Genomic DNA, 57,671 nt, shown 5'->3' with positions numbered 1-57,671 from the left:
AATAAGTAAAAAATCATATGTAATTTATTAAAATGAAAAGTTTTAAAAATATTTGTATAATACAAATGAATTAATAATTATCTTGTGTGAAATTGAAAAGTTGGATTTTGAAAAGAAAAAAATCTCGAACAATTGTCCGAGATTTTAAAAATTGATTAATAAAGTTTATATATTAAAGATTATCGATTTTTTAATTAACCATTAAAGTTATTTGGATTTGGTCCAATACGCTTTCCTTTATTAAGTTCGTCCAATTTTCGTATATGAGTATCATTTAATGTGAAGTTAAATACATCAAAATTTTCTTCTATACGTGATGGTGTAATAGACTTAGGAATTGTGATAACGCCGTGTTCGATATTCCAACGTATGATAACTTGTGCCGGTGTTTTATTTATTTCTCTGGCAATTTGATTTACAACGTTATCTTTTAATATTTCTGAGTTCATTAGAGGAGACCAAGATTCCATTTTTATGCCATTTCTATCTAAATAATTTCTAAGTTCTAATTGAGTTAAATAGGGGTGAAATTCTACTTGGTTTAATACAGGTTTATATGTTGCTTTATTTGATAATATTTCTAAATGATCTATATTAAAATTACTTACACCGATATTATTAACTAATTTTTGTTGGTATAATTCTTCTAGTCCTATCCATGTGTCTAACATAAGATTTTCATCTATACCTGGCCAGTGCATTAAATATAAATCTAAATAATCTAGACCTAATAACTTTAATGACTTTTCATATGCTCGTTTAACATTTTCCTTACCGTAATCTTCTAGCCATAATTTAGAAGTTATAAATAAATCTTCTCTTGAGATATTTGCTGCTTTAATTCCCTCTGCAATACCTTCTCCAACTTTACTTTCATTTCCATAGATAAATGCAGCATCAATACTTCTATAACCGGAAATAATAGCGTGTTTAACTGCATCTTTTGCTGTGTCATCATTTTCCACTCTAAAAACACCTAATCCAACATTAGGCATAGTATTACCATTATGAAATGTTGTGTAATTCATGCTCAAAACTCCTTTTTAATATTGTATGGAATAGTATAATTGCAATTAAAATAGAATGTAAGTACGCACTATTTAGTTCCATAGGTACAAAAAAGTAATATTCAAACTTAATAGTTGACGGATTAAAATATCATTGTATGATAATAACGAGTATCAAAATTTATAAATTTAAAATAAAAATATATATGGAGATGAATTTCATGATAAGAACAATGATGAACGGGAAGATTCATCGTGCTAGAGTTACGGAAGCTAATTTAAATTACGTAGGTAGTATTACAATAGATGCAGACATATTAGATGCAGTAGATATTTTGCCTAATGAGAAAGTTGCGATTGTTAATAATAACAACGGTGCAAGACTTGAAACATATGTTATTGAAGGTGAAAGAGGAAGCGGTAAAATTTGTCTTAATGGTGCTGCAGCACGACTTGTTCAAGTAGATGATGTGATTATTATTATGAACTATGTTCAAGTAACAGATGAAGAAGCAAGATCTCATGCACCGAAAGTAGCGGTTATGAATGAAAAGAATGAAATTATTGAAATGATTCATGAAAAGGAAAGTCAAATCATTCTATAGAGGTGACCAGATATGAGTATTTTAGCAACGATTTTTGTCGTGATTGTCGCAGTTGAACATTTATACATTATGTATTTAGAAACAATCGCTACGACTTCTAAAAAAACGGCAGAGACATTTAATTTAAAGCAACAAGAGTTAAAGGATAAAAATATTCAAACACTACTTAAAAACCAAGGTATTTATAATGGTTTACTCGCATTATCTTTATTTTATGGTGCCTTTTTATCAAGTAGTCCTAAAGAGTTTGTAGCGGTTCTGTTAATATTCATTATATTAGCTGCTATATATGGTAGCCTTACAAGTTCAAAGTCTATTATTTTAAAACAAGGTGGACCAGCAATTCTTGCATTAATTCTACTATTAATATAGAACTAAGAAATCCCAAATGTGAACGTTTTGTTAACAGCTTTTCTACAATTTTTGAAAAGTGTAGACAAAGTATACACATTTGGGATTTTATCTCTTTTTAGGGAATATTACAGATGTTAGTATAAGCGTTATGTTGTATACACTGTATGCATAAACTATATAGTAGATTTAAGGGAGGAAATATTTTTGGCGAAATTTTTATACAAATTGGGTTCTTCTATTGCTAAACATAGGTGGTTAACAATATTTATATGGGTCATCTTATTAGCTGGAATCGTGACGCCATTAACGATTAATAAACCCACATTTGACAACGATATTACAATGAGTGGTATTAAATCAATCGATACGAATGAAAAGATTGAGAAAGAATTTAATCAAGATAGTGAAAAGGCAAATATAAGAGTTGTCTTTAAAAGCGAAGATAAAAAAGGCATAACGGATCAAAAGGTTATGCGAGATATTCAAAAAGCTTTAAAAGATGTAAAAGATAAAGATGATGATATTAAAGAAGTGACAGATCCTTATAAGAATAAACAAATTAATAAAGATCAAACAACTGCTTTTGCAGATATCAATTATAAAGTATCTCAAACTTCTATTAAATCGGATTCTGTTGATAAAGTTAAAGATGCTGTTAAATCTTTAGAAGATGATGACGATATTCAAACTGAATTAACAGGTAATGCTTTAACTGCGAATACTGAAATCGGTGGCGCTTCTGAAGCTATTGGTATCGTAATTGCTTTCGTTGTGTTACTTGTGACTTTCGGATCATTTATTGCTGCAGGCATGCCAATACTAAGTGCGGTTATCGGACTTGGTTCTAGTATTGGTACAATCGCTTTACTTACGTATTCATTTGATATTCCAAACGTTACGCTATCATTAGCAGTTATGATTGGACTAGCGTTAGGTATTGATTATGCTTTATTCATTTTATTTAGATATAGACAAATTATTAAGACTGAGAAAAATCATATTAAAGCAATTGGATTAGCATTAGGTACAGCCGGAAGTGCCGTTATCTTTGCAGGGGTTACGGTTGTCATAGCTGTCTGTGGTTTAGCATTAGTTGGTATTGATTTCTTAGCTACAATGGGATTTGCATCAGCACTAAGTGTTATCTTTGCTGTACTCAGTGCGATTACATTACTACCAGCATTAATTAGTGTCTTCCATAAACAAATTCATCCGAAAAAACGTAAAATACATTCAAATGAAAGTTTGGATACACCATGGTCAAAATTTGTAGTAGGTAAACCGTGGATTGCTTTAATCATTGGATTTGTCATTTTAATTGCAGCAGCACTACCGGTGACACATATGCGTTTAGGTATACCAGATAATGGTATGAAACCAAATGATTCTACAGAGAAGAAAGCATATGATATTATTTCTGGCGATTTTGGAGAAGGTTTTAATGGTCCGATCGTCATGCTTGTAGATACTTCTGATAAAAAAGATAATCCAAAAGCATTACAAAATGATTTACAAGATTTGATGAAAGATGTAGACGATATTAAAAATGTTGAAACTGTCACACCACCTCAATTGAACAAAGATCAAGACTATGCACTTGTGACAGTTCTTCCTGAAAAAGGTCCAAATGCAGAATCAACATATGATTTAGTTCATGATTTAAGAGATTATAATAAAGATGCTAAAGACAAATATGATTTAGATACAGAAATATCAGGTCAAAGTGTTATTAATATAGATATGTCTGAAAAACTTAACGATGCGATACCGTTATTTGCAGGTGTTATTATATTATTAGCCTTCATATTATTAATGGTTGTATTTAGATCAATTATTATTCCTTTAAAGGCAGTACTGGGATTTGTATTATCATTAGCAGCGACTTTAGGATTCACAACACTTATCATGCAAGATGGCTTTATGAGTAGCCTGTTTGGGGTAGATACAACAGGTCCACTATTAGCATTCTTACCAGTTATCACAATAGGTTTGTTATTTGGTTTAGCCATGGATTACGAAGTATTTCTCATGTCACGTGTACATGAAGAATATGTACGTACAATGAATAATACGAAGTCCATTAAAGTTGGTCTTAAAGAAAGTGGACCGGTTATTGTCGCAGCAGCACTCATTATGTTCAGTGTATTCATCAGCTTCGTATTCCAAGATGATGTGATGATTAAATCGATGGGTATAGCATTGGCGTTCGGTGTATTATTTGATGCATTTATCGTAAGAATGACAATTATTCCAGCATTGACAAAACTATTTGGTAGAGCATCATGGTATATACCAAATTGGCTAAATTCAATTTTACCTAAAATCGATATAGAAGGACATGCATTAAGTGAGAATAATCAAGTTGTTGAAGAAGCAGGTACAGACGATACAAATGCGACAACAATAGAAGTAAGTTCAAAAACAAAAGCGTTATACGATAAGATAGATGCTTCAAATAAAGATGAAGTATTATATGAAGCATTGCGTCATCATAGTCGTAAGCAAGACCATAATACTCAAGAAGATATTAAAACAAACACAGACGACCAAGAAATCATAGAAATATTGAATCAACAAACTAAAAATATCGAACAAGTAAACCAATTAGTAGAACGTTTGATAAATAAGAAATAATAGAATAAGGGAAAGCGCCGGAACTGCAGAAGTTCCGGCGTTTTTTGGTGGGAAGAAATTTTATAAAGGTGTGAGTTAAAGAAGTAATAAGCTCACAAGATTAGAAAAGATATGAGTTAAAGGTGGAATAAACATATTATTTACCTACCATCACCCCACATTATGTAACTTAATTTCACAAAATTTCACAAAAACTTTTTATCATTGAAATATTGTTTCAAAAATGAGATAATGTAAACGATTCCAATGGGGGTGTGTCGATATGTTAGGGTTTTCTGTATATTTAGGTGAGTCGTTTGATGAATTATATATTGAAACGATGTTAAATCATGGTTTCAAATATGTGTTTACTTCTCTTCAAATTCCTGAAGAGGATTCGGAATTGTATTTTGAAAAGTTAAAGGCATTAAAGCTACTTATTGGTGATAAAGCTGAGATTATAGCTGATGCGAGTCCTCATGCTTTTCAAAATCTTGGTCTTTCTTATAAGCAACCTGAAGTATTAAAAGATTTAGGTATTGATTATATAAGGTTAGATATTTCTCTAGCGATTCCAGATATTATTTCTTTATTAAGTGAAGTCAAAATTGTCTGTAATGCGAGCACGGATGCTATCAGTTTATTGGATGAACTTAAAGAACAAGGTATTGATATGTCTCGTATTATGGTTGCGCATAATTATTATCCTCGTCCTGAAACTGGACTGGATAAAGCTTACTTTATAAAGCAAAACACAAAATTAAAGACATCATTCCCGGATATTTCAATTATGGCTTTTGTAACAGGTACGGTATTTAGAGGTCCGGTATATGAAGGCTTACCTACATTAGAAGATCATAGATATTGCCACCCATTAATTGCTACTCATGAATTAGCGGCATTAGGAGTAGATGATATATGTATAGGGGATATAGGTATCGATACAACAACGATTAATCAATTCAACAACTTCTTTCATAAAGGAATCGTGTCACTTCATGTGCAATCTGAAACAAAGCATTTAGAAAGTTATATTGGGAGAATTTTTCATAATAGAAAAGACAAAGCAAGAGATGTGATTAGAGCGGAAGAAGGACGGCAAATGTTTCAATCTGAAATATTACCTGAAAACACGGTTGCAAGAACAAGGGGTGCGATCACTTTAGATAATAACAAGTATGGTCGCTATATGAATGAATTACAAATCGTCAATAAAGATTTAAAGCGTCATGAAGCTGTTAATGTTATTGGACATGTATACCAACAAGATATACCATGCATAGATTTAATTGATGCAGGTACAGCTTTTCAGTTTGTGAAGGGGGAAGAATAAATGGATATCAGTCGTTTAACGACAGAATCAAGAAATGAGCACTCGTCTAAGTTAGACACATTAACACCTGAGCAATTTGTTGATGTTATGAACAACGAAGATCAAAAAGTAGCTCAGTTTATTAAAGAAGAAAATCATGCAATTGCTCAATTAATTACACAAGTTATTAACGGATTAAACAATGGTGGAAGATTAATTTATATGGGCGCAGGTACAAGTGGTCGATTAGGTGTATTAGACGCAGCTGAATGTGTACCAACATTTGGTGTAACACCTGATGTTGTCGTAGGACTTATTGCGGGTGGTCCAAGTGCGATGACTGTAGCTGTTGAGGGTGCAGAAGATGATGAAAGTCTAGGAGAACAAGATTTAAGAGATTTAAATATTAATGAACATGATACGGTTATCGGGATAGCTGCGAGTGGTAGAACACCGTATGTAATAGGTGGTTTAAGGTACGCACAAAGTATAAATGTACCTACTGGCTGTGTGACATGCAATAAAGCATCCGAAGTTGGTAAACATGCAGATTATCCGGTCCAAGTAGATGTTGGTCCTGAAGTATTGACAGGTTCAACGAGATTGAAGGCTGGTACTGCTCAAAAATTAATTCTTAATATGATATCAACAGGGGCTATGGTTGGTATAGGAAAAGTATACGAGAATTTAATGATTGATGTTAAAGCAACTAATAAAAAATTAAAGCAAAGAGCCGTAAACATGATTCAAGAAGTATTACAAACAACGGATGAAGATAGTGTGAAATTATTCAAACAAAGTGATGAGCAAGTGAAAGTAGCAATTGTAATGGGGATGCATGGGATTTCTAAAGAGGAAGCATTAGAAAGACTTAAACAAGCTAAGGGGTTTGTGAGAAACACGTAAATTAAGGGGTGTGTAGACTATGTCAAAAGAAAGAGAGATTGCACAAAATATTCTTAAAGAAGTCGGCGGAAGAGATAATTTAGACAAAGTGATACATTGTATGACACGTGTCAGAATGAATATCGTCGATTACAGTAAAGTCGATGTCGAAGGTTTAAAGAATATCAAGGGCGTAATGGGTGTAGTAGAAGATGATATGCTTCAAGTTGTGATTGGACCTGGTACTGTTAATAAAGTAGCTAATGAAATGAGTTCAATTATAGGGGTTCCTTTAGGTGAAGATATAAAGCATAAAGCATCTAATAAAGAACAAGTTGAAAAAGAAGCGGATTTATTTAAGCAAAGTATTAATAAGAAGAATCAAACACCATTTAAAAAAGTATTAAGATCTATTGCTAATATATTTGTACCGTTAATTCCAGCTTTTGTTGGTGCAGGTTTAATTGGTGGTATTGCTGCAGTACTATCTAATATGTTAACAGCAGGTACAATAGATGGTGCGACATGGGAACAGTTCGTATTAGTATTTAATATCATTAAAGATGGTATTTTTGCATATCTCGTGATTTATGTAGGAATTAATGCTGCAAAAGAATTTGGTGCAACACCAGGTTTAGGTGGTGTTATTGGTGGTACAACCATGCTGACAGGTATGGATCCCGAAAGCCCACTTAAAAATATTTTTAATGGAGAACCATTAGCTGCCGGTCAAGGTGGTGTCATTGGTGTTATCATTGCGGTTTGGATTTTATCTTTAATTGAAAAAAGATTACACAAAGTCGTTCCGAGTGCGGTAGATATCATTGTCACACCAACGATTACACTATTTATTATGGGACTAGGAACAATTTTCTTAATCATGCCGATCGCAGGCTTTATTTCAAACGGATTATTAGGCGTAATAGATTGGGTTCTAAATATAGGTGGTGCATTTAGTGGATTTGTACTAGGTGCAACGTTCTTACCACTTGTCATGTTTGGCTTACACCAAGTATTAACACCAATTCATATCGAAATGATTAATCAATCTGGTGCAACTTACCTCTTACCAATTCTAGCTATGGCTGGTGCAGGTCAAGTAGGTGCAGCATTTGCATTATGGTTTAAATGTAGAAAAAATAAAAAGATTATCAACTTACTTAAAGGTGCATTACCAGTTGGTATTTTGGGCATTGGAGAACCGTTGATTTACGGTGTAACACTTCCTTTAGGTAGACCATTTATTACAGCATGTATAGGTGGCGGTGTGGGCGGTGCAGTTATCGGTGGTATTGGTCATATCGGTGCAACAGCAATCGGACCTAGTGGCGTTTCACTTATTCCACTTATTTCTGATAATATGTATTTAGGATATATCGCAGGATTGCTTGCAGCATATCTTGGAGGATTCATTGCCACATATTTATTTGGAACAAATAAAGAAATGACGGCACCACAAGAATTAGAAGAGGATTAAATCATATGGAACATCAACATTTACTCATATTTATAAAAGAACAAATGCCACGTTTAACGAAACATGAAAAACGTATTGCAGAATATTTTATTGAACATCCTGAAAAAACAATTAACTTGAGCGCTAAAGAACTTGGCAAATTAACGAATACGAGTGCAGCTTCTGTTATTAGATGTACACATAAACTTGAATTTAAAGGGTTCACAGACTTGAAGTTAGCAATTTCTAGATATTTACCGCAACATGAACAAAGTATTTATCAAGAAATTAAACAAGATGAAACAGTCGACTCAATTAGTAAGAAGCTTATTACAAGAGCTTCTCATACACTTGAAATGACCGAAAAGAATATTTCGAGTAAACATATTGAGCAGGTTGTCGATCAATTATACGATACAGATACGATTATCGTATTTGGTGTCGGTGCTTCAAGTTTGGTTGCTCAAGATTTGTATCAGAAGTTCACAAGAATAGGTAAGCAAGTGATTCATTCTTTAGATACACACTTTTTAGCGACAGCCATTGCTTCACATAGTGATAGTTGTGTGCTGATTGGTATATCTAATTCAGGAGAGAATCATGAGACGTTATCTTTAGCAAAAGTAGCTCGCAAATATGGTGTAAAAATAGTTGGTTTATCACAGTCAGATCAATCTAGCTTAGCAAAAGCTTCTGATATATATTTAATTCATGACGCAAGTTCTGAAAAAAGTTTGAGGTTAGCAGCGACAAGTTCTCTTATATCTCAACTTATGACTATAGATATTCTTTTCTATAGTTACTTATCAAGAAATTACGATGAACATGTCGTAACAATGAGTAAAACAAGAGATGCAGTAGAATTGTATCTAGAATAGGATTATCAAAGGGAGCGAGACAGAAATCTAATTTGAAAAAAAGATTTCGTAGTCTCGCCCCGGCAAGGATGACTAGAGTTGAAAAAAGCTTGATACAAGTGCATTTTCAACTCAGTCATCTACTGCCAAGATACTAAAAGAGACTGAGACATTCCATTATGTCCCAGTCTCTTTGAATTAAGTATTATATTGAAAAAACAATAAAAAAATAGTACAATTTAACTAATAATCTTATTGCCAAAAAATGTAATGTAATGATATTAATAATGTAAAAAGTTTATATATCCTAAAGAAAAAGAAATGGCATAAGACAAATTATATAAATATTCTTCAACTCTATGAAACAATAGTAGCAGTCATCTAAGCGCTTATCATCACATTTCATATAATAAGAATTAAAGAAAGTTAGCGTGAAATCATGAAACAAGTGGAAATTATAAGAATATTAGATGATACGTCATTTATTATTAATGCAGGAACAGATAAAGGTATTAAACCTGGTTATTATATTGATGTATTGAAAAGAGATAAGTCATATAATTATATTGCAAAAGTAGAAGAAGTATATCCTGAGTTATCTTTATGTACAAGGTATGGAGAACAAAGGTTATTTTATGGGGATGTTGTCAGAATTAGATATCCAGATGAGTTTAATATAAAAACAAAAGTTATTAAATCTAAAACAAATAGACGCAAAAAGAGAGGATGAGATCGCCGAATCTCATCCTCTTTCCCGTTTAATATGTCATAAAAATTAAAAAACAAGTAACGTTGTAGATTTACAATAATACTCTATCATATAATGTATAGATTTTCCAGAAATAAGTATGGAATCTTTGTATAATTTAAATATTCATTACAGGATCATTTAAATTGTGCACACAATTATGTTCAATATGGAAATGTGGTATAAATAAATGTATAATAAAGAAAAAAATAGAATGGACTGAGAACACGTGGCAAACCAATATGAGCGTTCTACAAAGAAAAAGAAGTCAACAGCATTCAAAATAGTAACGACAATCATTATTATTTTATTACTCGTATTTTTATTAGTGATCGCATTTTTTGTATATAAATTCTTTGCATTAGGTAATTCAATACATAATCCATTAGACAGAGATAAATCAGAATTAAGAAAGAAAGCAGTAGATACGAATGGCGATCCGATATCTATCGCATTATTCGGTATTGATTCAGATTCAACAAGAGCAGCAGAAGGTGGCGGAGAAAGATCAGATTCAATCTTACTATTATCCATCAACCCTGATAAGAAAAAGACTGTAATGGTAAGTGTACCTAGAGATACAAGAGCTCAAATCGTAGGCAGAGATTCTGTCGAGAAAATTAACCATGCATATGCATATGGTGGACCAAAAATGGCAATTAATTCTTTAGAGAAATTAATGAATGTACCGATTGACCACTATGCGACAATTAATATGGATGGTGTTAAAGAATTAGTAGACCAAGCAGGTGGCGTAACCGTTAAAAGTAATGCAACATTTACAGTTAAAGGCAATTCATATGTTAAAGACCAAAAGTATAAACTTGATGGAGACGAAGCTTTAGCATTTATTAGAAGTAGAAAAGAAGATGGCGCTGGTGGAGACTTTGGTAGACAAGAAAGACAACAACTTGTTATCCAAGCATTAGCAAAAGAATTAGTAAGTATCGGTTCATTACCGAAAATCAACCAAATCTTTGATACATTAGGCGATAATGTTCAAACTGATTTAAAAATTTCACAAATTAATAGCTTAAGATCTAAATATAGTGACGCATTAGATAATGTTGATAGAAATCAATTAGAAGGTCAAGATGCCATTCTAGATGATGGATTGTATTATTTTGTACCTAGCGATTCAAGCAAGAAAGAAGTCGTAGATAATTATCGTACTAACTTAGAATTAGATTAAATATAAAAAATCTTGGACATCCATTCGATGCCCAAGATTTTTTTGAATATTTATTTCGTTTGTTTTAATATGTGTTTCTCTATCCTCTATTTTGTACGATTAATAGTTGTACAGCGTTCGTCTTTAAGAAATAAGTTTCGTCAATTTTATTTGTATTATAATCTGCCATTTCTATATCTGGTGAACAATATCTATCTAATAATACTGTATTTAAGAAGTCCAAATTACCATGAGTATGATCTAACTTTCTAATAGCTTTAAAGATATTTCCATTGTCTTGATCGAAAGTAATTTTAGTGACTCTGAAATTATCGAATGGAATGTCTCGATAAGATAGTATAATCCCGATATTATTTTGATAGTTGATATCATGTGGGTGGTACAGCTCATAGTTAAATAATAAATAGAATATTTTATTATGAATTTCAAATTTAATATAGTTTGGACCTTCATAAAATTCATGACCGTTAAAATGACTCAGTATAGATAATAAATAATTCGTTGGACTTTTACAGTGATATTTTAAATATAAGGATAAAGGCTGTTCAATGGATGAATATTTAGTAGAGGCTTCTTCCATTAACCAAAATCCTATACCAGATATGTAATTCGTAATACTCATTAAATGCTTTAACATAATGGACGCATTAAAATAAAAGCTTTTACTAGTATACGTATCACCGTTTAATATATTCCATTCCATTGGGATAACATGTTTATTTTTTGATTTTAAATAAGCCATATTTTGAATGAGTTGTTTCGTATGTTGTTTTGTAATGTCTGCGATATCATAATTGTTGATTTCATCTAAGTTATACAAGTCGTTAAAGTTATAACTTAATGCAAAGGCATCAATGTCTTCATATTGCGAGAAATCGATCTCTAATTCTTCATATATATGCATAAATGGATTTGGCGCATTTAATCCAATATGTATATCAGGTAATTTCATCTTTGTTTCTCTAATTTGCTTTTTAATATGATGAATATCATTATAATCTACATCGAAGAAGATTTCTCCGTTCTTATTATAGAAATAGTTATAAATGGCATCTATTAATTCATGCCAGTTGTTTTTAAAGCTGTCGTCGTCATAATCAATATCATATATTTTTATGGCAGGTATAATTCTCGTATCTGAAAACATACTTAAACAAAATGCTAAATTTTGTTTATAATGATTTTGATGTTCTTCACTAAAGAAAGTCTTCATAGAACAGTGAATGACAATAATAGGCGTATCCGTCATTTTCTCTACATTTTCTAAAATTTCTCCAAGAAAAGGTGTATAAAAATCATAAACATCACCGATATGTAAATATGTCTTATGATTTGCTGAGAGTGTCTTAAACGGTACATCACTAAATGCCATTCTTTTATATTCATGAACAAACGATTTATTATGCATCAATTTTTGTAATTTCGAAATCAATGAAGCTTTTTCCTCTTTAGAAATTACTTCATTTTCTTTATCTTTTTTATGACGTCTATATTGAAGACGGTATTGATTAGGCGTTACATGAAACTGTTCTTTAAATTGTCTATTAAAGTTATGATAACTAGAAAAACCATGACTGTTTGCGATTTGTTCTGTTTTAAACTGCGTGAACAGTAATGCGTACGTCGCTTGAAAAAGTCTTGTTTCTTTTAAATATTGTATGAATGTAGTACCCATTTGTTTAGAAAATTCTCTTGATAGATGTTCAGGAGAAATGTAAAAATGACTCGCAACACTATTAAGTGATAATCTTTCGTGATAATTTTGATCAATATATTGTTTTACTTTATAAATAAGGCTGCTGAGTTCTATTTCAATATGACCATAATTTTTAGTATTCACTTGAAAACGTTCAAACATAATTTTATAAATCTCAACAACATAATTACTGCATCTAATTTTAACGTTTGTTAAGTTTGCAAGAATTGCTCTAATAAATAAGTCTTTAATCTCATGTTTATATCTATCTAATTCATTAGTCTTCGTCGTGCGTGGAATCCTAAAGACAAATGCTTCTTCACCACTTAAATTTTCCATCATGGCATAACTGATATGAAGTATAGCGACCAATCCATTATTAATAATCGGTAAATAATTATCGTTATCTTGAAGATAAAATAGGTCACCGACATTAAATTCATAAGTCGTATGATTTAATGTAACTTCTGTGTGACCTTCTAAAACAAAACATAAAGCACCATATCCGAGTAATTTTGGGTTAATGATACTTTCTTTATGTAGTGAAATCTTATAGTTGTACAAATAATCACCTCTCAATAAAGACAAATTATGGAATAAAACATCAAAATCTGTCAATATATTTCTTTATTTAACAATATGATATCAAAAATCGTATGTAAATGTTACCTAATTTAATAAAATGGAGAAGATACTTCATAATAAATCAAATATGTTAATCGATTTAATCAAAATATGAATTTAAAACGCGTTAAAATAATAATTAATGAAATTTGTGTATTGTGAACTATTAAAAATCGGGAAAAATTAAATTGGGAGGGCTTTACTTGATAGAAACATTCAACAAAACCATTCAACAAATGATCGACTATGAGAATAAAGTGACAACTTTAAAAAATGAAAAGAAATTATCACTCGTGGATTTCATTATTTTAGAAGAAATATACACTGCAAAAGAAATTACAATCAAAGAAATTCTAAGTGGAAAGCTTTTAGAATTAAAAACAAGACCTTCTAATATCGGTACAAACTTAGCAAAATTATATAGAAAAGGTTTAATCGATAAATATAGAAGTAATCTAGATGAAAGAAAAGTTTACTACTTTATGGATGCAGAACATAAAGAAAAATACGAAACACTTGTTAAAGATATATAAGAAAAAGGCAAGGACAAAATTTATGTCCTTGCCTTTTCTAATTCTCTAGAATACTTATTTAATCAATTGACGAGTGCTGCGCTCGATATATTGTGCGGAATGAATTGATACAAGCTCACCTTTTTTTAAGTTAAATAAGTTAAGCTTCATAATTTTATTCATCGCATCTTCTACGATATCGCTTGATAAGTCTGCTTTTGGATTTTGAATTTGTAATGTAAATGTCTTCTCTAAAGATGTTTTGAATGTTAATTCTAATACTCTTTTCATATTTTTACCTCCTAAATCTTTTTTAGATAGCATTAATTCTCTATCTGTATTGTTTTGACGATATATGCATCTTTAAATTTCTCGTCACTTAATGTTTCGATAATGCCTTTAAAAGTTTTAACTTGTTCGGGTGTAACATTTAAATTAATTGCATTAAATTTACGTTGCACAGTTTTTACTTTAGAAGCTTCATCTAAATACTGATGTAATAAAATGATGTTGATATCTTTAACTGTTTCCATGATTAAAACCTCCTTTCACTTTATATATCGAAGCAAGTATGTAAAAACGACAAAAAAATGTATAAATTACTTTCATGTTACTCAAATATATATTATTATTAATATGTACCTTAATTAGGAAGGATGGACCAAATTTATGCAACAAGTATCTCCAATTAAGAATAAAGATGACATTAGAGCAATGTATGAAGTATTGAAATCACATAGTGAACGAGACTATTTATTGTTTAGCTTAGCTATTCATACGGGTATGAAAGTAAACCAGCTACTTAATTTAACGGTCCAAGATTTATTTGATGAGGACAATGATATAAAGCAAGATTGGATAAATGACGAACAGGATTTAATTAAAGTTGTTATACCGTTACATTTGAGGTCAAGTTTATCCACTTTTATATATGAAGAAGGATTAAAAAGAGATGACTTTGTGTTTATGTCCATCAAAACAAAAAAACAATTATCAAGGCAACAAGCTTATCGAATTATACATGTTGCAGCTGAAGAAGTAGGGTTGAAGAATATCGGGTTGTACTCGTTAAGAAAGACTTTTGCATATCATGCCTTCAAATCAGGGGTATCTGTTTCGATTATTCAAAAATACCTCGGACATCAATCTTTAATAGAAACTTTAAAATTCATTGATGTCACGACAATAAAAAAAGAAACGACAATTGAACTTAATATATAGAGAGAAAGGGGTCAATGTATGGCTTTAATATGGCTGTTTTTAATGATTATCGTTGTGATGTCGATCGTGCTCATGACGATGAATACAAAGTTTAGCCGATTTGCTGGATGGCTAAGTTTAATTGCGCCAGTTCTAAGTTCCATATATTTCTTAAGTCAGATTAAGACGATATATGCTGGCCAAAGTATTACTTATTTCCAAGAGTGGATTCCACTTGTAGATGTTAATTTAGATTTACGTTTAGATGGTCTATCTTTAATTTTTGCACTACTTATTTCATTAATTGGTGCAGGTGTCTTCTTATATGCCATTTATTATCTTTCCCATGAAAAAGAGAATCTTCCAAGATTTTATACGTATTTGTTAATGTTTATGTTAGCAATGTTAGGTGTCGTACTTTCAAATAATACGATATTGTTATATACATTTTGGGAGTTAACAAGTATTTCTTCATTCTTGCTCATTTCATATTGGTATCAACGTAGAAAGAGTCAAGACGGTGCTTTGAAATCATTTTTAATTACAGTGTTTGGCGGTATGGCAATGTTAGTAGGTTTGATTTTGCTATACAGCATTACGGGTACGAATACAATTACTGAACAAGTCGGTATGATTGATAAAATTTATGAATCACCATGGTTTGTACTTGCAGTCATTTTAATCTTACTCGGAGCATTCACGAAATCTGCACAATTTCCATTTCACATTTGGTTACCAGATGCAATGGAAGCACCTACACCAGTCAGTGCCTATTTGCACTCAGCAACAATGGTTAAAGCAGGATTATATTTATTATTAAGATTTACACCAATTATCGGTCAAAGTACATGGGTCGTTTATACAGTAGTCACAATCGGTTTAGTGACGTTATTAGTCGGTTCATTCTTTGCAGTTAACAAGAAAGATTTAAAAGCCATGCTTGCCTATTCAACAATCAGTCAGCTCGGTATGATTATGACGATGATCGGTTTAGGGTTATTAGCATTAAATAGTAATTTTAAAGCAGATAATGAAATCTTTTTAGCGAGTTTATTTGCAGCATTATTCCATTTAATAAATCATGCGATTTTCAAAAGTGTTCTATTTATGGGTGTCGGTATTATCGACCATGAAACAGGAACAAGAGATGTTAAAAAGCTTGGCGGATTAAAAACAATCATGCCAATAACTGCAATCGTTATGACAATCAGTGCACTATCTATGGCAGGTATACCGTTATTTAATGGTTTCTTAAGTAAAGAGAAGTTCTTTACGAGTTTAGTAGAAACAGGTCACACAGATATCTTTAATCAAACGATGTCTACCGTGATGATATTAGCTGGCTTTGTCGGCAGTATATTTACATTTGTATATTGTATTAAACTCATTAAAGAACCATTTTTCGGTAAGCTTAAAAAAGAGCAATTACCGAAAGTACCGCGTCATGATGGCGGCGGGTTATTAATCTCACCAATGATTATCGTATTGTTTGTTCCAATCATTTTCTTTGTACCGAATGTACTAGGAGAATATCTAATTGGACCAGCATTAAGAGATATTTTCCACGATAACGAGATTATGTCTCATTTACCACATATTAAAGCATGGCACGGATTTACAGTAGAATTATTCTTAACACTTGGCATATACATTATTGGGACACTTCTTATACTCGTGCCAAAATGGGATGTTATTTATAGTAAGATTTCTAAAAACTTAGAAATCAATACGCTATATACGAAAGGTATGGATGCATTAGATCGTATCAGTACATTTTCAATTCAAGGTATTATGAATAATAAACTGAACCAATATTTACACATTATCTATGTAATCTTCTTTGTCATTATGGGATATGGTATTTATCAAGTAGGTATTTATGATATTGCTTATTACCATATTACTGAAGCGACAACATTTGAAATCATTATATTAATTAATATTGTGATTACTGCAACAGCATTAATGTTTATTCGAGAAAGAATGACAATGACGATTTTAAATGGTGTCATCGGATATTCAATCGCGGTCGTATTCATATTTATGAAAGCACCTGATTTAGCTTTAACTCAACTTGTTATAGAAACGATTACGACAGTATTATTCTTATTAGTCTTCTATCATTTACCAAATGTTCAGAAGGATACACCAAATGTTATCAGTGAAATTGTGAAATTAACAATTGCTTTATTAATGGCAGTCTTTGTTGTTGTCTTTGTTATTATGATGCAACAAGATAGTCTGTTCGACAAAATTTCATTCTACTATGATAATGCATACGAATTAGCAGGTGTTAAAAATATCGTCAATGGTATTCTAGGAGACTTTAGAGCATTAGATACAATGCTTGAAGGAATCGTTATATTAATTGCAGGATTAGGTATATTTACATTAGTTAAATTTAAGATAAGAAAGGATGAGCCAAATGAAAGAAAATGATGTTGTATTAGAAACGATATCCAAAATTGCTATATTCATAATATTGACGTTTGGATTTTATATTTTTCTTGCTGGTCACGATAACCCAGGTGGTGGGTTTATAGGTGGACTCGTCTTTAGCTCAGCCTTTATCTTAATGTTTTTAGCTTTTGATGTGGAAACAGTCGTTCAATCTATGCCATTAGACTTTAGAGCAGTTACGATTATTGGATGTCTCATTTCAATTGGTACAGGTATTATTCCTATGTTCTTTGGGCATCCGATGCTTACACATGAAGATGGCTATATGACTTGGCCGTTGTTAGGTGAGATTCATTTATCAAGCGTTACACTATTCGAGCTCGGCATACTACTTACTGTAGTAGGCGCTGTTGTAACAATCATGCTTGCGATAAGTGGTGATAACAGTTGAATTTAATACTTGTCATTATAATAGGCGTACTCACGTTTGTAGGAACATATATGATTTTGTCTAAGAACTTAATTCGAATTGTTATTGGTACAGCAATTTATACACACGTAGCAAACTTAATGATTTTATCAATGAGCGAGTTTGGTGGAAATAATGTTCCACTTATTAATGGAGAAGGAAAAGATTATGTCGATCCTTTACCACAAGCATTAATCTTAACAGCTATCGTTATTGGTTTTGCTGTTACAGCATTTTTACTCGTGCTTATATATAGAACATTTAAGTTGACGAAAGTAAATAGAATAGAAGCGTTACGCGGTGAGGATGAAGATGTAGATGAATAATTTAATATTAGTACCATTACTCGTACCTTTAATTACTGGATTAATATTGTTCTTCTTTAAAGAACGTTTAGCTTTAACAAGACGTATCGCGATAACGAGTTTAGCAATCACAACAATCATCACAGCATGGCTTCTGGTAGAAGTCAGTTTAAATAAAGTACTCGTTATTAACTTTGGTGATTGGCAACCTCCATTTGGTATACAATTTGTCGGAGATGAATTGGCACTTCTATTTACGACTGTTTCTTGTTTTGTTGTAACAGTTATTATATATTTTGGTTTTGGTAAGCGAGAAAGAGTAGCAAATAGATATTTCTTACCATCTTTTATACTATTTTTATTAACAGGTGTAAATGGAAGCTTCTTAACGGCAGATATCTTTAATTTATACGTTATGTTTGAAATTATGTTATTAGCATCATTTGTATTATTAACACTTGGACAATCTATTGAACAATTAAGAGCGAGTGTTATCTATGTTGTTATTAACGTTGTCAGTTCTTGGTTCTTCTTAATGGGTGTAGCATATTTATATGGAACGTTAGGTACTTTGAACTTTGGACATATCGCAATGCGTATTACTGAAAGTAATCAACCAACGACCGTTACTTTAGTAGCAGTTATTATGATTTTTGTCTTTGGTGGTAAAGCGGCCTTAGTCATGTTTATGTGGTTGCCGAAAGCATATGCAGCTTTAAACACTGAGTTAGCAGCATTGTTTGCCAGCCTTATGACTAAAGTCGGGGTTTATGCATTGATAAGAGTTATGGTGTTGATGTTCGATGAAAAGCCAGAAGTTACACACTTCCTTTTATATATCATGGCTATCATCACAATGATCATCGGCAGTATTGGTGTATTAGGATTTAAAGATATTAAAAAGATTGCAGCGTACCAAGTTATTTTATCAATAGGATTTGCTGTTCTCGGTTTAAGTGCGAATAATAGTGATGGCATCACGGGGGCAATCTTCTATGTCAGTCACGATATGATTATCAAAACATTACTATTCTTAATCATTGGTACTTTCGTATTATTATCTGGCACGAGATATTATGATCAATTTGGTGGATTAATTAAATATTATCCGAGTCTAGGGATTATATTCTTTATCACGATTTTATCAATCGGTGGTGTACCACCATTTAGTGGATTTCCCGGGAAATTATTAATTATTAAAGGTGCTTTAGATAATGGTTATACAATTGGTGTCATCGTGATGGTAATTACAAGTGTCATCGCAATGTACAGTTTACTAAGAATTTTCTTAGTGATGTACTTCGGTAGAAACGATATTCCTAAAGTTGACAAAGTTCCACTTTCTAAACATAAATTATACGCGATGATCATATTAACAGTAGCTACCATATTATTAGGTATTGCATCACAATATGTATTAAACATTTCAGAATTAGCGGCACAATTTAACATACATGAACAGTCATATATTAAAGAAATTATTCCAAACGTAGAAGTGGAGGCGAAGTAATAATGGCACAGTTGTTATTAAATATTTTAATCGCCTTCTTATGGACGCTGTTCCAAGATGAAGATAAATTTCATTTATCAACCTTTGTAGGTGGATATCTCATTGGTATCTTTATTGTTTATTTAATGCATAGATTCTTTGGACATGTCTTCTACTTGAAAAAGGTTTGGGTAATCTTCAAGTTTATATGTGTTTATAACTATCAACTTGTGACTTCAAGTATGACAACAATCAATTATATTTTATTTAAAACGAACAAAGTTAATCCAGGTCTTGTAACTTATGAAACAACGTTAAAACAAGATTGGGCGATTACATTGTTAACATTGCTTATTATGCTTACACCAGGTTCCGTCGTGCTTAGACTTTCACCTGATGGTAGAAGATTCTTTATACATGCAATTGATATTTCAGATAAAGAAAAAGAAATTTTAACGAAGCAAATTAAGAAATACGAAAAACTAATCTGGGAGGTGCTTAAATAATGTCATTTATCATTTTAGCAATTATCAAAACAGCGCTTTTTATATATGGTATTTCCATTGTTGTCGTACTTCTCAGAACGATCATAGGTCCTACTACCGCAGATAGAGTCATTGCTTTTGATGCTATCGGTGCGATTCTAGTTTCCGTAGTAGGGGTATTAAGCATTATTTATGATACATTCAGTTATTTAGAAGCGAGTTTAATTATCGCAATACTTTCTTTCTTGAGTACAGTAGGTATTTCACGTTTCATAGAAGGGGGTCGTGTCTTTGAATCTAAGCGAGATCGTTAGTTTAATTGCCGCTTTATCAATATTGTTAGGTTCAATAGCAGCGCTCATTAGTGCGATAGGAATTGTACGCTTTAGAGATACATTTCTTCGAAGTCATGCCGCTACTAAAAGCTCTACATTATCTGTGTTGCTTACTTTGACAGGTGTGTTTATATATTTCTTAGTGACACAAGAATACTTTAGTGTCCGTACATTATTAACAATACTGTTCTTATATTTAACATCTCCAGTAGCAGGACATATGATTATTAGAGCAGCTTATAATTCAGGATCATATATGTATATGAAAGAATTTACTAAAAAAGGTACTTCACTAAACTTCAGGTATGATCGTAAAGAAACAAAAAAAGACAGAAGAAGAAGAGCCGAAAAAAGACAAATGATGAACGAAGCATTTTCTAAAAATGATAAAGAAACATTTAGTAAATATAAACAAGTCATGAAAAAAGATGAGCCAACATTAAAATAATAGAAATTGTTTGAGAAGTGTATGTTATGGGTGTCGTTAGGGACAGAATTCTGAGAAATGTCTCTAAGGATACGACTTCTAACTACCACAATTCAGAATAATGGAAGTTACAGCATTCTAATTACCAGAATTCGGAATAATGGAAGTTAAATACACAAAAAAGAGGTCGAGATGATTAAATCTCGGCCTCTTTTTTCATCATTTCATACTATTATGAATAGCTTCTGCATTGTGTTCCATCATGTTGTAATATGAGTTGCCTTTAGAGTCTTTTTTACCGATTGAATCTGTAAATACTTCATCTTTAATGTTGAGGTTTGTTTCTTCTGCTAATGTTTGCATACTTTTCTTATCAACACTTGTTTCGACGACTAATGATTTTAGATCATGGTCTTTCACAAATTTAATGGCTTGTTTCATTTGATCTGGTGTACCTTGTTTTTCTGTATTAATCTCCCATATATATCCTGGTGTAATATGATAGCTTTTCGCAAAGTATTTAAATGCACCTTCACTTGTTATAAAAGCACGTTTATCTTCGGGAATATCACTGAATGCTGTCATCATTTTATGATGTAGTTTATCTAACTTGTTTGTGTAGTTCTCAGCATTGTCTTTAAATTGTTTACTGTGATCTTTATCGATATCACTTAAGTGTTTTTCAATTGTATTGACGTATTTTATACCATTTTCAATACTTAACCAAGCGTGTGGGTCGATTTTATTTTTATCGCCTTCTCCACCTTTTAAATAAATAGGTGTAACGTCTTCAGTTGCTTGAATAACATTTTTGTCTGAGACTTTTTTACCTGCTTGTTCTAATGCTTTTTCAAACCAACCATTCCCACTTTCAAGGTTAAAACCATTATATATAATAACATCTGCATCTGTTAATGCTTTGACGTCTTTAGGTTTAATTTCATATTCGTGAGGGTCTTGTCCGATAGGGACGATGCTTGTAACTTTCGCATCAGACTTTGTTACTTCTTTAGTCATGTCGGCTAATATTGAATTTGTTGTTACTATTTTTAAATGTTTGTCTTCATTAGATGATGTTGCATTACAAGCACATAGTAAAACAATGATAGCGAGTAATGGCATAAATAATTTCTTCATGTTTAACCTCCTAAGCAAATTTTAATTTCATTTTATGTATAGTGAATGTAATCATGTACACTAAGCAGCAGACTAATACGATACACGCGCCACTTGGTAAGTTATAAAGGTAACTAATATACATGCCACAGGCCGCACAAATTGCACTGATAACACTTGCTACAATCATCATTGATTTTAATGATTTTGTAATTAAAAATGCAGCTGAACTCGGTGTAATGAGTAGTGCAACCACAAGTATAATGCCCACTGTTTGTAAACTAGCAACTGTAACGAGTGCTAATAGCATCATGACAAAATAATGAATGACTTTTACATTTAAACCGCTCATTCTAGCTGCAATAGGGTCAAACGTTGATAAATGCAAGGGTTTGTAAAATAATATGACACAAGCGATAACAATTATACTGACTATGCTCGTTGTATAAAATGCACTTGAAGTTACTGCTAATATGTTCCCAAATAAAATATGATATAAATCAGTAGAGGAGTTAATTTGACTTATGATAATAATTCCAAGGGAAAAGAATGCAGTAAAGATAATACCGATAGCTGCGTCATTTTTAGTTTTTGAGTGTTGGGCAATGTAACCAATCAGAAAGCTCGTTAACATACCGGTAACAAGCGCACCTATAAACATTGGGATGTTTAATACATAACTTATTGCAACACCAGGCAGTACAGCGTGGCTCATAGCATCACCCATTAAAGACAAACCTCTTAATATAATGAGGCTACCTACAATGCCACAAACAATACCAACTACAATAGCAGTAATCAGCGCTCGACTTAAGAAATTATATTGTATTAGGGATGAGATAAATTCATTAATCATGGTGTAACGCCTTCCTTTAGAAATACTTCTTTAATATTGTGTTCTGTTAAAGCTTCAGATGCTGTGCCAAAAAATTTAATAGTTCGATTGAGGAGGATGATTCTATCGAAATATAATTTGGCTTTTTGAATATCATGATGAACAATAATGATGAGTTTTCCTTCTGATTTTAATCTTCTAAGCATGTTTATCATGATTTCTTCACTTTTAAAATCAATACCGACAAATGGTTCATCGAGACATAATAAATCACTGTCTTTCATTAAAGACTTTGCTAAAAGAACACGTTGTAATTGACCACCACTTAATTGATTTAATGTCTTATCCTTTAATTCAGTTAGTTGTAACTCTGACATTAATTGATCCCTTTTTTGATAAGCTTCTTTCTTTAAAGGTCTAAACCAACCTGATGTAGCATAATAGCCTGTTAACAAACTATCTTGAACAGTGATAGGGAAATCTAAATCTAATAGATTTCTTTGAGGAATATACGTTAATTGTTTCAACTGTTGGTTTATCGGCTTATCATGCCAATAAACTTCTCCTGATGCCTTAAATTCACCCAAAATCGATTTAATAAATGAAGATTTTCCTGCGCCGTTTGGTCCCATAATTCCAATTAATTCACCTGTAGATTCAATGGTTAAATTAATATCATGCAAAATGTGCTGTTGTCCTAAATATAAATTCAAATTTTTTACCTGCAACATGTTATCACCTTTTCTAAAAATAAGTTTAGGCTTACCTAAACTATAATTCGATTATATAAGAAAATTATCTAAAGTCAAGAGATAGCCTGTAAAAATAAATCGTGGTACAATAAATATATGATAATAAAAGTGAGGTCAGAGTAGATGTTGACTGAAGAACAAGAAGACTACTTAAAAGCGATTTTTGGATTAAATGGCACAACAGATTACGTATCCAATAAGAATTTAGCGCAAGATTTAAATATTAAACCTTCATCAGTTAGTGAAATGATGTTACGTTTGAAAAAGGATGACTACGTAGATATTCGTCCGTATAAAGGTGTGAAATTAACTCAAAAGGGTTTAGATCATACAACAAATATTATTAAAAGACATAGACTAATAGAGCGATTCTTAATAGAAGAACTTGAATATACTTGGGATGAGGTTCACGAAGAAGCAGAAATACTGGAACATCGTGTATCTGACCGTTTTATAGATAAGATAGATAAGTTAATGGGTTACCCAACAACTTGTCCGCATGGTGGTATTATTCCAAGAGAGAATCAAATAGAAGAAATTTATAACACATCATTAAATGAGTTTGAAATTGGAGATGACGTTGAAATTAAACGTGTAATGGATTACGTGAATCTCCTAGATTATTTAAGTAATCAAGAATTGCATATTGGCGATGTAGTTACAATTAGCAATAAAGATAGCTTAAACCAACTCATAGAACTTAAACTAAAAGATAAAACAATTATGATTAGTGAAACAAATGCATCATATTTGTTTGGTATAAAAACAGCTTAATAAATAAAAACCAGCAGAAATTCAATAGAATGAATTTCTGCTGGTTTTATTGATAATGGATACAATATAACGCACGAAGATTATGAGATATCGTGCGCTAAGGTGCAAAATCAGGGTGTAACGCACGAAGACTACGAGATATCGTGCGCTAAGGTACATAATCAGGGTGTAACGCACGAAGACTATGAGATATCGTGCGCTAAGGTACAAAATCAGGGTGTAACGCACGAAGACTACGAGATATCGTGCAGTTAAGTATAAAATATAATTACACTACGTGAAGACTCCATATTAAAGGTACCAATATCTATGGCCATAAAATATTAAAAGTATACATAACCGCATATACATTAATTGCTATCCATATGACACTAAAGAAAATAGTTGGAATTTTAGTGAGCTGTTTTAACTGACTACCATCCCATTCTTGTCTTGAGCGAGAGAATGTTAATAGGAATATTGTAATACTTGATTGTGCGACTTCACCTAATAATGTTCCTAAACTAATGTGATAAATATACGTAATGATTTGTCCAAAGTCATGTATATTCGGTGCAGACAGTACTTCATATAAAGCTACTGCAATAATGACGAGAATGATACTTGGGATAAATTTCTTAGATGTTAATATGACATAGAATAAAAACATAATCAGAAGAATGATTAAGAAAATTGGTCCGAATGTGTGATGTTTAAGCCATACACCTAAAATCAACATAATTGGCGGCATGATATAACCGAATAAAGTCGTTATAAATTGATTTAATCGTGATTTAGAACCAGTAACGGCGTAACCTTGTCTACCGGTTTCCATACGCTCTTTACGACGCCAAACAACTACGAGGTCTTTAGGCTTACCACCTGATAGTTTATTTGCTATAACATGACCCATCTCATGGATGAGTATTGGAAAATATCCTAGAATAATATCGATTAAACTTAAAATGGGTTGTTGTCTTCTATGATGAACAAATACATATATAAGCGCGATGATCGTTATCATTGTTAAGGATAAATTAATTGGTTCTGATAGAAAATTCGGTAAAAATTGAATCAAAAAAACGTCACCTCGTATTGAATAGTTTAAGACTATTCTACACTAAAGTGACGTTTTTGTTGTCGGACTTAAGACTTAATATCCGTTATTATTTTTTCTTACGCTTGATTAACCAAGTTAATAAAAGGATAATACCGACAGCAAGTAAAATAGATGCTGTCATAATAATAGGTCTATTATCAGTACTTGTTACTTTTTTCTTTGTTTCGTTAAATTTATGTTTACTTGGCGTTTCTACTTTTACAGATGGTGGACCATAGCTATCATTGATATAAGATCGGTTATAATCAATGCTTGCACGTCCATCTTTAAGTACAACTTTATAATCTACGCCTTTACGAACGACATCATATAAATCTTCTGTTACATAATATTTCTTGCCATTAATTTTTTGAGTCCCTTTAGATAATACTTTTTTCCATTCATATTCTTTGAATGATTTTTCCATCAAGCTATTACCCATCATATTACGTTCTTTCTCACCACCGACACTATTATAGTCTCCGGCACCAAAGAGAATTTGGTTAATTCTTAATCCATCTCTCTTAGTAGAAAGACTGTGGTTATAGTCCGCTGTATCACTAGAACCGGTTTTTAGACCATCTGTACCTTTAAGTGACATATCTGCACCTTCAAGTGAATGATTATACGTATAATATGTAACGTAGTGAACAGTAGGGGCAACTTTTTTAGTGTATTCTAAAATATCAGGATACTGTTTTACAAGATGTTGCGTTAAAATTGCATAATCTCTAGATGTTGAATAATTATCCTCATCTGATTGATATCGTTTAGCTTTATATTCTAGTAATAAATTATTAGAAGCACCGTTGGCATTGTAGAATTTTGTATGTTCCATACCTAATTTCTTTGCTGTTTCATTCATGTAGTCAACAAAGTCAGAATCTAAATCCTTTTTTTGTTGTTTAGATGCAGTATTTTTATTTGAGTCTTTATCTTTTTTATCTATCTTTTTAGCAGAAGCTAAGTTCTCAGCTTTCATCGTTTCTCTTCCTAAAATCATCGCACCTGCATTTGAAGAGTTAGAAACGGTTATTTGCATAAGTTCAGAGATTGTATATACATCTCCTGGATACAATTTTGTATTACTTAATTCTGGTAATGTAGATAAACGATATTCTTCATCTGTCATTTTAACTTTAGCATTTTTATCAAGTTTGCCACTATTGATTGCTTTCTCAGTTAAATATAATGTCATTAATTTAGACATACTTGCTGGATACCATTTAGCATCTATTTTATATTCATACATAATTTGACCAGTCTCAGAACTATAGTTAATAGCGCCTTCAGGTTCATAGATTTCACCGAGTGAGTATCCATTTTCATTGGCTACTTGTGTTGGTGATTTCGGATTATCCGCTGCATAAGCATTTTGAGTTACTGATATGCTCAAAATAAGTAATGCAAAAAATAATAATAGACTTTTTTTCATGAATAAGACCTCTTTATTTATTTTTAAAATTAACTATATCATTCTAACATATATTAATTAACTACCCTACAATAAGATAACAAATGAACGTTAATTTTTTGTGAACATATTTTAAATTTGGTATGTATAATCTCAATGCTGTAAAATATAACTATATCATTAATTTTAGTGAAGAGGTTATTAAAATGACAAAACAAAATCCTCTGCTTTATTTACTAAAAAAGGTAGACTGGCCTAAAAAATTAGTGTTTACGGCTATGACACTTTCAATTTTAGGTAGTCTTAGTGGTTTGCTTGTACCATTATTTACTGGGAAATTAGTAGATACATTTAATGCAGAAAGTTTAGATTTAAGAATGGTTTGGCTATTTATTGGCGTATTTTTAGTAAATGCAGTCTTGAGTGGTATTGGGACATATTTACTAAGCAAGATTGGTGAAAAAACAATTTATTCAATTAGGGAAAAGCTCTGGAAGCATTTAATCAATTTGAAAATGAGTTTCTTTGACAAAAATGAAAGTGGACAATTGATGAGTAGAATTACAGATGATACGAATGTGATTAACTTATTTATCTCTGAAAAAGCACCTAGCGTATTACCATCATTGTTAACACTTATTGGTTCGATAGTGATGTTATTTATTTTAGATTGGCAAATGACGCTCATGACATTTCTAATCTTACCTATATTTATCGGGATAATGGTACCTTTAGGACGAAAAATGGGTAAAATCTCAAAAGATACACAAACTGAGATTTCTAGATTCAGCGGTATATTAGGAAGAGTATTGACTGAAATGAAATTAGTAAAAGTGACAACTTCAGAAGAAAAAGAACTCGAAAAAACAAAAGGAACTTTATTAGGCATATATGATCTTGGTTTAAAAGAAGCTAAAATCAGAGCAATCATTTCCCCGCTTTCAGGCGTTATTATGACGTTAACAGTAGCTGTGATACTTGGTTTTGGTGGTATTAGAGTTTCGAGTGGAGCGATTACTGCAGGTACTTTGGTCGCAATGATATTCTATGTCGTGCAATTATCAGCGCCAATTTTGAATTTTTCAATGTTTTTAACGGATTATAAGAAAGCTGTCGGCGCAAGTGAACGTATCTATGAGATTTATCAAGAAGAAGCTGAAAAAAGAGGCGATGATCATAATCAACCGATTACGAATCATCAAGATATTACATTTGAAAATGTTTCATTTGGATATGAAGCTCATTCCGTTATTAAAGATTTATCTTTATCTATTCGATCTGGAGAAGTTACGGCATTTGTTGGCCCTTCTGGCTCAGGAAAAAGTACGCTGTTCAGTTTAATTGAAAGACTTTATCCAATCGATCACGGCCAAATATTATATGGAAACCAACCAATAGATGATATATCTTTAAAATATTGGCGACAGAAAATTGGATATGTTATGCAATCTAATGCAATGATGTCAGGGACGATAAGAGATAATTTAACATATGGTGTCTATTCAGAAGTAGAAGAAGAAACACTTGTACACTATACGAAGATGGCACGATGTTATGATTTTATAATGGCATTTCCACAAGGGTTTGATACAGAAATCGGTGAAAGAGGTACAAAATTATCTGGCGGGCAAAGACAACGTATAGATATCGCACGGAGTTTCATTAAGAATCCAGATATTTTACTATTAGATGAAGCGACAGCTAATTTAGATAGTGAAAGTGAATTCTACATTCAACAAGCATTAAATGAATTAATGAAAGATCGCACAACTATTGTGATCGCACATAGACTTGCTACGATTAAAAAAGCGAATCAAATTGTATTTTTAGATAAAGGTCAAATTACAGGTGTAGGTACACATCAAGAATTATTAGCATCTCATGAAAAGTATAGACATTTTGTAAATACGCAAAGTTTAACTGAATAAAATAGAACTGAATTGAACAAGATCCTAGAAAAATATTTCAGGATCTTGTTTTTATTATAAAAAATTAAAAAAATATGAGAAATAATGAAAACGCAACCATTTAGATAGGGCAAAGGATTCAATAAAAATCAAAAAAGCAGTAGAAAATAAATCGTGAATATTTTCACAAAATATGCGTAAAACCTATTGACCTCAAGAAATTGAGGTGCTATATTTACATTGTGAAAAGAATCACAAATATTAAAGATGCGCATCTTGAAAAATAAAAATAAGAAAGAAGTTGTTCATTGTGCTACTAAATAATATAAATCCATTAGACAACGTTACACTATCAGCAATTGTTGCTAGTATACCGATTATATTATTTCTATTATGTTTAACAGTTTTTAAAATGAAAGGTATTTATGCATCTATTACAACACTTATTGTAACTTTAGTCATTGCATCATTTATCTTCGAATTACCACATACTGTGGCGATTGGTGCTATAACAGAAGGGTTCTTTCAAGGTATTCTTCCAATAGGCTATATCGTTGTAATGGCAGTATGGTTATACAAAGTTTCAATTGGTACAGGACAATTCAGTATCATTCAAGATAGTATTTCAGGTATTTCTCAAGACCAACGTATCCAATTATTATTAATAGGTTTTAGTTTTAATGCATTTTTAGAAGGTGCTGCTGGTTTTGGTGTCCCTATCGCAATATGTAGTGTATTGTTAATTCAAATTGGTTTTAAACCTTTACAGGCAGCAATGCTTTGTTTAATTGCTAACGGAGCAGCAGGCGCTTTTGGTGCTATAGGTATTCCAGTTGGTATTATAGATAGTTTAGGTCTTCACGGTAATATTTCAGCGCTTGAAGTATCACAGATTTCAACACTTACACTCCCAATCTTGAACTTCTTTATTCCGTTTTTACTTGTCATGATATTAGATGGATTTAAAGGTGTGAAAGAAATTTTACCGATGATACTTGTTGTAAGTACAACATATACTGGCTTACAAATATTGATTACGTATTTCCAAGGTCCAGAATTGGCTGATATTATACCACCATTATTATCAATGGTTGCATTAGCAATTTTCTCAAAATATTACCAACCTCAAAATATTTTCAGAGTTTCAGATCAAGAAGTATTGGAAACAAAGAAACATTCTGTTAAATCCATTATGTATGCATGGAGTCCATTCTATATTTTAACGATTTTTGTCATGATATGGAGTGCACCATTTTTCAAAGCTTTATTTGCTGAAGGTGGTTTACTTTCTTCATTAGTATGGAATATAAATATTCCAGGAACATTTAATGAAATTACAAATAAACTGATTACATTAAAAATCGACATATTTAGTGCAACAGGTACTGCAATATTAATTTCAGTAGTGATCACAATACTCATTTCCAAACACTTTAAGTTCAGTGATGCCTTTAATTTATTAGGCGTAACAATTAAAGAACTTTGGTTACCAATTTTGACAATCTGCTTTATTTTAGCCATCGCGAAAATTACAACTTATGGTGGACTTACAGGTGCAATGGGTCAAGGTATTGCAAAAGCTGGTAACATCTTCCCGATACTATCTCCAGTATTAGGTTGGATAGGTGTATTCATGACTGGTTCAGTCGTAAATAACAACACTTTGTTTGCACCAATTCAAGCATCAGTAGCTAGTCAAATTGGTACAAGTGGACCATTGTTAGTTGCTGCAAATACAGCAGGTGGTGTAGCAGCTAAATTAATCTCACCACAATCTATCGCGATTGCAACAGCTGCTGTTAGAGAAGTTGGTAAAGAGTCTGAATTGCTCAAAATGACTTTGAAATATAGCGTAGGATTCTTAATTTTCATCTGTGTATGGACATTTATTTTAACAATAATTTTATAAATATAAATTGAGGAGCGATTATAATGAAACAATTCAAAGGTAAAAAAGTCGTATTAGTAGGTAATGGTGCAGTAGGTTCAAGTTATGCATTTTCAATGATAAACCAAGGTATTTGTGATGAATTTGTCATCATAGATTTAGATAAAAAGAAAGTAATCGGGGATGTCATGGATTTAAATCATGGTACAGTTTATGGACCATCACCAATTAAAGTTAAATCAGGTGATTATAAAGATTGTCATGATGCAGACTTAGTTGTGATTTGTGCAGGTGCAGCGCAAAAACCAGGTGAAACAAGACTAGATTTAGTAGCAAAAAATATGAAAATTTTCAAATCAATCGTTACTGAAATTATGGATTCAGGATTTGATGGTATATTCTTAATTGCAACTAACCCAGTAGATATATTAACATATGCAACTATGAAATTCTCAGGTTTACCAAAAGAACGTGTAATCGGATCAGGTACTATATTAGATACAGCAAGATTTAGATATTTATTAAGTGAAGAATTCGATGTCGCACCACAAAGTGTACATGCAAACATTATCGGTGAACATGGTGATTCAGAATTACCAGTATGGTCACATGCCAATATTGCAGGTAAACCATTAAGAAGTATTATTGAAAAAGATGAAACACGCAAACATAGAGTAGAAGAAATATTTGTACAAACTCGAGATGCAGCATATGAAATTATAGAAGCAAAAGGTGCAACTTATTATGGAGTAGCAATGGGGTTAATGCGTATTACAAAAGCCATTTTAAATAACCAAGATGTGGTGTTAACAGTGTCTGCATATTTAGAAGGCGAGTATGGACATGAAGGTGTATATATAGGCGTACCAACACTTATAAACAGATCAGGCATTAGAGAAGTTATCGAGATGCCATTAGATGAAGAAGAAAAATCATTATTCGATAACTCTGTTAAAGTGTTGAAAGATATACAAGCACCATTTGAAAAAGAATTTTAAGAGGAAGATATATCAGGGATTTAATATACGAAGACGGTAGTACCGACAAAATCTAGAAACGATTTTGTCGGTATTTTTTTGGTGGTGACAGTTTGAATTAAGTGGCGAATGTGAAAATGAAGGGGATTAAAGATATAAGATAGTGGAAGATGTGAGTTAAAGGCGGAGTAAACCCACGAGATTGTAAAACATGTGAGTTAAAGGCGGAGTAAACCCACGAGATCTGGAAAGACGTGAGTTAAAGTAGGAATAAACTCATGAGATTCGGAAAGACGTGAGTTAAAGTAGGAATAAACTCATGAGATTCGGAAAGATGTGAGTTAAAGGCAGAGTAAACTCACGAGATTGAAAAAGATGTGAGTTAAAGACGAAGTAAACACACGAGATCAAGAAACATGTGAGTTAAAGACGGAATCAAATAAAAGAGTCTTTTATTTATAATCGGCATGTTGAGGGGATTTGAGGATTGTGGTAGTATCTATATGTCTGTTAAAAAATATAGAGGAGGTAAGGTCATGAAAAATAGAATTTTACGAGATATGATATTAATTTTGGCAGGGTCTTTTATTTTTGCTACGGGTGTTAATGCCTTTATCATTTCTGCTAATTTAGGTGAAGGTGGCGTAACTGGGGTTTCTTTAATCTTACTTTATGCATTCGACATTTCACCTGCATGGTCTACGTTTATTTTAAATGCTATTTTAATTGCGTTAGGTTATAAATTTTTAAGCAAGAGAAGTACTGTTTATACGATAATAGCTGTTATTGCTATTTCTGTATTTCTAGGTCTAACTGACTCTTGGGTTGTGCATACGAATGAAATTTTAATTAATACAATCTTTGGTGGTTTCATGGTTGGTCTAGGTATAGGACTAATTGTATTATCTGGTGGTACGACTGCTGGAACGACGATTCTTGCTCGAATAGCGCATAAGTATTTAGACGTTAATACATCATATGCTCTATTATTCTTTGACCTTATCGTCGTGATGTTCTCACTAACTGTAATGCCTTTAGAAAAAGCGTTACTTACAGTGATTTCATTATATGTAGGAACAAAAGTGATGGACTTTGTAATTGAAGGTCTAAATCCTAAAAAAGCCGTTACAATCATTTCTCAAAATCCTGATCAAATCGCTAAAATGATAGATGAACAAATTGGTCGTGGTTGTACGATTCTAAATGGTAGAGGCTATTATTCTAAGAAAGATACAGATGTCTTATATGTCGTTATTGCGAAGACACAACTTTCTAGAACAAAACGCATGATTAGAAAATTCGATGAAAATGCATTTGTCGTTGTCCATGATGTAAGAGACGTTCTTGGAAATGGCTTTTTAGTAGATGAATAATAATGTTAAGAGGTTGGAATACGTTAAGTGTTCCAACCTCTTTTTGTGAACGGAATACGAAAATATTCAGAAAATGATAGAAAAAGATACTATTAAATGCTATAATACATGAATATGAATGATGATAATGATTATCATTTACGGATATATACAATTAATGAAAATGTCATATAAATAGAGTTAATTTTAATGGAAAGAGGGTTCTTTATGAATCGTTTAACGGGAGAAGCTATTTCAATAGGTTATGGTGAAAAATTAATAGTTAATGAATTGAATCTTGAAATACCAGATGGCAAAGTGACTTCTATAATTGGACCAAATGGTTGCGGTAAGTCTACTTTATTAAAAGCTTTAAGCCGTATATTAAATGTACAAACAGGTCAAGTGTTATTAGATGGTAAGAATTTACATTCAACTTCAACTAAAGAAATAGCTAAAAAAATTGCTATTTTGCCACAATCTCCTGATGTTGCAGATGGATTAACAGTTGGAGAACTTGTATCTTATGGTAGATTTCCTCATCAAAAAGGTTTCGGTAGATTATCTAAACAAGATAAAGAGGAAATTGAATGGGCTTTAAATGTAACAGGTACACATGAATTTAAATATAGATCGATTAACGATTTAAGTGGTGGTCAAAGACAACGTGTTTGGATTGCAATGGCTCTCGCACAAAAAACAGATATCATCTTTTTAGATGAACCAACTACTTATTTAGATATTTCACACCAATTAGAAATTTTAGAGCTTGTACAAGAATTAAATAAAGAACAAGGTTGTACAATTATTATGGTATTACATGATATTAACCAAGCAATTCGTTTTTCAGATCATTTAATTGCTATGAAATCTGGTGAAATTGTTGCACAAGGTCAAACAGAAGAAGTTTTAACAAATGAAATATTGGAAGAAGTCTTCAATATTGATGCAGAGCTTTCTACAGACCCACGTACTGGAAAACCAATGCTTGTAACATATAATTTATTATGTAAGCACTATACGAAGTTATAAAGGATGGCAACTCAATGACTCAGACTAAAACATTAAAAGTTAATCGCTATCCCATTATATTAACAGTTACAATCATATTACTTGTAGCTGTTTTACTTCTGTCATTTTTATTTGGTGCAAAGACGACTTCGATACAAGTGGTTTATGATGCGATTTTTCATTATAATCCAAAAATAGAAGAACATAATATATTAAGAGAAATAAGAATTCCGAGAGAAATAGGTGCTGTTATTGTTGGTATGGCACTTGCTGTATCCGGTGCTGTCATGCAAGGTGTTACACGTAATGGCTTAGCTGACCCTGGTTTATTAGGGCTTAATGCTGGTGCGAGTATGATGCTTGCTTTAACTTTAGCCGTTATACCTAATGCAGGTTATTTCACATTAATGCTTGCTGGATTTATAGGTGCTGGTATAGGTGGCATACTCGTTATGAGTGTAGGATCATCTAAACGAGGTGGGTTCAGCCCAATGAGATTAGTACTTGCTGGTGCGGCAGTATCTGCGCTTTTAACAGCTGCAAGTGAAGGGATTGCTTTAATATTTAGATTAAATCAAACATTAACATTCTGGAGTGTTGGTGGTGTAAGTGGTACAACTTGGAAACAACTTATGATCTCTACACCGATTGTTATTGTTATTTTAATTGTCCTTATTATCATGAGTAGACAACTTACAATACTTAGTTTAGGTGATACACTTTCAAAAGGATTAGGTCAAAATAGTACATTTGTTAGATACACGAGTCTAATTGCTACAATGTTCCTAGCAGGTATAGCGGTTTCAATCGTTGGACAAATCGCATTTGTCGGATTAATGGTGCCACATATTGTTCGATTCATGGTTGGAACTGATTATAAACGTGTGATACCTTTATCAGCAGTTCTTGGAGGTTTTATCCTGTTATTTGCAGATATGATTGCAAGAATGTTAGGAGAAGCACCTATTGGAGCTGTTATCTCAATTATCGGTGTGCCGTTCTTCCTTTATCTTGTAAGAAGGGACGGTAAAATATTATGATACATCCTAAAATAATTAAAAAGCAGCGTATTACATTTATTATATTAGTTATCGCACTTATTGCTTCTATGGGATTTGCTATGACCACTGGTGAATTTAATATGTCCTTTACACAATTTTTTAAGACGATTTTTGGACAAGGTAATGAACTAGATACAATGGTATTATTTGAATTTAGAATGCCTAGAATGCTCATCACAATACTTGCAGGTGCAAGTTTAGCGTTAAGTGGTGCAATCCTACAAAGTATTACGAAGAATCCTTTAGCAGAACCAGGTATTCTTGGTATTAATGCAGGAAGCGGATTTATGATTACACTTTTTCTTGTTGTTGGTACGATAAAAGCAGGAGATTTTGTATATGTATTACCAATTGTAAGTATGCTCGGCGGTTTAGCAACTGCAATGGTTATTTTCATATTCAGTCATAAACGTGGAGAAGGTATAAACCCTGTAAGAATGGTCTTAATAGGTGTAGGTTTATCTACTGCTCTGAGTGGTGCATCTATTACAATTATGTCTACATTTGATCAAGATCAAATGGAATTTATCGCAAGATGGTTTGCAGGTAATATATGGGGAGATGAATGGCCGTTTGTGTTCGCATTTATCCCATGGTTAGCTATTGTCATGCCATTCTTATTCTATAAAGCAAATGTATTAAATGTATTAAGTACGAATGAACAAATTTCCGTTTCTTTCGGTATTAATAATAATAGAGAAAGAATACTACTTGTATTCTTAGCTGTTGTATTATCTTCAGCTGCAGTTTCAGTAGCAGGCGGAATTGGTTTCGTCGGCTTAATGGGACCACATATAGCAAGAAGTATTGTTGGACCGAGACACCAATTATATTTACCAATTGCAGTGTTAAACGGTGCGATTTTACTTGTTGTAGCAGATACAATTGGCAAAATTGTATTAGAACCTAACGGACTTCCAGCAGGTATTATCGTTGCAATAGTTGGTGCTCCGTATTTCTTATACTTAATGCAAAAATCAACGCATATATAATAATGAACTCTCTTTCTATAATGGAAGAGAGTTTTTTAGTTTTTAATTACTACAAATTTTAAGATTTATTAACATGTTCCAAAAAAGTTTACTTAAATTATAAAATTTAGTTTTCAAAATCGTTTTAGGGGTATAACTATGAGTAGTAATAGAACTTTACATAGGAGGTGCAGTTGCCAGTGAGAAGATTAAAGAATTTTTTCCTAGGCTTATTCATAATAGTAGTTGTAGGCACGCTTCTTTTTATGTACTTGGATATTAACCAAATTAAGAGCTATCAACAAGAATTATTAAAATATAATTGGTTTGAACCAACGTTGATTGCTTGTGCAGGCGTATTAATATTCTTTGGTATATTGATGTTCTTAGCAACATTTAAACCAACACATAAAAAGCCAGGCTTACATCGTGACTATGAGGATGGTCACATTTATATTACGAGAAATTCAGTTGAAAAATGTGTTTATCGTACTATTCAAAAATACGATGAAGTACGTCAACCAAATGTTATTTCTAAACTGTATAATAAGAAAAATAAATCTTATGCAACAATCAAAGCTGATTTCTTTGTGGTTTCAGATACAGGTCAAATTCAAACATTAACTGATCGAATTAAATCAGATATTAAGGAAAATGTTGAGCATTTCTCAGAAATACCTGTAAAAAATATTGAGATTAATGTCAGAGATCAAAAATCGAGTGACACAAGAGTTTTATAAGACTAAGGATAGGAGGTTCCGATTATGCCAAATGAAAATCAAGATCCAAATCAATTCATTAATTTTATTAAAGAATATAAATGGAGAATTATTGGTTTTATCGCAATGTTAATATTAGCAGTACTATTTTTAACAATTGGTTTTTGGAAAACAGTTTTAATCCTAGTCCTATGTTTAATAGGTGTAGGATTGGGGTATATTAAAGATTGTACACAGCAGTTCTTAAATTTCTTAAATAGAATAAGTTAGACTGCTTACAATATAAATAATGCAAACAAATTATAAATTAAAGGGAGAGAATCTATTATGGCAAACGTAGACAACAATAAAGCAAAAAGTAGTTACAATGAACAAACAGGGGTAAATGAACAAGAGCGCGAAGCTCAACAACAACAAGCTCAAGCTCAAGAGCAACAATTTTCAAATACATTATCATTTTCAGATGAAGTAGTAGAAAAAATTGCTGGAATTGCTGCTAGAGAAGTTAGAGGTATTTTAGATATGAAAGGCGGCTTTGCTTCTAGCTTAACTGATCGTTTCACATCTGGAAATAACGTAACGCAAGGGGTTTCTGTTGAAGTAGGAGAAAAACAAGCAGCTGTAGATTTAAAAGTAATTTTAGAATATGGCGAATCAGCTCCTAAAATCTTCAAAAAAGTTGCGGACTTAGTTAAAGAGCAAGTTAAACATATGACTGGACTTGAAGTTGTTGAAGTAAATATGCACGTTGATGATGTTATGAGTAGAAAAGAATACGAACAAAAGAACGCATCATCAGATGAAGAAAGCCAATCAAAAAGCAATAAAGAATTACAATAAGGTATAAAAAAAGACGAGTGAGACATTTATCTCACTCGCTTTTTTTTATGCTTTTTGCGTCTTTGGTTGTTTCTTAATCGTTAAACAAATTAGGAATGCAATAAAGCTTAATGCACCTGCTACATATAGACTAGATACGACATTAAAGTATGATACGAATATACCACCTAATAATGAACCAGCGCCTATTCCTGCATTTAAACTAGACATGTTCCAACTCATTGCTGCACTTGTATCTCCTTCAATTTGAGAGATAATACCGATTTGGATAGGTGGATTTGATCCCCATTGGACAATGTTCCAAGCAAATACACCTATTAATGTAATAACAAGTATGGGTAAGAATTGTTCAAATACAAGCATGAGTACTGTATAAGTACTTAATGAAATTAATAGCCACTTTTTACTACCTAATGCATCTGTAATATACCCACCTAATGAAGTACCGATAATTGCACCGATACCAGCAACAAGTAATACGAGTGATACAATATTTAAATCATACCCATACACAGATAATAATGGACTAATATACGTTACGACTACATAATTTGCCGCTAATATAAGGAAAGTTATGCTTAAATATTTTACAATTTCTAACGGATGAACGACTTTGTAATCTTGACTTTGACTAGAAGATTCTACGGTATCTATTTTATTGCTTGCTACATTAAAAATAATAAGTATAAGTGCAATAATCCCTACTGTAGATATAAATACAAATGACATTCTCCAACCTACTAAATCACCTATTTTAGTGCCTAGAGGAACACCAAGTACGTTAGCTGCACTGAAACCAGTATATACAAGGCCAATCATTTTCCCGCGTTCGCTTGGATTTGAATACACAACAGTTAATGATAAAATCTTCACGACAATAATAGCAGCAGCCGCTGAAGATAATATTCTACCTATTACAAGTATTGTAAAGTTAGGTGAAATCGCAATTATCCCGTTTCCTAAAATAAATATAACCATACTTACTAATAATACAGTCTTTGGTGAGACGTTTTTAGTGAGTTTAACAAGTATGGGACCACTAATTGCGAATGTTAATGCATAAACTGTTACAAGTTGTCCTACAATTGCTTCTGACACATTCAAATCTTTACTCATTAAAGTAAGTATACCTGCAATCATTAGTTCAACCATTCCCACAACAAATACGCTTAACATAAATGTAATTAATCGAGGTTTCGACATCATATAACTCCTTCTCTTTGACATATAATCATGATTATAACAGTGTGATTTGTAAAAATACAGATAAAATTTAATACCCGAACAATCAGAAATTCAAGGTGTTTTTAAGGTATAAAATGAAAGATTTAATTGGAATTGGTCTATATATTATACGGATAATAAATAGATGTTTGAAAATTAAAAATATTTAAAGAAAAATTATAATAAATACATTGGTATATTATGATTAATAATTCTTTTATTTTTACTAAAAATAATGACAGCGCTTACATAAAAATATATAATAAAATTAGAGATGAATAGTATTGAATATTTATTAATTATTGTGTATAGTTAGTCTTGCGAAAAGGAGAGAAAGTATGAAAGAGACGAGCGTTTTAGTAGGAAGGTTAAAGTTTATTATATTATCAGTTTTAGGAATATATTTATTTTTAGTTCCCGTTACGGTAGTTGACGATAAAGGGGAGAAAGAAACAAGTTTACCTGTTGCATACCTTGCAAATACAGCTTTAGATTGGATAGGTGACTATGCTGGACTAATTATTATGCTTTTAATTAGTTTCTCTGCAGTAATGACATTAATCTATTCTACGATATTCAGTACTTCTACTAAGAGATCTATAGCGAATGAATTATTTAACGTCAATTGGATTTGGGTCGTCATTAGAATAATAGGTGCGATATTTGCAATATTCATTTATTTCGATTTTGGACCTGGTATAGTTGTAAATGAAAACACTGGATTGATGGTTTACAACGATTTATTACCAACATTATTAGCAGTATTTTTCTTTGCTGGTTTATTCCTTCCATTATTAATGGACTTTGGTTTATTAGAGTTTTTAGGGCCAATGTTTGCACCAATTATGAGACCAGTATTTAAATTACCAGGTAGATCCACTGTTGATAATCTTGCTTCATTTATTGGTGATGGAACTGTAGGCGTAATGATTACAAGTCAACAATATGAACAAGGCTTTTATACACGTCGAGAGGCAACTGTCATTGCGACAACATTCTCTGTTGTATCTATCACATTTGCAATTGTCATAGCTCAAACAATCGGCTTAATGGATTATTTCTTTAAATTTTATTTATCAGTTATCTTAGCTTGTGTTGTAGCAGCTTTTATAATGCCTAGAATTTGGCCACTTAAACAAATTCCAGATAAGTATTCAAACGGAAGTACTGAGCAATTAAATGAATCAATTCCTAAAACACATAATCCAATATCATGGGGATTTGAACAAGCAACTCAAAAAGCTGTAAAATCACCTGGCTTTAAACAATTCATTATTAACGGCGTGAAAACGGTATTGGATATGTGGTTAGCAGTACTACCTGTTGTTATGACAATTGGTACTTTAGCAACTATTGTGGCTGAGTATACACCAACATTTAGTATATTGGGTGCACCATTTGTACCATTATTAGAATTAATGCAAATACCATATGCAAAAGAAATGTCTGAAACATTATTAATTGGTTTTGCAGATATGTTCTTACCATCATTACTTATTAGTAATGTACCAAGTGATATGACAAGATTTATCGTAGGTGCTTTAAGTATTTCACAATTAATATATTTATCAGAAGTAGGGGGCGTTATACTCGGTTCGAAAATACCAGTAAGCCTAGGGAAACTATTTATGATATATATTATGCGTACAATTATAGCGCTACCTATAATCGTTATATTAGCTCATATATTCTTCTAAATTAAAAAAGCGACAGAGGCATGATGTGTCCCTGTCGTTTTTGTATGTTTGGGAATAGTTTTTATATAAGGAACTACAATATTTTGGGAGTGGAGAAAGATGTGAGTTAAATGGGTAGTAAACTCACGAGATTGTTGAACATGTGAGTTAAAGAGGTAATAAACTCACGAGATTAGAAAACATGTGAGTTAAAGAAGGAGTATACTCACGAGATTGAAAAAAATGTGAGTTAAAGAAGGAATAAACCCACGAGATTAGAAAACATGTGAGTTAAGCACTAAATAAACTCACATCTTACCCATTCCAGCCCTATAACCAAAAAAACAAACTGAACTTATATAAGTTCAGTTTGTCCGTATTTATATTATTTTGGGTCAATTGTTGTTTCGACTTTAGCGATTGCGATTTCAGATCCTAACATTGGGGATTCGCTTTTGTCTTTATTACTGTCTCCGCCGCGACTATGTGCTTGTTTAAATGCATCGCTCGTTTTCCATGCTTCGAAGTCTTCTAGTTCTTCCCACCACATATTTACATGTAATTCATCATTGTCATCAATGTCTTGCATGTTCCAAGTTTCAACTTTAATGAAACCTTTCATTTCTTGTAATGCGCCACCTTTAGTAAACATTGGTGCTAATTTTTCTGCATAACCTTTTTTCATTTTAATTCTATTTGTTACAACATACATTGTTATCTCTCCTATTCTTTTGGTGTTGGGTTAGTAGCCCAGATTTGTGCTGTCTTCATAAATGTTCTTGGTTGTAGTTTCAATTGTGATATGACTACGTCTGCTATATCTTCTGGATGCGTCATTGTATCTTCTTGTAATTGTGTTTCTCCAATTAAGTCTGTTAATACAGCTGAAGGGGTTAAATATGATACTCGAATGTTATGCTTTCTCATTTCTTGCATAATACCTTCAGTCATACCAATTACTGCATATTTAGTAGCAGAATAGATACTGCTTGTTGCACTGGCTTTTAAACCAGACATTGAAGCGATATTAATAACATCTCCGCTTTTTTGTCTTACGAGATGTGGTAATGCTTCTTGTAAGACGTAATATATACCTTTAACATTTGTTTCGAATAATTGATCAAACTCAGATTCACTTACATCTAAAAATGAATTGTTCTTCATAATACCTGCATTATTTATCACGATATCAATAGAGCCTAATGCATGATATGAATCTTCTATAAAACGTTGCACATCTTTTTGGTGCGCAATATTAGTTTCTTTATAAAATACTTTGACGTCATATTGTTTAAGTTCATCGGCTGTTGCTTTTAAAGTATCAATATTTCTACTTGCAATTGCAACGTTGACGCCTTCGTGAGCTAATGCAATCGCGATTGATTTACCGATACCTTTAGAGCCACCTGTAATGACTGCATTGAGCCCTTTTAAGTCTCTTAACATATTGATCACCACTCCTTTCTTATATGTTAGCATGCTTTAAAAATGTATCATAATAATTCAATTTGAAAATGCCATATAAATAACACCACGAAGTCAGTGTTATATGACTTCGCGGTGTTTATTTAAAATGCCTGAAAGTTTGAACTTAAGCTTCTTTAGTAAGTTCGTTGTAAACTTTCTTATCAGCATGTGTATAAATAATGTATTCTTTATCATTTGTTTCGATAATCACACGATTTGTTTTGCCAAAAGTTGAGCCAATTCTTACGATATGATCTTGGGCTTCATTAGACAAAGCGTGAATATCTTGATCCTCTTTAATGTTTTTAATTTCATTATTTGGAATTGTAATGTCCGCTACTCTCCATTGAATATGAACTTGATTATTGTCCTTTGATACTCTCATTGCCATATCTAAACACATCCTTTTGTTTGATGACTACATCATAACGCATTATGTATCCGTTTTCAATAGAAAAACGAGAAAATGTGTTATATTTTTTATTTATTATGTCATACTAATTGATAAAAGTATTTTTATGCAATATATTGAATAACTATTTACAAACAGAATCGTATGTTGTAATATTATCTTTATAAATAAATAAGGAGCTGGTTTCATTGGGACGAAGTTATCTATGTTGAAAGAATTAAACAAGACAAGTTTTTTAAAAGAAGTTGATTTTTCTAAAGCAGAATTAGAATCGCTTATTGATTTGGCAATGGAATTAAAATTCAAAGAAAAGCATCAGATCCCACATCGTTATTTAAACGGGAAACATATCGCTTTATTATTTGAAAAGCAATCAACAAGAACACGTTCAGCTTTCACAGTAGCTGCAACTAAGATGGGTGCAAGTGTGTCTTATTTAGGTAAAGATGATTTACAGTTAGGTAAGAAAGAATCTGTTGAAGATACAGCAGTCGTACTTGGATCCATGTTTGATGGTATTGCTTTTAGAGGATTTGAACAAAAGACAGTAGAAGATTTAGCTCAATTTTCCAACGTGCCTGTGTGGAATGGCTTAACAAATGAGTGGCATCCTACACAAATGTTAGCGGACTTTATGACAATTAAAGAATACTTTGGTACATACGAAGGAAAGACTTTGACATTTATAGGAGATGGACGCAATAATGTTGCGAACTCATTGCTCGTTACGAGTGCAATTTTAGGTGTGAATATTCATATTGTTGCACCATTATCACTCCAACCAAATGAAGAAGTTCAAAATATGGCATTGTCATTTAGTAAAGAATCTGGAAGTGAAATATTAATTACAGATAATATCCAAGAAGGTATTTACGGCAGTGATATCATATATACAGATGTTTGGTGTTCAATGGGTGAAGAACAACAATTGGAAGAACGCTTTGAATTACTCAAAGATTACCAAGTTAATCAAAACTTAATTAATTTAACAGGTAAAAATGAATCTTTATTTTTACATTGCTTACCAGCTATTCATGATTTGAATACTGAAATGGGCGCGCTATGCTTCGAAAAGTTTGGTGTAACATGTATGGAAGTGACAGATGACGTATTTAGATCAGATTATTCGAAAGTATTCCAACAAGCAGAAAATAGAATGCATACGATTAAAGCATTATTAGCTACAACTTGTGGCGATATATATTAATAATTAAAGGCTGAGACAAACATGTTTGTCTCAGCCTTTATTGCTTCTTGTTAACGAGCTTCTTTTGTTAATTTTTTTCTATTGCGATTAAGTTCTACATATTTACTGTAGCTATAAATAATGATACCTGCCCAAATAAAGATGAATGTAATAAATTGATCAACATCGAAATGTTCGTTCAATAAGAATATACCGATAAAGAACATGATAGTTGGTCCAATATATTGAATAAAGCCTGTTAATGATAGTGGTATTCTTCTTGCGCCAGCACTAAATAAAATAAGTGGAACAGCTGTAACAGCACCAGAAAGTAATAACCATCCGCTTGAACTGTTCATACCAAATGTAACGGCATTATGTTGTGATAAGTAGAAGATATAAATAAGTGCTGCTGGTAATGTCACGATACATTCTATCGTAATACTACTAAATGCATCGATATCTACAACTTTCTTGATCAACCCATAAAGCGCAAATGATGTTGCGAGTAATATTGATACGAATGGAAATTCGCCAACTTGAAAAGTCATATAAATAACGCCAATAAATGCAAATAAAATAGCTATCCATTGAGCTTTTGAGAATCGCTCGCCTAAGAAAATAAAGGCTAGGAAAATACTCATTAAAGGATTGATGTAATAACCTAGACTTGCTTGTAGTACATGGTGATTATTAACAGCCCAGATAAATGTACCCCAGTTCACTGTAATAATATAACCAGCGATGATAATAGCGAATAGCATTTTCTTTTGTTTAAATAATTTAATCGTTGCTGCTTTGAACATTGGAAATTGTTTTGTAAATAATAGCAGTAATAACATGAATACTGCTGACCATATAATACGATGTGCTAAAATTTCGAATGGTCCAATTTCACTTACGAGGTTCCAATAAATTGGTAGGACACCCCAAATAATATATGCAAATATTGCATAAATAATACCTTTTTTAAATTCTGACATGATTTAGGACTCCCACTGTGATTGAATAACTTCTGCTTGATCGTGATAAATATTCGATGCAATATTCGCAAGTAATCTTGCAGTTCGATTATCTATATCGAATCTTGGTGATAGCTCAGCAATACTAATGCTTGAACTTTTGTTTGAGTTTGTAACTAATTGTAAAATTGTTTGAACGATTTGAGGTTGTAAGCCCATAATACAAGGTGCACTTACTGCAGGCGCATAACTTACATCTATCGAATCTGTACATAATGTAATGAGGATTTCGTCATATCCTTCAATAAATGAATTAATAGAAGTAATCGTCTCTATTGATAAATGGCTACGAAGCTCATCTTCACGAATGTATTGGACGCCGTATTCATCAGCTCTTTCGAAGAGTGCTTTTGTGTTACCATTTTTCTGAATACCTAGCACGAAATAACCAACTTGATCATCTTGATCTAAAATCTGTTTAAACATTGTTCCAGAAGATGGTTTTTCTTCGTAATCTCTCATATCAAAATGTGCATCTATATTGATGATGCCAATTTTTTTGTCTTTGTTGGCTTTTCTTACGCCTAAATAATGGCCATATAATACTTCATGACCACCACCGATAATAACTGTAAAGTCATTATGTAATAATATGTTTGAGATTTTATCTCCAAGTTCTGATTGCGCTTCTTCCATTTTATTTTTGTGGCAAATGACATCTCCGTAGTCAGTTAAATGTAAATACTCATTATGTATTGGTAAAGGACTTAAGGCTTTTCTAAAATGTTTAGGACCATCTACAGCACCTGGTCGACCATTATTTCTAGAAACACCTTCATCGCATTCAAAACCTATAAGTGCCATATTAACTTGATGTTCGAATTCTTTCTTTGGTGTAATGTCTTCTTTCTCAATATGAATTGAGTCAACGATTTGATGAAATCTAAAAGCAGAACGCAATGTTGTACTATCTGTTCTACCTGTCCACTCATCCTTTTTAACATTTCTATACATATTTAATACCTCCTACATGTTACAATAGTTTTTACTAATGTTAGTTTATCATGTATGATATTCTTATGTTTTATTAAATGCTTAATTATTTTATAAGAAAGAAGTGTCTTTAATGAATAGTAAGAAAGAAAAAGCAAAAAGGCCTAGGAGTGATTCTATGAAATGGATTTATGGTCTCTTAACAGTTTGCTTATTATTTCTAGTAGCATGTGACAACCAAACTTCTAAGAATAATGAACATAATGATAATGAAAAATCATCTGAAACGACTACTACTGAAGAAAAAACAACTGCAGAATCAACAGAAGATGATGTTAAAACTAAAGAAGAAAAATCAAAACCAAATAATAATAATGAGAACGATCAAAATGATAATAACAATCAACAATCTACAGATGAAATTCCAGTAGAGGAAAATGTAAATGGTGTTAAACCAAACAATCATAATGAAACTGAAACGTTTGATACAGAAGCTTATACAGTAGCTAGAAATTGTTTATTAAATCAAGGTAACTCTCAAGCGGAATGTGATAAAGCAGAAAATACAATAGAATTTACGAGAGCTTGGCAAAATTTATCACGTGATGGTTATTTATGTAATGATGATGGCTGTTCATTACCTAAAGAAAATGATCAAAATAATCAAGGTCATCATGATCAACAACACTCAAACACAAATGAAGATTCTAACCAAGATTCTAATCAAGGATCAAATGAACAAAGTAATGAACCATACGAAGATGATAATAATCAAGCAGATCCATCTCGAAACACGAATCAACAGGATGAGAATGGAAATAGTGGAGAGCAAAGTCAAAATCGCGCTCAACAATCAAGCAACAATGAATCCACTCAAAGTAATCATCAGCAAGAAACACAATTAAACAAAGCAAGCTAAATAAAAAAACGTTCATCGCGAAGGATGAACGTTTTTTTAATTGTGAAATAAGGGGGTTATTTCAACAATGGTATAGGGTTATGTTTAATATGACTTACAACTATAGTTTAACAGGGATTAATGACAAATCAATACTTATGTGATTATTTTCACAATTTTGTCATTTGAATTGAAATTATGTGAGGTACATCACTATAAAGTCACAAAGTGTTCGTATACTTGTTCGGTATTTTGTGGTAAAATAAAATAAAGTAATTGAAAAGAGGACACATTAATATGACAGGAAAAACACATCTCTCATGCGGTATATTCATCGGGTCATCATTAAGTATTTATTATGGAGAAGATATTTTCACTTCATTTACCATTGTAAGTTTATGTGGTGTAGCGAGTTTGGTCCCAGATATTTGTCATTTCAAAAGTAATCTAGGCAAGAAAATATTTCCTATTAGTTTTATTATTAGATTAATTTTTGGACATCGCACGTTTACCCATTCATTATTATTTCTATTTTTAATATTTTGGGGATTGAGAAGCATATCCGCACCAGAACCATATTTAGTTTCGATTATATTGGGTATGTTATCGCATATTATTTTAGATATGTTAACACCAAGAGGCGTCAAACTATTTTACCCTTTAAATGTCTCAGTTAAATTACCCATTGTATTTAGAACAGGCGGTGTAATGGATTTAAGTCTATCTTCTGCATTTACCATTATCACGGTCGTTTTATGGTGGAAAGATATTTATCGATTGTTTACATAAAAAAGAAGCTAAGACAAAGGTAGTGTCTTAGCTTCCATTAAACATTATGTTATTTTCCGAATTTACCTTTTAAATCTTCGCCTTTTTCTTTAGCGAAGTCTTTACCTTTTTCAGTATATTCGTCTTTATTCTCTTCTACATGATCTTTACCTTTTTCAACTGCTTTGTCTTTTGCATCGTTAAACTTATCTCCTAAACTCATAATAAAATCCTCCTTGGCCTATTATATATAGGAATATATTGTGTTTAAACCAACACATTATTATAAATACCCATTTAATTTTGAAATAATCATTTTAATTATAAATTTTTTATGATATTTTTAGACAAATCGTTCTAAAGTCGTATAATAAGAATGAGTCAAATTTTCGGAGGTATTATAATGCTAGATGAAACAAACCTGAAAGAACATGGTCAAAATCACATTTTAGAATATACTAAAGTGATGAGCCAAAGCGAGAAAGAACAATTAGAATCTGATATTAATCAATTAGATTTAGATGAAATAGATAAACTATATCAAGATGTATACATAAATAGAAAGACAATAGATGTTGCAGATAATATAGAACAAGTTGAGTTTGAAGTTAAAGAGCAACTTTCAGAAGAACAACTGAAATCATACCGTTCACTTGGGATACAAGCGATTAAAGATGGTAAATTTGCAGTATTATTAATGGCTGGTGGGCAAGGTACAAGATTAGGTCATAAAGGACCAAAGGGTACATTCTCATTTAATGATAAAAGTTTATTCGAAAGACAAGCAGAGCAATTAAAGAAATTAACAGAAGAAATTGGCACGCCAATTCATTGGTATATTATGACAAGTGACGTAAATCATAAAGATACACTGTCATTTTTCTTAGAGAATAAATACTTTGATTACGATGAAAATTATATTCACTTCTTCAAACAAGATCACATTGTATCTTTAACAACGGATGGTCAATTAATTTTAGATACAAATAAAAGAGTGATGCGTACACCTAACGGTAATGGTGGTGTATTTAAATCTCTAGAGAAGACAAAGTTACTTGCTGAAATGAAAGAAAATGGCGTGGAATACTTATTCTTAAACAATATTGATAACGCTCTTGTAAAAGTGTTGGACCCTGAGTTTGTTGGTTTTACAGTAGAGCATAATAGTGATGTGACAACTAAATCTATTAAAGCACATAGTGGCGAAAAAGTTGGGCGTCTTGTATCAATAGATGGCAAAAAACGTGTATTAGAGTATTCTGAGCTATCTGAAGATGATGTTGATAAACTAGAGAATGCTAATATAGGTATTCATGTATTTAAATTAGATTTCCTTATAGAAGCGGCTTTTAAACCATTGCCGTATCATTTAGCAGTTAAGAAATTAAAACAATTAGATGAAGACTTCAGTGTTGTAGAAGTAGAATCATTGAAATTCGAATTGTTTTATTTTGATATTTTCCAATATGCAGACACATTTGCTACACTACAAGTAGATAGAACGAAAGAATTTAGTCCTTTAAAGAATAAAGAAGGACAAGACAGTATTGAAACAGCTCAAAGAGATTTGGAGAACAATCAACTATTATAAAAAGAGGTATATGAATGGAACAAATCAATCATACAAAGTCTCATCCTAGAAAAAACGGGAAAGTTAAGGAAGCATTTAAAGATATTATGCCACTTTCCTTTGGCGAAGAAGTCGGAAATGCAGTTTCACATGGTGTCCCTGCTTTCTTTCTGTTATTCTTCTTACCATACGCAGCAGTAGAAAGTTATATTAGTGATGGCGCACTTAAATCGACGAGTGTATCTATATATATTATAAGTATTATGCTGATGTTTTTATCATCTGCTATTTATCACTCAATGTCATCTTCATCACCTCAGAAATACATTATGAGAATTATTGATCATAGTATGATTTATATCGCAATTTGTGGGACTTATACTCCGATTGCATTATCCTTAGTAGGCGGCTGGTTAGGTTGGCTTATTATGGCAGTCCAATGGGGGATTACAATTTGGGGAATTGTATATAAATCAACAGCTAAGAACGTTAATCACAAATTAAGTTTAGCGATGTATTTAATCATGGGTTGGATGGGTGTTCTCATGTTACCAACAGTTATCAATAAGACATCGTTAATATTTATGTTGTTTATTTTATTTGGAGGTCTTAGTTATACAGTAGGTGCTTGGTTCTATGCTCAAAAAGATAAAAAGTACTTCCATATGATTTGGCACTTCTTCATTTTGATTGCTTCAGTATTTCATTTTCTAGCAATTATGTACTTTATGTAGGAGGATAAGATGAACTATCGTTTGTATTATACGGTTCTTACAATTATTATTTTAATTCAAGGCTATTTCTTTTATTACTTTGTATTTAGTGGCGGTAAACAAAATGGTTTACAGTTTATGGGCATTGTTTCACTTATATTCGGTCTAATATTAATATATGCATTTGTATTACTAATTAAACACCAACGTAGAAATAATAAACAAACGTTTAATGAACATCTTAAAAAAGGTGAACAAAGACGATTGAAATAAAGATAGCGAGCGGGATATGTAATCTCTTTAGAATATTGAGATTTCTATCCCGCTCTTTTTGTTATTTTTTTGCAAAACGGGTAAATAGATAATATTAAATGTTATACGATATGAATAGGGGGAAATCATAATGTCAGAAAAAAGAGATTTTGAAACATTCGATCGTGACAAGCTAAATATTAACGAAGAGATTCAGGGAGAAACAGTTGAAGATAGAAGCGGCCATAAAATTGACCAGACTGATGATCAGTTTCTCGATATGACCAAAGATGAAATTAAAGGTAAAAATCAAATTGAAAAGAAACTAGTAGAAGAACTTGATAATATTGTAGACCAAGGAGCAACATTGGAAAGACAAGAAGAAGTGACTAAGTTACACAGAGAATGGTTAACATATAGTTGGCCAAATTATTCAGAAGAGAAACACATAGAAATCATAAATATGTATGATGCAGATGATAGATATAAAGCATATTTTGGTGAAGAAAGAACGGAAGCATTAGTTGCTGCCGTTAAGCATGTCATACAATAAAAATTAACTTTATAAAATTAAAATAGGAGACATCGATTTTATCGGTGTCTTTTTTACTATTAAATATGTAGAATTAGAATAAACTTGAATGTATAAAGGGGCTGAATCGAATGAAAAAGTTATATCAGAACGGAACAATATATACAATGGAAAAACCAGATGATACATATGCAGGTGTAATTGTAGACAATGGTATGATAGAAGCTGTTTTATCACAAAAAGATTTAAACCAACTTCAAACAACGGATTATGAAACAATCGATTTAAAAGGTGGAACGATGTTTCCTGGATTTGTTGAAACACATATTCATGTTATGGGGACTGGTGTTTGGTTATCATCAGTCATTTTAAATGGTGAGACCAATATTGAAAATGTAAAACAAAAAATTAGACAGAAAGCCCAAACATTACAACCAGGTGAATGGTTAGTTGCTGAAGGTTATGATGAAAATTTATTAAATGGCATTAGACTTAATAAATTTGATTTAGATGGGTTATGCAAAAATAATCCGGTTATTGTTAAAAGAGTATGTAGACATGCAGCAATCGTAAATTCAAAAGCATTAGAGATTTTAGATATGACAAATGATGTAGAAAATCCTGACGGTGGTTCATATGAAAAACAAGAAGGTGAACTGACTGGTTGGCTATATGATACAGCTATGGAACCATTTGAAGAATTAGCTTCAAATGAAGATGAACAGTCTCTTACTAAACATTTAAATAACGCGATTACATATTTATATCAGTATGGTATAACAGGATCGCATACAGAAGATTTAGGATATTACGAAGATTATAAAGATGTCTTAAATGCTTATAAAACAGTTGTAGGGCCAGGTGAAGATCAAAAGCCATTTAGAGTACGATTGTTACGCCACTTTAGTGTTTATGAACAAATGATGGAAGAACAAGCGACTTTTGTTGATAAATGGATAGAACCTGATGCTATGAAATTTTATGCAGATGGTGCTTTTGGTGGCAGTACAGCATTGTTGAAAGAACCTTATTCTAATGATCCTACTGGAATGTATTATGGACTTGCGATATATACACAAGAAGAACTAGAAGAAAAAGTGAAAATCGCAAGAAAATATAATGGTGCGATAGCAGTTCATATGATTGGTGACAAAGCTTGTGAAATGGTATTGGATGCAATAGAAAAATATCCTGTGCAGAACGGACTCAGAGATAGATTAATTCATATTAGTACGTTAAATGAAGCGTTATTACAACGCGTTGCGAATTTACCAGTGATTTGTGATGTACAACCACAATTTATTACAAGTGATTTTCCATGGGTTCAATATAAAGTAGGCAAAGAGAGAGCAAGATATTTATATCCATTCAAGTCAATGTTAGACTTAGGTATTATAATAGGTGGCGGTTCAGATGCACCGATTGAAACTCCGAATCCGATGCTAGGTATTCATGCGGCAGTTAATAGACAAACGTACGGTGAAGAAGGTGCGTATTTCATAGAAGAAGCACTATCCGTATTTGATGCGTTACGGTTATATACAACGCTTGCGAGTGAGATTGGTCAAACAACTGACCGTACTGGAAAAATTAAAGTAGGATATGAAGCGGATTTCACTGTGTTAGATCAAAATCCATTTAAAGTTAACCGTCAAGATTTAGCACAAATTAAAGCTAAATTAACAATTGTTAACGGAAATATTGTATACGAAAGAGCGTGAATTATGACTAAGAACAAAGGAATTGTATTGGCTTTAGTACTGATTATGTTTATGAGTGCTATAGAAACATCAATCGTATCTTTAGCGACACCAACAATGCAAAAAGACTTTAATATTGATACGGAAGTTGCATTAATCTTTACAGTATATTTAATAGCGGTTGTGTTTATGACACCAATAGTTGGTGAACTTGTAAAGAGAATTAATATTAAGTTAGTGGTGTTATTAGGGATATCTGTATTTATTATTGGAAGTGTATTTTGTGGGTTAAGTGAAATGACACATAGTTTCCCGTTGCTTGTCATTTCTAGAATCATCCAAGGTTTAGGTGCAGGTGTCATGATGACATTAGGTCAAGTTGTACCTAAACTTGCTTTTCCAATTCCGAGAAGATATAAAGTGATGGGTATCGTTGGTAGTGTTTGGGGTATATCTAGCATTGTAGGACCACTGTTAGGTGGGGCAATATTAGAATCTTTAAACTGGAGCTTTCTATTTTATATCAACGTACCTATAGCTTTAGTTTCAATGTGGTTGGTTATTAAGTATTTTAATTTTGAACAAGAAAAAGTAGAAAAAACTAAATTAGATTATAAAGGCTTATTCATATTTTATGGCGTAGTCGCAAGCTTTTTACTAATTGTTGCAGAACATATACCATTTATTGTACGTATGATTTGCTTCGTGTTATTAGTTGGATTTGTCGTATTACTCTATAGAGTTGAGACACGTATGCGAAATCCATTTGTACCCGTTGAAGCATTTAATAGAAAAATCATTCTCGTGTTGTTTACCGATATGATTTATTCAACAATGTTAATGGGCTACACTATTTTTATGCCAATCTATTTACAAAATGAACAAGGCTTTACACCATTACAAAGTGGTTTAATCATTTTTCCAATGTCGGTAGGTTGGTTGTTTATCACGTTTGTACTTGGTAGATTAGATCAACTTAAATTGAAATTTATTTATATGTTAGCTTTCTTGGCAATGTTTGCTGGCAGCTTTGCTATATTAACAGGCGTCGAATGGATTGTAATCATTCCATTTGCTGTTTTTGTAATGGGTGTATCATTTGGTACGGTATATACGAAAGATGTTGTCGTTGTTCAAGAAGAAGCGCCTCATCACCAATTAGGTTCCATGATGTCGATTTATACATTGTTTAAGACGATAGGTAGTACAACTGGTTCTTTAATTGTTTCTTCAATATATGTATTAAACATTTCATTTTTAAGTTACGGCGTTCAAAATATTATGTTGTATATTATGTCTGTAGTCGTTACATTGACGATTATATGGTCTATTGTATTTAAAGAAAAGAGAAGAAAAAGTTTTTAAAGGTAAAACATATTTAGAGGGAGTCACAATGTATGAAAAGAAAAAATAAGCGTTTTGATATTTTTCATTTATTGTCCATATTGATTATTATAAGTATTTTCACATTGTCTGGTGCAATTTTTATTGTACTACTTTCTTTTGGTATGTTTGGATTAAGCAGAATTTTAATTTATTATGGCTTAGCAGAATTCAATTACAATAAAAGTATGATAGATAACTTGTTCTATTATGGTAGTTATATATTGTTTGGATACTTTACACTTGTCGCTATAGAATTTTTATTAGATAGATTTAAAAATAGACTGAATGATAATCCGTATTTCAAGGGCATGACTTTCCATTTATTAACGATAACTGTTAGCACGATTATGTTTTATTTCACAGTACATATATATTATTCACAAATCAAAATTGAGTTTTGGGTCATATTAGTCATTATCACTGTTTTATATATATGTACTGAAATTTTCTATCCAGATAGCAAAAATTTAAATCGATGAAACATTTATTTTGATTTCCGAAATAAAATAGTGCATAATAGCAAAGGTATATTTGGAAGGAGTTGAAACCATGAATGTTCAGGACATTTCAAAAGGTAAAAGAAATTTAGTAGTAGCTGTTATGTTAGTAAGTGCCTTTGTGGCGATTTTAAACCAAACCTTATTAAATACAGCAATACCTGAAATCATGGTACATTTAAAAATCGATGCCAACCAAGGTCAATGGTTAATGACAGGATTTATGTTAGTCAACGGTGTTATGATACCGGCTACAGCATTTTTAATGGATAAATTTAATACAAGACCACTTTATTTAATGGCGATGTTATCATTTACAATCGGTACGTTAGTTGCCGCTTTATCGCCTAACTTCGGAATATTAATGTTAGCAAGAGTACTTCAAGCAATGGGTGCAGGTGTTATGATGCCTCTTATGCAATTTGTACTCTTTAATTTATTCCCTAAAGAGAAACGTGGTTTTGCGATGGGTATGGCAGGTCTGGTTATCTCATTCGCCCCAGCATTAGGTCCAACATTGTCTGGTTATCTCGTTGATAACTTTAGTTGGAGAAGTCCATTCTACACAATCATTCCATTCGCGGTTGTAGCATTAGCTTTTGGTGCGAAATACTTAACGAATATTTCTAAACCAAAAGATGTTCACTTAGATGTACCATCTATTATTCTATCTACAGTAGGCTTTGGATCTTTATTATATGGATTCAGTAGCGCAGGATCTCTAGGATTCACATCACCAATTGTTATCGTTACATTAATTGTTGGTATTGTAACGTTAGTAATCTTTGTATTTAGACAGTTAAAATTAGAAACCCCATTATTGAATATAAGAGTATTCAAGTATAAAACATTTGCACTAACAACAATCATTGGTGTGTTCTCAATGGTATCTTTAATAGGACCATCTTTATTAATGCCGATGTATATGCAAGATGCAAGAGGTTATTCAGCATTAATCTCTGGTTTACTATTGTTGCCAGGTGCAATCATTACAGGTGTTATGTCACTTGTGACAGGTCGTTTATTCGATAAATATGGTGCGAAATGGTTGGCAATCATAGGTTTTACAATCATTACAGTGACAACGTTCATGCTTGCATTTCTAAATGATAGTACGTCATTATTGTATTTAATTGTTGTTTATTCAATTAGAATGTTTGGTGTTTCTATGATTATGATGCCTGTTAATACTGCAGGATTAAATGCAATTCCAAACGAAGTGTTATCTCATGGTACAGCGATGATGAATACACTAAGAACAATCGCTGGTTCAATTGGTACAGGTATATTAGTAACAATTATGTCAATTGGTGCTAAGAATTTTGAACCTTCAAAAACACAATTAGAATTTGCCAATGCTGGTAATACTGCGAAGATATTACAATCTGAAGCAATGATTCACGGTATCAATATTGCTTTCTTAGTATTGACTGTTATTGTATTTTTCGGAGTTGTCTTATCTATATTTATTAAATCAGAAAATAAACATAGTAATACAAGAATACCGAATCATTCAAAATAAGTAGATTTAAAGGCTGAGATTATGATCTCAGCCTTTTTTTTGAACAATAAACTACCTGTATGTTTAAATTTTTTGTTACACTTAATATAATGATAAGTAGATAATTATTTTAGAAGGGGAGTCGTAGATTTTGTTATCAGTAGAACAGGTTAAAGAACTTGTGGGAGCGTTACATGATCCGATTGTAGATGTACCACTTAAAGAAACAGGCGGCATAGTTGAAGTTAGCATTAAAGAAGAAAAAGAACATGTGAGCGTTAAAGTTGCCATAGCTAAACTAGGTGGGCAACCACAACTTGATTTACAAATGGAAATTGTAGATCTCTTAAAAGAGAATGGTGCGAAAACTGTTGGGATAAGATTTGATGAATTACCTGATGATGCATTAGAAAAATTCAAAGGTGTAATGGAAGAACAAACTATAGAAGGATTATTATCTAAAGATAATCCAGTAGAATTTATTGCGATTGCTTCAGGTAAGGGCGGTGTTGGTAAATCAACAGTAGCTGTTAACTTAGCTGTATCTCTTGCAAGAGAAGGTAAGAAAGTAGGACTTGTTGATGCTGATATTTATGGATTTAGTGTTCCAGATATGATGGGTATACAAGAAAAACCAGAAGTTGAAGGCGAACAAATTATTCCTGTTGAGCGTGAAGGTGTTAAAGTTATTTCTATGGCATTTTTCGTTGAAGAAAATGCACCTGTCATTTGGAGAGGTCCAATGCTAGGAAAAATGATCACAAGTTTCTTTACAGAAGTTAAATGGGGAGAATTAGATTACTTAATACTTGATTTACCACCAGGTACTGGTGATGTAGCTTTAGATGTACATACAATGTTACCTTCAAGTAAAGAAATTATTGTAACGACACCTCATCCTACTGCAGCATTTGTTGCAGCAAGAGCAGGTGCAATGGCTAAACATACTGAACATTCTATTTTAGGTGTAATCGAAAATATGTCTTATTTCCAAAGTAAAGAAACAGGAAATAAAGAATATGTATTCGGTAAAGGCGGCGGTGCAAAATTAGCACAAGAACTTCAAACGACGTTATTAGGTGAGCTTCCATTAAGTCAACCTGAGTGGGATGAAAATAACTTTTCACCTTCTATCTATAAAGAACATGAAGATTTAGGTAAAGTTTATAGTCAAATTGCTAAGAATATCATTAATATAACAGAGGAAGACTAGTACGGAGGTAAGCAAGTGACTTTAAAATATTTAATTCAATTTTACAGAAATACACTTTTAATAGGTGTAGTTGTGACATATATTGCATCACTTATCTTTGGATATGATAAAGTAACGAAATATTTATTTGCTGGAGAAATAGGTGAGTTTGTAGCTGCTTCAATATGGTTCTTAGTTGTAGGACTACTTGTAGCAACTATAAGTCAACTTGCATATTTCATCTATTTATTCATAAATCAATTAGGCATAGGTATCTTTGGAAAGATATGGCCGCATGTACAAATCGTTGTAACTGTATTTGCTATATTTGATTTAGTGTATTTTAGATTTTTAAGATTTGGTGGAACAGATCAAATTTTATCATTTGTTTGGCTACCAATCGTTGTTGTTATTTTTGCAATCATCACAAGTAATATAAAAAACAAACAATCTAAAAAGAATTTATGGATTCCATCTATGTTTTTTATGGTTGTTATGACAACTGTAGAACTTATACCATTTTTAAGAGTGGAAGATACAAGTTGGATTTATCTTACAATCTTTGGATTATTATTATGTAATGCTTATCAATTAATTACATTACCTAAATATAATGCGTTGTCTCTTGAAGAGAGAAAAGCAAAGAAATCAAAGTTAAATAATGACAGTAAATCATTGAAGAAATGATAAAAAGCACAAGATTAAATTCTATTTACACCTTAATCTTGTGCTTTTTATATTTTTATTAAAAAAGATGATAAATAGTGTTGACTTTTAAAACCCCTCTTGATATTATATAAAAGTCGCTGAAAACGACAGCACAACAACGAAAAAAGTTATCAAAACTTTTTCTTGAAAGTGTAAAATTGACTCTTGTTAATACGAAATAAATGTTATATATTTATAAACGTGTTAAAAATAAGTTAACAAAATTAGTTGAAAACAAACATTGTTTTTAGTACAATATTGTTTAGACGCAAATTAGATGAACATTGAAAACTGAATGACAATATGTCAACGTTAATTCCAATAATTGAGTACTGAAAGTACTTCAGAGTGATTGGCTTAACCAATCA

59 protein-coding genes are annotated in these 57,671 nt (G+C 31.9%); 43 read left to right on the top strand and 16 right to left on the bottom strand.

The features are described from left to right. Nucleotides 1-194: 194 nt before the first annotated feature. The gene (locus LQ694_RS12605; RefSeq protein ID WP_049320954.1) at nt 195-1,028 is read right to left on the bottom strand and encodes an aldo/keto reductase; all 834 of its coding nucleotides are present in this window, start codon (nt 1,026-1,028) and stop codon (nt 195-197) included. Between the two features lie 200 nt (nt 1,029-1,228). On the opposite strand from LQ694_RS12605, the gene panD reads away from it, so the two are divergent. The 9 genes from panD to LQ694_RS12560 all read left to right on the top strand — a co-directional run bounded on the left by panD (nt 1,229) and on the right by LQ694_RS12560 (nt 11,029). Further along, nucleotides 1,229-1,612: an aspartate 1-decarboxylase gene (gene panD / locus LQ694_RS12600; protein WP_025905023.1), complete on the top strand. Its 384-nt coding sequence runs from the start codon at nt 1,229-1,231 to the stop codon at nt 1,610-1,612. 12 nt (nt 1,613-1,624) lie between these two features. Further along, nucleotides 1,625-1,984 (top strand): DUF1304 domain-containing protein, encoded by a 360-nt coding sequence (locus tag LQ694_RS12595; RefSeq protein WP_096791730.1) that lies wholly within the window; start codon nt 1,625-1,627, stop codon nt 1,982-1,984. A gap of 186 nt (nt 1,985-2,170) precedes the next feature. Continuing rightward, nucleotides 2,171-4,600, top strand: coding sequence for an MMPL family transporter (locus tag LQ694_RS12590; protein ID WP_196968609.1), 2,430 nt, complete (start codon nt 2,171-2,173; stop codon nt 4,598-4,600). A gap of 262 nt (nt 4,601-4,862) precedes the next feature. Next, the gene (locus LQ694_RS12585) at nt 4,863-5,912 is read left to right on the top strand and encodes a MupG family TIM beta-alpha barrel fold protein (protein WP_058611361.1); all 1,050 of its coding nucleotides are present in this window, start codon (nt 4,863-4,865) and stop codon (nt 5,910-5,912) included. Further along, on the top strand, nt 5,913-6,797 hold the full coding sequence (gene murQ, locus LQ694_RS12580) for an N-acetylmuramic acid 6-phosphate etherase (RefSeq protein ID WP_058611360.1): 885 nt from the start codon (nt 5,913-5,915) through the stop codon (nt 6,795-6,797). 19 nt (nt 6,798-6,816) lie between these two features. Further along, entirely contained in the window at nt 6,817-8,253 is a 1,437-nt protein-coding gene (locus tag LQ694_RS12575; protein ID WP_058611359.1) for a PTS transporter subunit EIIC, read from the top strand. A 5-nt stretch (nt 8,254-8,258) separates the two neighbouring features. Next, complete coding sequence (locus LQ694_RS12570) at nt 8,259-9,110, top strand: MurR/RpiR family transcriptional regulator (RefSeq protein WP_049320947.1); 852 nt, start codon at nt 8,259-8,261, stop codon at nt 9,108-9,110. Nucleotides 9,111-9,528: 418 nt separating this feature from the next. Beyond that, a complete protein-coding gene (locus tag LQ694_RS12565) occupies nt 9,529-9,819 on the top strand; it encodes a hypothetical protein (RefSeq protein WP_048540031.1) in 291 nt (96 codons plus the stop codon). 247 nt (nt 9,820-10,066) lie between these two features. Next, complete coding sequence (locus LQ694_RS12560) at nt 10,067-11,029, top strand: LCP family protein (protein ID WP_049320945.1); 963 nt, start codon at nt 10,067-10,069, stop codon at nt 11,027-11,029. Between the two features lie 79 nt (nt 11,030-11,108). Here LQ694_RS12560 and LQ694_RS12555 read toward each other — a convergent pair whose 3' ends face one another. Next, nucleotides 11,109-13,289, bottom strand: a complete 2,181-nt coding sequence (locus LQ694_RS12555; RefSeq protein WP_065381641.1) for a helix-turn-helix domain-containing protein — start codon at nt 13,287-13,289, stop codon at nt 11,109-11,111. 263 nt (nt 13,290-13,552) lie between these two features. Between LQ694_RS12555 and LQ694_RS12550 the strand changes: the two genes are divergently transcribed. Continuing rightward, on the top strand, nt 13,553-13,882 hold the full coding sequence (locus LQ694_RS12550) for a MarR family transcriptional regulator (protein WP_025906024.1): 330 nt from the start codon (nt 13,553-13,555) through the stop codon (nt 13,880-13,882). A 54-nt stretch (nt 13,883-13,936) separates the two neighbouring features. Here the strand turns inward: LQ694_RS12550 and LQ694_RS12545 are convergent, their stop codons facing one another. After that, nucleotides 13,937-14,152 carry a DUF2922 domain-containing protein gene (locus LQ694_RS12545; protein ID WP_058611356.1) on the bottom strand — a complete coding sequence of 72 codons (216 nt, stop codon included), beginning with the start codon at nt 14,150-14,152 and terminating at the stop codon, nt 13,937-13,939. A 32-nt stretch (nt 14,153-14,184) separates the two neighbouring features. Continuing rightward, nucleotides 14,185-14,394 (bottom strand): DUF1659 domain-containing protein, encoded by a 210-nt coding sequence (locus LQ694_RS12540; RefSeq protein WP_025906021.1) that lies wholly within the window; start codon nt 14,392-14,394, stop codon nt 14,185-14,187. 136 nt (nt 14,395-14,530) lie between these two features. Here LQ694_RS12540 and LQ694_RS12535 point away from each other — a divergent pair, with 136 nt between their 5' ends. The 8 genes from LQ694_RS12535 to LQ694_RS12500 are packed head-to-tail and all read left to right on the top strand — an operon-like array spanning nt 14,531 to nt 20,992. Next, entirely contained in the window at nt 14,531-15,082 is a 552-nt protein-coding gene (locus LQ694_RS12535) for a tyrosine-type recombinase/integrase (protein WP_048540039.1), read from the top strand. 18 nt (nt 15,083-15,100) lie between these two features. After that, nucleotides 15,101-17,500, top strand: a complete 2,400-nt coding sequence (locus tag LQ694_RS12530; RefSeq protein WP_058611355.1) for a DUF4040 family protein — start codon at nt 15,101-15,103, stop codon at nt 17,498-17,500. Beyond that, a complete protein-coding gene (locus LQ694_RS12525; protein WP_025906014.1) occupies nt 17,487-17,912 on the top strand; it encodes a monovalent cation/H+ antiporter subunit B in 426 nt (141 codons plus the stop codon). Before LQ694_RS12530 ends, LQ694_RS12525 begins: the two co-directional genes overlap by 14 nt. Then, on the top strand, nt 17,909-18,256 hold the full coding sequence (locus LQ694_RS12520; protein WP_048540042.1) for a Na(+)/H(+) antiporter subunit C: 348 nt from the start codon (nt 17,909-17,911) through the stop codon (nt 18,254-18,256). The genes LQ694_RS12525 and LQ694_RS12520 overlap by 4 nt, the downstream gene beginning before the upstream one ends. Next, nucleotides 18,249-19,745 (top strand): Na+/H+ antiporter subunit D, encoded by a 1,497-nt coding sequence (locus tag LQ694_RS12515; protein ID WP_048540044.1) that lies wholly within the window; start codon nt 18,249-18,251, stop codon nt 19,743-19,745. The genes LQ694_RS12520 and LQ694_RS12515 overlap by 8 nt, the downstream gene beginning before the upstream one ends. 2 nt (nt 19,746-19,747) lie before the next feature. Next, on the top strand, nt 19,748-20,230 hold the full coding sequence (locus LQ694_RS12510; RefSeq protein WP_048540046.1) for a Na+/H+ antiporter subunit E: 483 nt from the start codon (nt 19,748-19,750) through the stop codon (nt 20,228-20,230). After that, complete coding sequence (locus tag LQ694_RS12505) at nt 20,230-20,523, top strand: monovalent cation/H+ antiporter complex subunit F (RefSeq protein ID WP_196968611.1); 294 nt, start codon at nt 20,230-20,232, stop codon at nt 20,521-20,523. The genes LQ694_RS12510 and LQ694_RS12505 overlap by 1 nt, the downstream gene beginning before the upstream one ends. Next, nucleotides 20,501-20,992 carry a Na+/H+ antiporter subunit G gene (locus LQ694_RS12500; protein ID WP_196968612.1) on the top strand — a complete coding sequence of 164 codons (492 nt, stop codon included), beginning with the start codon at nt 20,501-20,503 and terminating at the stop codon, nt 20,990-20,992. The genes LQ694_RS12505 and LQ694_RS12500 overlap by 23 nt, the downstream gene beginning before the upstream one ends. Before the next feature lie 198 nt (nt 20,993-21,190). Here LQ694_RS12500 and mntC read toward each other — a convergent pair whose 3' ends face one another. The 3 genes from mntC to LQ694_RS12485 are packed head-to-tail and all read right to left on the bottom strand — an operon-like array spanning nt 21,191 to nt 23,653. Further along, nucleotides 21,191-22,108 (bottom strand): manganese ABC transporter substrate-binding lipoprotein MntC, encoded by a 918-nt coding sequence (gene mntC / locus LQ694_RS12495; RefSeq protein WP_196968613.1) that lies wholly within the window; start codon nt 22,106-22,108, stop codon nt 21,191-21,193. 10 nt (nt 22,109-22,118) lie between these two features. After that, nucleotides 22,119-22,943 (bottom strand): metal ABC transporter permease, encoded by an 825-nt coding sequence (locus LQ694_RS12490; RefSeq protein ID WP_053084382.1) that lies wholly within the window; start codon nt 22,941-22,943, stop codon nt 22,119-22,121. Then, a complete protein-coding gene (locus LQ694_RS12485) occupies nt 22,940-23,653 on the bottom strand; it encodes a metal ABC transporter ATP-binding protein (protein ID WP_049320931.1) in 714 nt (237 codons plus the stop codon). The genes LQ694_RS12490 and LQ694_RS12485 overlap by 4 nt, the downstream gene beginning before the upstream one ends. Nucleotides 23,654-23,797: 144 nt before the next feature. On the opposite strand from LQ694_RS12485, the gene LQ694_RS12480 reads away from it, so the two are divergent. Continuing rightward, nucleotides 23,798-24,448: a metal-dependent transcriptional regulator gene (locus LQ694_RS12480; protein WP_025905995.1), complete on the top strand. Its 651-nt coding sequence runs from the start codon at nt 23,798-23,800 to the stop codon at nt 24,446-24,448. A gap of 307 nt (nt 24,449-24,755) precedes the next feature. Here LQ694_RS12480 and LQ694_RS12475 read toward each other — a convergent pair whose 3' ends face one another. Together LQ694_RS12475 and pbp4 are read right to left on the bottom strand one after the other, a co-directional pair. Then, nucleotides 24,756-25,505, bottom strand: a complete 750-nt coding sequence (locus LQ694_RS12475) for a M50 family metallopeptidase (RefSeq protein ID WP_049320929.1) — start codon at nt 25,503-25,505, stop codon at nt 24,756-24,758. 88 nt (nt 25,506-25,593) lie between these two features. Then, a complete protein-coding gene (gene pbp4 / locus LQ694_RS12470; RefSeq protein ID WP_218697170.1) occupies nt 25,594-26,961 on the bottom strand; it encodes a penicillin-binding protein PBP4 in 1,368 nt (455 codons plus the stop codon). A 185-nt stretch (nt 26,962-27,146) separates the two neighbouring features. Between pbp4 and LQ694_RS12465 the strand changes: the two genes are divergently transcribed. From LQ694_RS12465 to LQ694_RS12420, 10 genes are all read left to right on the top strand, one after another. Next, a complete protein-coding gene (locus LQ694_RS12465; RefSeq protein ID WP_135016997.1) occupies nt 27,147-28,868 on the top strand; it encodes an ABC transporter ATP-binding protein in 1,722 nt (573 codons plus the stop codon). A 289-nt stretch (nt 28,869-29,157) separates the two neighbouring features. Then, the gene (locus LQ694_RS12460; protein WP_058612545.1) at nt 29,158-30,756 is read left to right on the top strand and encodes an L-lactate permease; all 1,599 of its coding nucleotides are present in this window, start codon (nt 29,158-29,160) and stop codon (nt 30,754-30,756) included. A 23-nt stretch (nt 30,757-30,779) separates the two neighbouring features. Next, a complete protein-coding gene (locus LQ694_RS12455) occupies nt 30,780-31,733 on the top strand; it encodes an L-lactate dehydrogenase (RefSeq protein WP_218697171.1) in 954 nt (317 codons plus the stop codon). A gap of 515 nt (nt 31,734-32,248) precedes the next feature. After that, a complete protein-coding gene (locus LQ694_RS12450; RefSeq protein ID WP_048540065.1) occupies nt 32,249-33,085 on the top strand; it encodes a YitT family protein in 837 nt (278 codons plus the stop codon). Between the two features lie 207 nt (nt 33,086-33,292). Next, the gene (locus tag LQ694_RS12445) at nt 33,293-34,096 is read left to right on the top strand and encodes an ABC transporter ATP-binding protein (RefSeq protein ID WP_048540067.1); all 804 of its coding nucleotides are present in this window, start codon (nt 33,293-33,295) and stop codon (nt 34,094-34,096) included. Between the two features lie 14 nt (nt 34,097-34,110). Beyond that, on the top strand, nt 34,111-35,115 hold the full coding sequence (locus tag LQ694_RS12440; RefSeq protein WP_058612543.1) for a FecCD family ABC transporter permease: 1,005 nt from the start codon (nt 34,111-34,113) through the stop codon (nt 35,113-35,115). Continuing rightward, the gene (locus LQ694_RS12435; protein ID WP_048540071.1) at nt 35,112-36,128 is read left to right on the top strand and encodes a FecCD family ABC transporter permease; all 1,017 of its coding nucleotides are present in this window, start codon (nt 35,112-35,114) and stop codon (nt 36,126-36,128) included. Before LQ694_RS12440 ends, LQ694_RS12435 begins: the two co-directional genes overlap by 4 nt. A gap of 179 nt (nt 36,129-36,307) precedes the next feature. Beyond that, a complete protein-coding gene (gene amaP / locus LQ694_RS12430) occupies nt 36,308-36,847 on the top strand; it encodes an alkaline shock response membrane anchor protein AmaP (protein ID WP_231493146.1) in 540 nt (179 codons plus the stop codon). A gap of 21 nt (nt 36,848-36,868) precedes the next feature. Further along, nucleotides 36,869-37,096 carry a DUF2273 domain-containing protein gene (locus LQ694_RS12425; RefSeq protein WP_369919472.1) on the top strand — a complete coding sequence of 76 codons (228 nt, stop codon included), beginning with the start codon at nt 36,869-36,871 and terminating at the stop codon, nt 37,094-37,096. Nucleotides 37,097-37,153: 57 nt separating this feature from the next. Further along, nucleotides 37,154-37,666: an Asp23/Gls24 family envelope stress response protein gene (locus LQ694_RS12420; RefSeq protein ID WP_049320919.1), complete on the top strand. Its 513-nt coding sequence runs from the start codon at nt 37,154-37,156 to the stop codon at nt 37,664-37,666. Between the two features lie 45 nt (nt 37,667-37,711). Here LQ694_RS12420 and LQ694_RS12415 read toward each other — a convergent pair whose 3' ends face one another. After that, entirely contained in the window at nt 37,712-38,869 is a 1,158-nt protein-coding gene (locus LQ694_RS12415; protein WP_049320918.1) for an MFS transporter, read from the bottom strand. A 359-nt stretch (nt 38,870-39,228) separates the two neighbouring features. Here LQ694_RS12415 and LQ694_RS12410 point away from each other — a divergent pair, with 359 nt between their 5' ends. Beyond that, nucleotides 39,229-40,587, top strand: coding sequence for a YjiH family protein (locus LQ694_RS12410; RefSeq protein ID WP_058612542.1), 1,359 nt, complete (start codon nt 39,229-39,231; stop codon nt 40,585-40,587). Nucleotides 40,588-40,951: 364 nt separating this feature from the next. Here LQ694_RS12410 and LQ694_RS12405 read toward each other — a convergent pair whose 3' ends face one another. The 3 genes from LQ694_RS12405 to LQ694_RS12395 form a co-directional block, all read right to left on the bottom strand. After that, nucleotides 40,952-41,278, bottom strand: coding sequence for a heme oxygenase (locus tag LQ694_RS12405; protein ID WP_096791737.1), 327 nt, complete (start codon nt 41,276-41,278; stop codon nt 40,952-40,954). Nucleotides 41,279-41,289: 11 nt separating this feature from the next. Then, nucleotides 41,290-42,012: an SDR family NAD(P)-dependent oxidoreductase gene (locus tag LQ694_RS12400; protein ID WP_048540079.1), complete on the bottom strand. Its 723-nt coding sequence runs from the start codon at nt 42,010-42,012 to the stop codon at nt 41,290-41,292. Nucleotides 42,013-42,157: 145 nt separating this feature from the next. Next, nucleotides 42,158-42,424 carry a SunI/YnzG family protein gene (locus LQ694_RS12395; RefSeq protein WP_025904965.1) on the bottom strand — a complete coding sequence of 89 codons (267 nt, stop codon included), beginning with the start codon at nt 42,422-42,424 and terminating at the stop codon, nt 42,158-42,160. Between the two features lie 226 nt (nt 42,425-42,650). Here LQ694_RS12395 and argF point away from each other — a divergent pair, with 226 nt between their 5' ends. Then, complete coding sequence (gene argF / locus LQ694_RS12390; protein ID WP_096791739.1) at nt 42,651-43,652, top strand: ornithine carbamoyltransferase; 1,002 nt, start codon at nt 42,651-42,653, stop codon at nt 43,650-43,652. Nucleotides 43,653-43,702: 50 nt separating this feature from the next. Here the strand turns inward: argF and rarD are convergent, their stop codons facing one another. Both rarD and hutG read right to left on the bottom strand, forming a co-directional pair. After that, nucleotides 43,703-44,614: an EamA family transporter RarD gene (gene rarD / locus LQ694_RS12385; protein WP_179296646.1), complete on the bottom strand. Its 912-nt coding sequence runs from the start codon at nt 44,612-44,614 to the stop codon at nt 43,703-43,705. Nucleotides 44,615-44,617: 3 nt separating this feature from the next. After that, nucleotides 44,618-45,607, bottom strand: a complete 990-nt coding sequence (hutG, locus tag LQ694_RS12380; protein ID WP_058612539.1) for a formimidoylglutamase — start codon at nt 45,605-45,607, stop codon at nt 44,618-44,620. Nucleotides 45,608-45,764: 157 nt separating this feature from the next. Between hutG and LQ694_RS12375 the strand changes: the two genes are divergently transcribed. After that, nucleotides 45,765-46,505, top strand: coding sequence for a hypothetical protein (locus LQ694_RS12375; protein ID WP_204200795.1), 741 nt, complete (start codon nt 45,765-45,767; stop codon nt 46,503-46,505). 276 nt (nt 46,506-46,781) lie between these two features. Next, nucleotides 46,782-47,273 carry a metal-dependent hydrolase gene (locus LQ694_RS12370; protein ID WP_218697173.1) on the top strand — a complete coding sequence of 164 codons (492 nt, stop codon included), beginning with the start codon at nt 46,782-46,784 and terminating at the stop codon, nt 47,271-47,273. A 49-nt stretch (nt 47,274-47,322) separates the two neighbouring features. Here the strand turns inward: LQ694_RS12370 and LQ694_RS12365 are convergent, their stop codons facing one another. Beyond that, nucleotides 47,323-47,475 (bottom strand): hypothetical protein, encoded by a 153-nt coding sequence (locus tag LQ694_RS12365; protein WP_164961651.1) that lies wholly within the window; start codon nt 47,473-47,475, stop codon nt 47,323-47,325. Nucleotides 47,476-47,655: 180 nt separating this feature from the next. Here LQ694_RS12365 and LQ694_RS12360 point away from each other — a divergent pair, with 180 nt between their 5' ends. The 10 genes from LQ694_RS12360 to LQ694_RS12315 all read left to right on the top strand — a co-directional run bounded on the left by LQ694_RS12360 (nt 47,656) and on the right by LQ694_RS12315 (nt 57,282). After that, complete coding sequence (locus LQ694_RS12360; RefSeq protein WP_231493145.1) at nt 47,656-48,843, top strand: UTP--glucose-1-phosphate uridylyltransferase; 1,188 nt, start codon at nt 47,656-47,658, stop codon at nt 48,841-48,843. Nucleotides 48,844-48,857: 14 nt separating this feature from the next. Continuing rightward, nucleotides 48,858-49,556 carry a PAQR family membrane homeostasis protein TrhA gene (gene trhA, locus LQ694_RS12355; protein ID WP_049321035.1) on the top strand — a complete coding sequence of 233 codons (699 nt, stop codon included), beginning with the start codon at nt 48,858-48,860 and terminating at the stop codon, nt 49,554-49,556. A gap of 9 nt (nt 49,557-49,565) precedes the next feature. After that, entirely contained in the window at nt 49,566-49,808 is a 243-nt protein-coding gene (locus LQ694_RS12350; protein ID WP_048540094.1) for a hypothetical protein, read from the top strand. Between the two features lie 130 nt (nt 49,809-49,938). Continuing rightward, nucleotides 49,939-50,340, top strand: coding sequence for a TipAS antibiotic-recognition domain-containing protein (locus LQ694_RS12345; protein WP_218697177.1), 402 nt, complete (start codon nt 49,939-49,941; stop codon nt 50,338-50,340). 110 nt (nt 50,341-50,450) lie between these two features. Further along, nucleotides 50,451-52,040, top strand: coding sequence for an amidohydrolase (locus tag LQ694_RS12340; RefSeq protein WP_218697178.1), 1,590 nt, complete (start codon nt 50,451-50,453; stop codon nt 52,038-52,040). A gap of 3 nt (nt 52,041-52,043) precedes the next feature. Continuing rightward, nucleotides 52,044-53,384 (top strand): multidrug efflux MFS transporter SdrM, encoded by a 1,341-nt coding sequence (gene sdrM, locus LQ694_RS12335; protein ID WP_218697179.1) that lies wholly within the window; start codon nt 52,044-52,046, stop codon nt 53,382-53,384. A 32-nt stretch (nt 53,385-53,416) separates the two neighbouring features. Beyond that, complete coding sequence (locus LQ694_RS12330; protein WP_048540101.1) at nt 53,417-53,884, top strand: SepA family multidrug efflux transporter; 468 nt, start codon at nt 53,417-53,419, stop codon at nt 53,882-53,884. 70 nt (nt 53,885-53,954) lie between these two features. After that, nucleotides 53,955-55,424, top strand: a complete 1,470-nt coding sequence (locus LQ694_RS12325; RefSeq protein ID WP_218697180.1) for an MDR family MFS transporter — start codon at nt 53,955-53,957, stop codon at nt 55,422-55,424. A gap of 130 nt (nt 55,425-55,554) precedes the next feature. After that, the gene (locus LQ694_RS12320; protein WP_218697181.1) at nt 55,555-56,616 is read left to right on the top strand and encodes an Mrp/NBP35 family ATP-binding protein; all 1,062 of its coding nucleotides are present in this window, start codon (nt 55,555-55,557) and stop codon (nt 56,614-56,616) included. A gap of 15 nt (nt 56,617-56,631) precedes the next feature. After that, nucleotides 56,632-57,282: a KinB-signaling pathway activation protein gene (locus LQ694_RS12315; protein ID WP_218697182.1), complete on the top strand. Its 651-nt coding sequence runs from the start codon at nt 56,632-56,634 to the stop codon at nt 57,280-57,282. Nucleotides 57,283-57,671 lie beyond the last annotated feature (389 nt).

The organism is Mammaliicoccus sp. P-M58, from assembly GCF_022386165.1.
GTDB lineage: Bacteria > Bacillota > Bacilli > Staphylococcales > Staphylococcaceae > Mammaliicoccus > Mammaliicoccus sciuri.
Note: the sequence above shows the minus strand (reverse complement) of the source record. Positions and strands in the feature narration are given on the sequence as shown.

Bases quoted from the DNA above. Each gene is read 5' to 3' on its own strand.
- LQ694_RS12605 (WP_049320954.1), bottom strand. From the start codon at position 1,028: ATGAATTACACAACATTTCATAATGGTAATACTATGCCTAATGTTGGA.
- panD (WP_025905023.1), top strand. From the start codon at position 1,229: ATGATAAGAACAATGATGAACGGGAAGATTCATCGTGCTAGAGTTACG.
- LQ694_RS12595 (WP_096791730.1), top strand. From the start codon at position 1,625: ATGAGTATTTTAGCAACGATTTTTGTCGTGATTGTCGCAGTTGAACAT.
- LQ694_RS12585 (WP_058611361.1), top strand. From the start codon at position 4,863: ATGTTAGGGTTTTCTGTATATTTAGGTGAGTCGTTTGATGAATTATAT.
- murQ (WP_058611360.1), top strand. From the start codon at position 5,913: ATGGATATCAGTCGTTTAACGACAGAATCAAGAAATGAGCACTCGTCT.
- LQ694_RS12575 (WP_058611359.1), top strand. From the start codon at position 6,817: ATGTCAAAAGAAAGAGAGATTGCACAAAATATTCTTAAAGAAGTCGGC.
- LQ694_RS12570 (WP_049320947.1), top strand. From the start codon at position 8,259: ATGGAACATCAACATTTACTCATATTTATAAAAGAACAAATGCCACGT.
- LQ694_RS12565 (WP_048540031.1), top strand. From the start codon at position 9,529: ATGAAACAAGTGGAAATTATAAGAATATTAGATGATACGTCATTTATT.
- LQ694_RS12545 (WP_058611356.1), bottom strand. From the start codon at position 14,152: ATGAAAAGAGTATTAGAATTAACATTCAAAACATCTTTAGAGAAGACA.
- LQ694_RS12540 (WP_025906021.1), bottom strand. From the start codon at position 14,394: ATGGAAACAGTTAAAGATATCAACATCATTTTATTACATCAGTATTTA.
- LQ694_RS12535 (WP_048540039.1), top strand. From the start codon at position 14,531: ATGCAACAAGTATCTCCAATTAAGAATAAAGATGACATTAGAGCAATG.
- LQ694_RS12530 (WP_058611355.1), top strand. From the start codon at position 15,101: ATGGCTTTAATATGGCTGTTTTTAATGATTATCGTTGTGATGTCGATC.
- LQ694_RS12525 (WP_025906014.1), top strand. From the start codon at position 17,487: ATGAAAGAAAATGATGTTGTATTAGAAACGATATCCAAAATTGCTATA.
- LQ694_RS12515 (WP_048540044.1), top strand. From the start codon at position 18,249: ATGAATAATTTAATATTAGTACCATTACTCGTACCTTTAATTACTGGA.
- LQ694_RS12510 (WP_048540046.1), top strand. From the start codon at position 19,748: ATGGCACAGTTGTTATTAAATATTTTAATCGCCTTCTTATGGACGCTG.
- LQ694_RS12505 (WP_196968611.1), top strand. From the start codon at position 20,230: ATGTCATTTATCATTTTAGCAATTATCAAAACAGCGCTTTTTATATAT.
- mntC (WP_196968613.1), bottom strand. From the start codon at position 22,108: ATGAAGAAATTATTTATGCCATTACTCGCTATCATTGTTTTACTATGT.
- LQ694_RS12490 (WP_053084382.1), bottom strand. From the start codon at position 22,943: ATGATTAATGAATTTATCTCATCCCTAATACAATATAATTTCTTAAGT.
- LQ694_RS12485 (WP_049320931.1), bottom strand. From the start codon at position 23,653: ATGTTGCAGGTAAAAAATTTGAATTTATATTTAGGACAACAGCACATT.
- LQ694_RS12480 (WP_025905995.1), top strand. From the start codon at position 23,798: ATGTTGACTGAAGAACAAGAAGACTACTTAAAAGCGATTTTTGGATTA.
- pbp4 (WP_218697170.1), bottom strand. From the start codon at position 26,961: ATGAAAAAAAGTCTATTATTATTTTTTGCATTACTTATTTTGAGCATA.
- LQ694_RS12465 (WP_135016997.1), top strand. From the start codon at position 27,147: ATGACAAAACAAAATCCTCTGCTTTATTTACTAAAAAAGGTAGACTGG.
- LQ694_RS12455 (WP_218697171.1), top strand. From the start codon at position 30,780: ATGAAACAATTCAAAGGTAAAAAAGTCGTATTAGTAGGTAATGGTGCA.
- LQ694_RS12450 (WP_048540065.1), top strand. From the start codon at position 32,249: ATGAAAAATAGAATTTTACGAGATATGATATTAATTTTGGCAGGGTCT.
- LQ694_RS12445 (WP_048540067.1), top strand. From the start codon at position 33,293: ATGAATCGTTTAACGGGAGAAGCTATTTCAATAGGTTATGGTGAAAAA.
- LQ694_RS12440 (WP_058612543.1), top strand. From the start codon at position 34,111: ATGACTCAGACTAAAACATTAAAAGTTAATCGCTATCCCATTATATTA.
- LQ694_RS12435 (WP_048540071.1), top strand. From the start codon at position 35,112: ATGATACATCCTAAAATAATTAAAAAGCAGCGTATTACATTTATTATA.
- LQ694_RS12420 (WP_049320919.1), top strand. From the start codon at position 37,154: ATGGCAAACGTAGACAACAATAAAGCAAAAAGTAGTTACAATGAACAA.
- LQ694_RS12415 (WP_049320918.1), bottom strand. From the start codon at position 38,869: ATGTCGAAACCTCGATTAATTACATTTATGTTAAGCGTATTTGTTGTG.
- LQ694_RS12410 (WP_058612542.1), top strand. From the start codon at position 39,229: ATGAAAGAGACGAGCGTTTTAGTAGGAAGGTTAAAGTTTATTATATTA.
- LQ694_RS12405 (WP_096791737.1), bottom strand. From the start codon at position 41,278: ATGTATGTTGTAACAAATAGAATTAAAATGAAAAAAGGTTATGCAGAA.
- LQ694_RS12400 (WP_048540079.1), bottom strand. From the start codon at position 42,012: ATGTTAAGAGACTTAAAAGGGCTCAATGCAGTCATTACAGGTGGCTCT.
- LQ694_RS12395 (WP_025904965.1), bottom strand. From the start codon at position 42,424: ATGGCAATGAGAGTATCAAAGGACAATAATCAAGTTCATATTCAATGG.
- argF (WP_096791739.1), top strand. From the start codon at position 42,651: ATGTTGAAAGAATTAAACAAGACAAGTTTTTTAAAAGAAGTTGATTTT.
- rarD (WP_179296646.1), bottom strand. From the start codon at position 44,614: ATGTCAGAATTTAAAAAAGGTATTATTTATGCAATATTTGCATATATT.
- hutG (WP_058612539.1), bottom strand. From the start codon at position 45,607: ATGTATAGAAATGTTAAAAAGGATGAGTGGACAGGTAGAACAGATAGT.
- LQ694_RS12375 (WP_204200795.1), top strand. From the start codon at position 45,765: ATGAAATGGATTTATGGTCTCTTAACAGTTTGCTTATTATTTCTAGTA.
- LQ694_RS12370 (WP_218697173.1), top strand. From the start codon at position 46,782: ATGACAGGAAAAACACATCTCTCATGCGGTATATTCATCGGGTCATCA.
- LQ694_RS12365 (WP_164961651.1), bottom strand. From the start codon at position 47,475: ATGAGTTTAGGAGATAAGTTTAACGATGCAAAAGACAAAGCAGTTGAA.
- LQ694_RS12360 (WP_231493145.1), top strand. From the start codon at position 47,656: ATGCTAGATGAAACAAACCTGAAAGAACATGGTCAAAATCACATTTTA.
- trhA (WP_049321035.1), top strand. From the start codon at position 48,858: ATGGAACAAATCAATCATACAAAGTCTCATCCTAGAAAAAACGGGAAA.
- LQ694_RS12350 (WP_048540094.1), top strand. From the start codon at position 49,566: ATGAACTATCGTTTGTATTATACGGTTCTTACAATTATTATTTTAATT.
- LQ694_RS12345 (WP_218697177.1), top strand. From the start codon at position 49,939: ATGTCAGAAAAAAGAGATTTTGAAACATTCGATCGTGACAAGCTAAAT.
- LQ694_RS12340 (WP_218697178.1), top strand. From the start codon at position 50,451: ATGAAAAAGTTATATCAGAACGGAACAATATATACAATGGAAAAACCA.
- sdrM (WP_218697179.1), top strand. From the start codon at position 52,044: ATGACTAAGAACAAAGGAATTGTATTGGCTTTAGTACTGATTATGTTT.
- LQ694_RS12330 (WP_048540101.1), top strand. From the start codon at position 53,417: ATGAAAAGAAAAAATAAGCGTTTTGATATTTTTCATTTATTGTCCATA.
- LQ694_RS12325 (WP_218697180.1), top strand. From the start codon at position 53,955: ATGAATGTTCAGGACATTTCAAAAGGTAAAAGAAATTTAGTAGTAGCT.